The following is a 48,877-nucleotide window of genomic DNA, read 5'->3' as shown; positions in this document are numbered from 1 at the left end:
GTTTCAGAATGCTGTCATCCATGCCGGATGCTGCCATCTGTTTGCTCATCTTTGCTGCACCGGGCATCATTCCCATCATGCCTTCCATGCCGCCCATTTTCATCATCTGCTCAAGCTGCATTTTCAGATCATTCATGTTGAAACGACCTTTTTGAAAGCGCTTCATCATGCGCTCTGCTTGTTCAGCCTCGATGGTTTCTTGCGCTTTTTCGACAAGTGCAACAATGTCGCCCATGCCAAGGATACGGCCCGCGACGCGGTCCGGCTCGAACGTCTCAAGCGCGTCCATCTTTTCGCCAAGACCAACAAAGCGGATCGGCTTGCCGGTGATCGCACGCATTGACAGAGCCGCACCACCGCGACCGTCGCCGTCCATGCGGGTGAGGACCACGCCGGTCACGCCGATTTTGTCGTCGAATTCTTGGGCGACGTTCACGGCGTCTTGGCCGGTCAAGCCGTCCACGACCAGCAGCGTTTCGCGCGGGTTTGCTACGTCGCGAACGGCTGCGGCTTGTGCGATCAATTCTGCGTCAATGTGCAAACGGCCTGCAGTGTCGAGCATGTAGACGTCATAGCCACCAAGGCTCGCTTGAACTTTGGCGCGTTTTGCAATCGCGACTGGGTCTTCGCCTTTGACGATGGGCAGCGTGTCGACGCCAATTTGCAAACCCAAGATCGCCAACTGTTCCATCGCCGCGGGGCGATTGGTGTCAAGCGACGCCATCAGGACGCGCTTGCCTTCTTTTTCCTTCAGCCGCTTGGCCAGCTTGGCGGTCGTGGTGGTTTTACCAGAGCCTTGCAAACCCACCATCAAGATAGGGGCTGGCGGGTTGTCGATTTTGAGCGCACCCGGATCGCTGTCGCCTGTCAGAACATGGCGCAATTCGTCATGGACGATTTTGACGACTTGCTGGCCGGGGGTGACGGATTTCGTAACCGACTGGCCTGTTGCCTTTTCTTGCACGGCTTTAATGAAGTCACGTGCCACTGGCAGCGACACGTCTGCCTCTAGCAGGGCGATGCGGACTTCGCGCAGTGCGGTTTTGACGTCATCATCCGACAGCGCACCTTGCTTGGTAAGCTTGTCAAAGACGCCGGAAAGGCGATCGGATAGATTTTCAAACATTGGCCAAGGCCCTCGTCTCGTTTCGGGTACGACACGTATATATGTACGCGCCGTAAAAAGCAGTAGAGCCCCCGTGGGCGCGACGCGCTGACGGAGGGCGATCCCTATGAATAGGGACCGGAAAGCTGATGCTATCCGGGTGTTAGGAGGCGTTTACGACGTGGAAAGCTGCGAGTCAACAACAGCCGCAGCGAACAAAGCGCTATTTAACAAGGGCGATCAGTTGCGCGCGGTAGGTCCATGCGACCGAGGCCGTACCGACCATCAGCACCAGCATGTGCCAGTAAGGTGGACCAACCCAAATTAGCAAAGCACTAAGTCCTACAATCATTGTCCCAAGTAAAAGGAGCCCTGCAAGACCTTCCCAGCCGCGCCACCAAAGCAGACCTGCGCCCGCGACCTCGATAGATCCGGTGATGTAGCGCGGGAATTGACCAAAGCCGATGGCTTCGTAGATGGCCACGTCTGTGCTGAAACCGCCCAGCTTGCGCAGGCCGAAGTACAGAAATGCTATCGTAAGGGCTGCGCGAAGCGCGTTTATGAGGCGGGATGCAGGTGTCATGCCCAGCACTTAGCGCGCAGGGCATAATGTCCAGCCTTAAGCGGCCAGTTCAGCAACAACATCTTTGGCGGTGTGGATTTCGATGTCATCAATACCAATGAACATGAGTACCTGCTGCAGGTGTGGTGTTGCAAAATCAACCGGAGTGCCGACTGGCACGCCACCGGATGCGACAGCCACGACAGCGCGTTTGCCTTCAAGCAGTCCAACGGGGCCGCCCTCGGTATAGGTGAAAGTCACTTTGGGACGTGCTATCAGGTCGATCCACGCTTTGAGTGCGGCTGGCATACCAAAGTTATACATCGGCATCCCGATCACGATCACGTCAGCGGCTTTGATCTCGGCGATCAGTGCGTCCGACAGGGCCAGCACGTCTTTGTGTTCTTGGGTTTGTAGGTCTTCGGGGATCAAACGTGTTGTGATCCAAGCGGCGTCTACTTGCGGCAGCGGCGTTGCGGCCAAGTCGCGTGTGATAATGCGCGTCGGGTCCAGCCTTGTCAGAAGTTTTGCCGTCGCTTCGCGGCTAACTGAGCCGTCGATGGTACCAGAGGCTTTAATATGTAGAACCGTTGTCATGTGAATGCTCCTTTGCGGTGTTGATCAGGAACTATGCCCTTGCGCTAACGAACGAAATGGTCGATTTTCAACAGCGAGTGTTTGTCAGCGCACAGGATGACCGATGGATAATTGGGACGAAATCAGAACTGCTTTCCAAGTGGCGCGCCGTGGGACCGTGAGTGGCGCCGCAGATGAATTGGGTGTCCACCATGCGACCGTGATCCGCCATATTGATGCGCTAGAGCAGCGCTTGGGCGTGAAGTTGTTTCAACGTCATGCCCGTGGATATACCGCGACTGAGGCAGGGCAGGATTTGTTGCAGGTCGCCCAAGCCACCGATGATCAGTTCACGCAGTTGGCGGGTCGGATCAAAGGGCAGGGCGAAGGTGTATCCGGCGAATTGGTTGTGACGTCTTTGGAAAGCGCGTCGCCGATGCTCACCCCGATTTTGGTGGCGTTCCAAGCAGAGCATCCTGAATTGCGGATCAGATACCGGACGGGGGATCGCTTGTTTCGTTTGGAATATGGCGAGGCACATGTCGCAATTCGTGCGGGTACAATGCCGGAAGAACCCGATAATGTCGTGCAGCCCTTTATGGTTCAAAAGATGGCGCTTGTGGCGTCAGAAAATTATGTCGCGCGCCACGGCATGCCGGCGCATGAGGACGACTTGAAAAACCACTTTTTCGTGGGGCACGACAATGCCCAAAGCCGCGCACCTTTTGCGCGGTGGCTGCGCGATTTAGTCCCCGATGAAGCATTCGTTTTTCGCACGACCGATAACCGCAACATGCAAGATGCGATATTGGCAGGTGCCGGGATAGGATTTGTGACATCTCAGGAGCTAGCCCGTAATCCCGCATTGACCGAAGTCATCGCCAATCGCGAAGAATGGTCGGCGCCGCTTTGGATCGTGACACATGTAGATTTGCACCGGACGACGAAGGTACAAACTTTCCTGCGGTTCTTGAAGGAAAGCATCAAGCAGATGGACTGCTAGTCAAGCTCTTGGGACAAGAACGCCTCGAACGCATCTAGATCGACAGGTTCCATCTGACCAAACGCTTGCATCCAAACCGAGGCGGACCGCAATGCGTCTGGATCAAGCTTGCACCATTTCACCCGCCCACGTTTTTCCTGGCTGATTAGTTTCGCGGCAGACAACACGCCCAAATGCTTGGAAATTGCGGCCAGCGACACCTTGAAAGGTTCGGCCACGTCCGTGACGGCCATGTCGTCTTCAAGCAACATCGCCAAAATCGCCCGACGGGTCGGGTCGGCCAAAGCAGAGAAGACTTGATCAAGTTGCGCAGTCATACTTGCGATTAAGCGGGCGGGGCGGGAAACGTCAACCACTTGGTTGAATATCGAATTAGGGGTTTCCCACACGAAACAGGGCGAATTTACCTAATCACTAATACATCAAGCCATTGATTTTAATTGAATAAATGTGGTGAAACGTGTTCTTGACTCTAATGTGGTCCCGCCATAAACCACTCGCAACCTTCCGAGGGGACGAAACTGATGTCTGATCCGCATGTCGCTGACCGCCTAAAGGCGCTTGAAGCGAAGATTGCAGCGCTCAAAGCGCCGACAGAGGTAAAGCACCATTCGGAAGAACATTATTCGCAGGCGCAACTTGCATGGCGGATGGTGATAGAGCTGGTGGCCGGTCTTGGGATCGGCTTTGGCATCGGATACGGGCTGGATACCTTGTTTGGGACCATGCCAATTTTTCTGGTGCTGTTTATATTCCTGGGTCTCGCGGCTGGTGTTAAAACCATGATGCGGTCGGCTAAAGAAGTGCAAAGAAAGCAGCTTGAAGCTGCCAAACAAGAGGGCGACGCGCGTGGCTGAAGAAAAAACAGGTGGTCTAGTATTTCACCCATTGGATCAGTTTATCGTCAAACCACTGTTTGGTGATGGTGCGGTCAGCTGGTATACGCCAACAAACGTGACCCTTTGGTTGGGCATCGCCCTTTTGTGCATCGTTGCACTGTTTGCCATCGGCAGCCGCGGCCGGGCAATCGTTCCAACCCGCGTTCAGTCGCTGGGCGAACTGGCTTACGGCTTTATCTACAAGATGGTCGAAGACGTTTGCGGCAAAGACGGCGTCAAATACTTCCCGTACATTATGACACTGTTCGTGTTCATTCTGTTCTCGAACTACCTTGCGCTGATCCCGATGTCCTATTCGCCAACATCGATGATTGCGATCACCGCGATCCTTGGTTTTGGGGTATTCTTCGCGGTTACGATCCTTGGCTTTGTGCTGAACGGCCCTGCATTCCTTGGGCTGTTCTGGATGAAAGACGCGCCAGCGATCTTGCGCCCGATCATCGCAGTTATCGAAGTTATCTCGTATTTCGTGCGCCCTGTTAGCCACTCCATTCGTTTGGCGGGTAACATCATGGCGGGTCACGCCGTTCTAAAAGTGTTCGCGGGCTTTGCTGCCCTGACGCTTGTTAGCCCGGTTGCAATCGTTGGTATCGTTGCCATCTACGGTCTCGAAATTCTGGTCTGTGGTATTCAGGCCTATGTCTTCACAATCCTGACGTGCGTTTATTTGAAAGACGCGCTTCATCCCGCTCACTAAAGGTTTGGCGGGGATTATCCTCGCCGTACGTCCCAACTTCCAATCGTAAGGAGAATTCACATGGAAGGCGAACTCGCACACATCGGCGCTGGTCTGGCTGCAATCGGTTCCGGCGCTGCCGCAATCGGTGTTGGTACAGTTGCTGGCAACTACTTGGCTGGCGCACTGCGCAACCCATCTGCCGCTGCTGGTCAAACAGCAACATTGTTCATTGGTCTGGCATTCGCCGAAGCACTGGGGATCTTCGCGTTCCTCGTCGCGCTTCTGCTGATGTTCGCAGTCTAAGAACGACCCATATCCTTACGGCTGATCGGCGCGGAGACTTCTGCGTCGATCAGTAAAACATCAAGGTATTCGGGGGCCATCATGGCAACAGAAACACACGACACCGTCGCAGGCGTTTGCGTAGATGCAGGGGGCTCTGCCCTTGGTATGCCGCAACTTTGCGCGGATTGGATGCCAAACCAGATTTTCTGGTTGTTGGTCACTCTGATCGCAATTTACTTTGTGATGTCACGCATCGCACTGCCCCGCATTGGTGCGGTTCTGGCAGAGCGTTCCGGCACAATCACAAATGATATTGCTGCAGCTGAAGAGCTGAAGAATAAAGCGGCCGAAGCCGAAGCTGCCTATGACCAGGCACTTTTGGATGCCCGCGCTGAAGCACAAAAGATAGTGAATGCAGCAAAAGCAGAAATGCAGGTTGCACTGGATGTCGAGCTTCAGAAAGCCGACGCGCAGATCGCTGCAAAGACAGCCGAAAGCGAGGCTGCCATTGGCGAAATCCGCGCCGGTTCTGTGAAAAGCGTAACTGCTGTCGCCAAAGACACTGCCAAAGCATTGGTTGTAGCACTGGGCGGTACGGCGGACGCAAAGACAATCACCGCTGCGGTGACCGCACGGATGAAAGGGTAAACCATGAGAATTCTACTCACATCCCTTTTTGCACTTGCCGCTAGCCCTGCGCTGGCTGCTGGTGACAAGCCGTTCTTTTCACTGGCGAACACCGACTTTGTTGTCACAATCGCTTTCGCGCTCTTTATTGGCATCTTGCTTTACTACAAGGTCCCCGGCCTTGTGGGCGGTATGCTGGACAAGCGTGCTGACAGCATCAAAGCAGAACTAGACGAAGCCAAAGCATTGCGCGAAGAAGCGCAGTCGTTGCTGGCCACTTATGAGCGTAAGCAAAAAGAAGTGCACGAGCAGGCCGTTCGTATCGTCGCTGCCGCCAAAGAAGAGGCGACAAACGCTGCCGCTGCCGCAAAAGAAGATATCGCACGGTCGATTACGCGCCGTCTTGCTGCGGCTGAAGATCAGATCGCAAGCGCCGAGGCATCTGCCATCAAGGACGTCCGCGATCAGGCTATTCTTGTGGCCGTCGCAGTCGCGAAAGACGTTATTGCAAGCCAGATGGATGCGAAAGCTGCTGGCGCGATGATTGATACATCAATCGATACTGTTGGCGAAAAGCTGCATTAACATTTGAATGTTTTGAACTTGTTATAGCCCGATTGCAGTATTTGCAGTCGGGCTTTTTCGTGGGCAACTGTTTAACGGCTGGATTCGTGCTCAAGGCGTCGTTGCGCAAAGGCTTCGTTATTGTCGGCCTTTTGCTGCTCTGACAGGGCTGTCTCTACAAAGTCGAGATGCTGTTCGATAGCAGCGCGCGCGCCCGCTGGATCGCGCGCTTGCAACGCTATGTTGATGGTGCGGTGTTGTTCCAACAGCGCGTCCCGCGTCATACGTTGCTTGAACATGATTGTGCGGTTATAGAACACGCCCTCACGCAGCAATTCATACATTGACCGCATCATGTGCAGCATGATGACGTTGTGGCTGGCTTCAATGATCGACAGATGAAAATTGGCATCAAGATGGGCCTCGTCTGCGGGGTTCCGCTTTTGATGGGCCGCTTCCATTTTTTCAAAAATCGTGTTGATGACTTTGAGATCGGTATCGCTTGCTATGCGCGCCGCGCGTTCTGCGGCCAAGCCCTCCATGTCGCGGCGAAAGCTGATGTAATCAAAGACCGCTTTGTCATGCGTCGAAAACAATTTGACCAAAGCTGGTGCAAAGGCAGAGCCTAGCACGTCGGCCACATAGACACCCGCGCCTGCCTTGGAAGTCAGCAGGCCACGTTCTTGCAAGTCACCAAGCGCTTCGCGCAAAGACGGACGCGAGACGCTCATGCGTTCGCTCAATTCGCGCTCCGAGGGGAGGCGTTCACCGGGGCGCAGGATGCCACGCAGGATCAATCCCTCGATTTGACGGATCACACCGTGCGACAGTTTCTCTTGCTGGACTGGTTCAAAGGGCATTCAATTTCCACATATTATTGGTAAAATTATATGACCAACATGGGGTGTCCACAACAAGAAAGGGGCCGCATGGCTGCGACCCCTTCATTTGGCAATCAGTGATGATCGCTTAGTTTGGTGTGATGATGATCTCAACACGGCGGTTCATCTGACGGCCAGAGGCATTCAGGTTCGATGCGATCGGCTGGTTTTCACCTGCGCCAATGGCACGGACGCGAGAATTGGCAACGCCACCGTTTAGCAAGATACCGGCGACGGCTTGTGCGCGGCGCTCCGACAGACCTTGGTTGAATGACGCGTCGCCCACGTTATCCGTATGGCCGATGACGTTCACAGTCGTGTTGGGGTAGCGGTTCAGCGAATTCGCCACAGTCAGCAATTCGTTCTGCGATGTACCAGAGACGGTCGTACTGTTGGTTGCGAACAGCAGGTCTTGGCTTAGGATCACAACAAGGTTGCTACCGTTGTTGGACACGCCCACGTCACTGCGTAGCGAGCGGCGCAATTCTTCGGCTTGCTTGTCGAGGTTGTTGCCAATTGCGGCACCGGCACCGGCCCCCAACAGAGCGCCCGCCAAAGCCGCCTGATTGCGGCCACGGGTGTCGTCATTGCGGTTTGCAATTGCGCCAATTGCAGCACCACCCAAAGCACCAAGGATAGCACCTTGTTGTGTGTTCTGGCTTTGGTTTGGTCCGTTAGCGTCACAAGCTGCAACAAACGTCATTGCAGATGCGGCAAGAACAAGAGGGAATTTTCTAAAAGTCATGGTTATGATTCCATTTGATATGGGTGCGCATGTCGCGCAGGCTTCATACCTCTTTCTATAAACCTTTGCGCAGTGTTATCCAATATCGTGCCGACAATAGGTCAACTTCCGCCCAATCATCACACCTGAGGTGACTGCGCGTCTACGCGCGCAGATTCCCACGCCAGCATCGCCCGCTTGACGGGCAGCCCCCAGTGATACCCGCCCAGTGCACCCGACTTGCGCAGGGCACGGTGGCAAGGGATCAGCCAACTTACCGGATTGCGCCCGACAGCGGTTCCAACGGCACGCACGGCTTTGGGTTTCCCGATGGATTGCGCGATTTCGGAATAGGTTGTGACATGCCCCGAAGGTATGGTTAACAGTGCTTCCCACACCTGAAGCTGGAAGGGTGCGCCGATCATGTGCAACTGGGTTTCGCCCGTCATACCAAGGGCGGCTGTTGCCCAATCGCGCAACCGGCTGGGATCTTCGATAAACGTCGCTTTTGGCCAGCGTGATTTCAGGTCTGTCATTGCGGGTTCTGGACCGGCCTCTGCAGCGAATGCCAATCCGCAGATGCCACGTGTGGTGCCCATCACTAAAGCCGGGCCAAAATGGCTTTCGAACCAGCCCCAATAAATCGCGAGTCCGGCGCCGTCGCGCGCATAGTCACCGGGGCTCATTGCTTCCCAGCGCACGAAAAGATCGTGCAGACGCCCGCTGCCTGAAAGGCCAACAGCATGGGCTGTGTCCAGCGTGGTAAAGCGGTCGCGGAGCAGGGTTTTCGCGTGCGCGAGGGTTAGATATTGCTGATAGCGTTTTGGCGACACACCGACCCACGACGAAAAAAGCCGCTGAAAATGTGCAGGGCTCATGTTCATATCCGCGGCCAGATCGGCCAAAGTCATTGGGCTGTCACCTGCGGCATCGATTGCCTCGATTGCGCGGCGCATCACTTGGTAATGATATGTTTCTTTTTGTTCCATAAGGTGAACTTAGGGGGTCGTCGCGCACCGCGCGACCCGAAAATTGCGCATCTGGCGCTTGCCCCCTTTGGTGCATAAGGGCATACCCGTTTTCATGGCAAAACAGCTTGATTATCATACGGTCCGCGAGATCTTTGAACGGTTCCGGGCTGCAGAGGCCGAACCAAAGGGCGAGCTTGAGCATGTGAATGTTTACACGCTTGTCGTCGCGGTCGCCCTGTCGGCGCAAGCGACCGATGCGGGCGTGAACAAAGCCACACGCGCACTGTTCAAAATCGCTGACACGCCGCAAAAAATGCTCGATCTGGGGCTTGAGGGTGTGACAGACCACATCAAGACTATCGGACTGTTCCGCCAAAAAGCGAAAAACGTCATCAAGATGAGCCAGCTTTTGGTGGATGAATACGGTGGCGAGGTTCCTAATTCCCGCGCTGCGCTACAGTCGTTACCCGGTGTTGGCCGCAAAACTGCGAATGTGGTTCTGAATATGTGGTGGGGTCAGCCCGCACAGGCAGTCGATACGCATATTTTCCGTTTTGGAAACCGCAGTGGTGTTGCGCCCGGAAAAGATGTCGACGCGGTAGAACGCGCGATCGAAGACCATGTGCCTGCTGATTTTCAGCTTCATGCGCATCACTGGATGATCTTGCATGGCCGCTACGTTTGCGTTGCGCGAAAACCTAAATGCGCGGCCTGTTTGGTCCGCGACCTATGTATGTTTGAGGATAAAAACCTATGAAAAAATTTCAGGTTGTCGGCATCGGCAATGCGATGGTGGATGTCTTGGCACGTGCCGAAGATGCGTTTCTGGCTGAGGCAGGCGTGCAAAAAGGCATCATGCAGCTGATCGATATGGACCGGGCGGTTAATCTGTATTCCCGTGTTGGTCCTGCCAAAGAAATCAGTGGTGGGTCTGCGGCCAACACAATTGCAGGCGTTGCGCATTTGGGTGGGCGGACAGCCTACGTTGGCAAGGTCAAAGACGACCAGCTTGGCGCGATTTTCGCGCACGACCTGCGCGCCCAAGGGGCTGTTTATGAAACCACCCTCGCGCCCAAGTCGGAAGAAGCTGAAACCGGCCGCTGCATTGTGATCGTCACGCCCGACGGGGAGCGGTCGATGAACACCTATCTTGGGGTGACAGAGTTTTTGTCGCCAGACGACATTGATACGGACCAGATGGCGGAGGCCGAATGGATTTATCTTGAGGGCTACCGCTTTGACGGGCCTGACAGTAAAGCCGCTTTTGCCAAAGCGATTGATGCTTGCAAGGGTGCTGGCGGACGTGTGTCGATTACGCTGTCTGATCCGTTTTGCATTGAGCGCCACCGCGATGCGTTCCGCGATATGGTCCGCGATCACGTTGACCTGCTGTTCTGCAACCGCGCTGAAATGCTGTCGATGTACCAGACAGAAGACTTCGACGGTGCATTAGCGCAAGCCGCGTCTGATGTGGCCATCGTTGCTTGCACGGACAGTGAACACGGCGTGCATATCTTGGCAGAAGGCCAGCGCTGGCATGTTCCCGCTGTGCCGACTGATATCGTAGACGCGACTGGCGCGGGTGATCTGTTCGCGGGGGCGTTCCTTTGGGGGCTTAGCAATGGTCACGATTTGGAAGTTTGCGGAAAGATGGGCAACCTCGCCGCATCCGAGGTGATCAGCCACATCGGGGCACGTCCCGAAGCCGACCTTAAAGCGATCTTTAAAGCGCAGGGACTGCTGTAAGCCAAAGCGCATCCAGCGCGTCAATCGCGCTAGCGTCAAATCTGCCTTCTTCTTTCCAGTACTTGCCGGACGGGACGTAGTAGTCGAGCGTTGCCTCTTGGGCGAGGGCATTGTCAATTGCTTGCACGTGCATTGGACATGGCAGTGTCGTGGCCAAGTCTTCAATCTTGGAACGCGGGAAAACCAACCGGCTGGGATCGGTTGATAGGTTGACCATTGCACAGCCTTGGCGCGCGGCCAGCGCTATAAGGCGGGCCGATTTAGCTTCGAGTGATCGCAAGGTAACATCTTGCCTGAGTGGGTCAGCGGTTCCTTGGCCATAAAAATGGGTCTTGCTGGCGTTATCATAAACCATGTCACAGCCCATCACTGCGATGACCTTTGGCTTTAGCGCGGCCAAGGCCCAATAGCATGCCGTGAATGCCATAGTTCCGCCCGCATAGACAAAACCACCATAATTGTTTTGCAAGGGAACATAGTCCGATGCGCGAATAATCCGTTGATGACGTGCTAAAACCAGTGGCATCCGGGCCAGAGGAAAATCATCTGGGTGAATAAGATCATCCCAATCAGGACGCACTGCCCATGCGTTGTTGATGGCAACAATGCGGTCGAACGGATCGCGCTGCCAGTCACGGCTAGCAACAACGTTTGGACCACTTCCTAAGATCAAAACCACTGACACGTGCTACGTCCCTCGTTTGCTTGCTATTTCAAGGAACTAACGCGGTCGTTGTGACTGTCGAGGCAAAAGGAACTTTAATGCCTCCGGCGGGGATATTTAGGCTCGGAAGAATAGCGGAATCCACCGCTGTTGGCACTCAGGCGCAACAGCGGTTTCTTCGTCGACGGCCATCGGCATCCCTGCCTGTGCCGCAGTTATTCATATCTAACGCTGGTTAATCGTTCGTAAATCCGACTTCTTCCGAGCCTAAATATCCTCGGGGGAGAGGCCGTAGGCCGAGGGGGCAGACAGCCCCCTTGCGGCTTTAATGACCAAGTTTTGCGTGAACCTCATCAAGGTCGATGTCACCGATGGGCATTTTATTGGCCGGATTTTCAAAGTCATATTTGAAGATACGGAAGTCCTTTTTATACATCTCATAGACAAGATGCATCGACAGGTCATCGAAATAGTCGGCCACTGGATGCGCGCGCTTTGGTCCATGTCCTTCGCTTTCGTTGAAGCGCGGGATTGTAGCAAGATCTATGGGATGGGCTGTTTGAGTATTGTCGAGCACGTCTTGCATGCCTGTATTGAAATCTTCGGTCCAGAAAATTTTGTCATATCGCCCGCCGTTCACGATGAACGTCGAGATATGGCCGGACATAGCTGACCAATGGATGTCTGGTTCCATCGGGCGACGCCAACGGATGGTGTCGCGGGCGAATAGCAGAAAGCGACGGAAACTCTCGATTTGGTCGAACTCGAACCCGTTGTCCGGATCACCCACTTCAATACCGTATTTTTGGACCAGAAGCGGGACAAGGTTGCCGCGATAGTATTTGCCGTTGCGCTGAATACCACAAATCTTGTCAAAAAACGACGACAATATCCGCGTGTAAGGGTTGCGGACACAGGTGAATGTATAGCTCGAATGGTCGCGGACGTTTTTGCCGATCAGCGGCTGGCTTTTGTCGATGGCCCATTTGTGGATATCCGTCTTGGCGTCATGGATGTCGCCGTCAAAAAAACGCCCGTGATCTGAATAGTACATGATCTGCCCAATCGAAGAGCACGCGCATTTGGGCACTACGCGGTACACCATGCTTTCGCTTTTGGTCATCCATGTTCCCGGAAAACTCGCCACGCTATTACCCTCGTTGTCGACCGCTCTGGCCTTTGCCCAATTAAGACCAAAGAAACACTGTAACTTCAATGTCTGTTCGCGCTATGTCAATCATAGCGGCAACCCGTGTGAACAAGGCCTTGAGCATCCAATGGCAAGAATAGCCTTTATTCTATTGTGTCATAAGAACCCTGCGGCGATCGTGACGCAGGCCAATCAGTTGACGGCCGCAGGCGACTATATTGCTATCCACTTCGATGCCTCTGCTTCGGCAGACGACTACCGTACTATTCAAGACGGGTTGTCCGGCAACCCAAATGTTGTCTTTGCCAAGCGCCGCGTTAAATGTGGTTGGGGTGAATGGAGCCTTGTTCAAGCGACATTAAACGCAGTTGAAGCCGCGACGGACGCATTTGCCCGCGCTACCCACTTCTATATGGTTTCCGGCGATTGTATGCCGATCAAATCGGCAAAGTTCGCCCATCAGATGTTGGATCACAACGATGTGGATTACATCGAGAGTTACGACTTTTTTGATAGCAACTGGATCAAAACGGGTTTCCGCCAAGAACGCTTGATCTACCGCCATTATTTCAATGAACGGACGCAGAAATGGCGCTTTTACGCAGCCTTGGGGTTTCAGGAAAAGCTCAAGATTACACTGCAGATCCCAAGCGATCTGCAAGTCATGATTGGCAGTCAATGGTGGTGCTTGCGACGCCAAACGATTGAGGCCGTGCTTGCTTTTACCGTCGAGCGCCGCGATGTCATGCGGTTCTTTAAGACAACATGGATTCCCGATGAGACGTTTTTCCAGACGCTTGTCCGTCATCTGGTCCCCGGCCGTGAGATCGAAAACCGCACGCTGACATTCTTGATGTTCTCTGACTACGGAATGCCGGTCACGTTTTATAATGATCACCACGATCTTCTCTTGGGGCAAAACGGATTATTTGCCCGCAAGATCAGCGTCGAAGCACAGGCGTTGCGCGAGAATTTGGGCGCCCTTTATGCCAGTCAGCGGATGGCATTCGATATCTCGGACGAAGGGCGGAACCTCTTTTCTTTTTTAACCGAACGTGGCCGTGTCGGACGCCGCTTTGGTCCACGGTTTTGGGAGCGTGATACAAAGCTGGGGCGTGACCGAGAGTTAATGATCATAGCTTGCAAGCAATGGCATGTGGCCAAGCGTTTGGTCGCAGCAATCAATGCGCAGACGAATGTGCCTGCATTGGAATACCTGTTTAACGAGGATCACTCTACGCTCCCTGATCTGGGGGGGATTGAGACATCATTGCGTAAGCGCAGCAGGCATCGTCGTGCCTTGATGCGGATGTTGTTTAGTCATTATGGCAGCGACCGATTGGTGATTTGTCTTGATACAGCGAGCCTTGATTTGATGTCCGATTTCCACGAGGATCGCGCAACTGTCAGGCTGCTTGAAATTGAATGCAGTTTTGATGACGACTACCTTGTCGGGCATGCCAAACGCGTGGGTCTTGCAGGTGAACAGACCAGCGAAGATACAATCGCGCGCCTTTTGCCGACGATCTACAATGATATGATTTATGAACGTGAAGCGATCCGCGACGCGGAGTTTGCAGATGCTGCCCGCATGCGTGAAACGGCCAGTGTGGACGAAAATGCTGCGGCTTTGGTTAAGTTTTTGGGGGTCTCGCCCGAAGTTGCACTGACGCTTGCACAGACCCCCCATCTTTTTGTTGATTGAGGAACCCGATGGAATTTATTTACGACGATCAGAACATTTTTGCCAAAATCCTGCGCGGTGAAATTCCGAACAGGACAGTCTACGAGAACGATTTTGCATTGGCATTCGAGGACATCGCGCCCCAAGCTCCGGTGCATGTTTTGGTCATTCCCAAAGGTGCCTATATGAGTTTGGACCACTTTGCCCGTGATGCATCTGCAGAAGAGCAAGCTGGGTTTTTCCAAGCGGTTGCAGAGGTTTGCCGTATTTCAGGTCTAGTGGACGGCTTTCGCGGCGTGTCCAATACGCGGGTGCACGGCGTGCAAGATGTGCCGCATTATCACATGCATATTTTGGGCGGTCGTCCTTTGGGGCGCATGTTGGCAGATTAAACTGCGCTGCCTCAGGCGGAAGTTTATCTTGGAAAAAGAAGTTGGGGCGTTAGCGGCCTGACGTCAGCGATAAGAAGACGTCTTCGAGGTGGGCTTCTTGGGTTTTGACGTCTTTGATTGTGATGCCGGCGTCGCGTACCAATGACAAAACTTGATCTGCGGGCGTGACACCCGTTTGGTAGGTAAAGCTCAGCGTGCCGTCCGCCTGTTTTTTGCCCGTGATCGTGTCTGGCAGGGCGGGCATTTCGGCGTCTGCATCAGGTGTAATCACCAGCGTTTTACTGTCGAGACGGCCCAGCAAGTTTTTGGTGCTGTCGCGGATGATGACTTCACCGTGGTTGATGATCGCGATGTCGTCGCACATCTCTTCGGCTTCTTCGAGGTAGTGGGTCGTCAGAATGATCGTCATACCGCCCTCGTTCAACTTGCGCACATTCTGCCACAGCAGATTACGCAATTCGATGTCGACACCAGCAGTGGGTTCGTCAAGCACAAGGATTTGGGGCGAGTGTACAAGTGCCTTGCCCAGCAAAAGTCGTCTGCGCATGCCTCCGGACAAAGACCTTGCGTAGGCATTCGCTTTGTCGGTCAAGCCGATGAGTTCAAGGATTTCGGCTGTCTTGCGCTGTGATTTGGGCACGCCATACAGTCCAGCTTGCACATCGAGGGATCCGGCAGGGGTAAAGAACGGGTCAAGATGCGGTTCTTGCGGCATGATCCCGATGGCGGCGCGGGATTGGCGCGGGTTTTTGTCTTGGTCAAACCCCCAAATTTTCACGCTTCCGGCAGTTTTGACGACGAGACCGGCCAAGATATTGATGAGTGTAGATTTTCCCGCGCCATTTGGCCCTAGCAAGCCAAAGATCGATCCGCGCGGAATGTTCAGGTCGATGCCCTTTAGCGCTTCTTTTGCTTCGCTGCGTTTAGTCGCCGCATAGGTCTTTTTTAGCCCCTGAATTTCTATCGCATTGTCGGTCATGCCGTCTTTCCCCCGTGCCGCACCTGCGGTATGTTCACCCTCATCTAAGCTGGGCACTGGCCCACGGCAACCAGACAGGGGAAATCATGTCCACACCCGCACCCGAGACAAAGATCGTTCATGAGTGGCGCGTGGCCTGTGATGGCGGCGGCGGCGCGTTGGGTCATCCGCGTGTCTGGCTGCAAATTCCTAGTGAGCATGGCTGGATTGAATGCCCCTATTGTGATGCCAAGTTGGTGCACAAGGATTTTGAAGGCAAAGTCTAACACGTCCGCACACAGATTGTTCGCTGCTGCGCGTTTTCGCACAGCACTGCCTGCGCTATATGCTTCTTAACCAGTTAAGGAGCATGTCATGACATTCCGCCCAGTCACCCAAACAACCCACGCCCAACCCACGATGGAGGGCGCTGGCGTGCATTTGCACCGCGTCTTTGGCTTTGGTGATCCCTCGCAAAGCGATCCATTCTTGTTGCTGGATGATTTCCGCAACGATATTCCCGAACATTACGAGCGCGGATTTCCCTGGCATCCGCACCGCGGGATCGAGACGATTACCTACGTTCTTGAGGGCGAAGTCGAACATGGCGATTCGCTGGGCAATCACGGGACATTGGGTGCCGGATCTGTACAGTGGATGACCTCTGGGTCGGGTATTTTGCATCAAGAAATGCCAAAGGGAAATGCGGCCGGTCAGATGCATGGGTTCCAGCTTTGGGCTAATCTGCCGTCTTCTTTGAAAATGACTGCACCTCGCTATCAAGATATCGCAGGTGGCGATGTCCCCGAGATCATCGATGATGACGGGACCCGGGTGAAGATAATCACGGGTAAATTCTGGGGCAAAACTGGGCCCGTGGACGGGATCGCGGCAGATCCCCTGTATCTCGACGTATCGATCCCGCCAAATGGCCGCAAAACCTTGCCGGTGGATACCCGTGCCAACGCTTTTGCTTATGTCTTTTCAGGGGCCGGAAGCTTTGTTGATGCAGCTAATCCGATTGGGGTCCGCGTCGAAAAAGAAGTCGCGGGTCAAGAATTGAATATTCGCGATATGACTGGAAACCGCACGTTGGTGCGATTTGGCAATGGCGACGAAGTCACCGTGCAGGCTGGCCCCGAAGGTGTGCGTTTCCTGTTGGTCGCTGGCCGCCCTATTCAGGAACCTGTCGCATGGCACGGCCCGATTGTGATGAATACGCAGGCCGAGTTACGCCAAGCGATGAAAGACCTGCAAAACGGGACCTTCATTCAGGCCGCGCACTAGACCGGGGTGGCCCCCGCGTATAGGTGTTGGAAACGCATCTTAGGGGGTCCACCATGGCGTTCGGCAAAGGCTGTCATCTGCATCTGATCGACGGATCAGCGTTTATTTTTCGGGCCTATCACGCGCTGCCCCCGCTAACGCGCAAGTCTGACGGCTTGCCTGTGGGTGCGGTCAGCGGCTTTGTAAATATGCTGCAGCGCTATATTGACGGCAACAATGGCGAGGGTGCAGCGACGCATGTTGCCGTGATTTTCGACAAGGGCAGTCATACGTTTCGCAACGACATGTATGACCAGTACAAAGCCAACCGCGATGCAATGCCCGAGGATTTGCGCCCACAAATGCCGCTAACCCGTGTGGCCACAAAGGCGTTCAACATCGCTTGCGAAGAAGTTGAAGGCTTTGAAGCTGACGACATCATTGCCACGCTCGCACACCAAGGTCGTAATGCGGGTGGACGCGTGACGATTGTATCGTCCGACAAGGACTTGATGCAGTTGGTTGGTGACGGAGTTGATATGCTCGACCCGATGAAGAACAAGCTCATTGATAGTGAAGGCGTGGTCGAGAAATTTGGCGTGCGCCCAGACCGAGTTGTCGATGTACAGGCCCTTGCGGGCGATTCCGTCGATAACGTGCCTGGTGCGCCCGGAATTGGGATTAAAACGGCGGCTTTATTGATCAATGAATACGGCGATCTTGAAACGTTGTTGGACCGCGCAAGCGAGATCAAGCAACCTAAACGCCGCGAGTCACTGATTGATAACCGTGCCCAGATCGAGCTGTCTAAGCGCCTTGTGCAGCTTGATTGTGATATGAAGCTAGACTTTACGCTTGATGACCTTGAAGTTCGTGACCCTGACCCAGAAGTTTTGCTGGGGTTCCTTGCCGAAATGGAATTCCGCACGGTGACCAAGCGGATCGCGGACAAGCTAGGCATTAAGGCGCCCGAGATTGAGATCGCGGCATCGGTGGCCGATGTCGCCGCTCCAGAGGCGGTGGATTTCACTCCAGACAATTACGAATGCGTACGTGATGCCGCTGCTTTGCAGGTGTGGATCAACCGCATCCGCGAACGTGGTTATGTGGCCGTTGATACCGAAACCACTGGCCTGAATGATATGACCGCCGATTTGGTCGGGATTTCGCTTTGTGTTGAGGCGGGGCAGGCCTGCTACATCCCTTTGATCCACAAATCGGCATCCTCTGATGACTTGTTCGGATCTGATGATCTGGCCGAGGGGCAAATGAATTTCGCGGAGTGTCTGGCGCTGCTAAAACCTGTTCTTGAAGACCCTGCGATCATCAAAATCGGGCAAAACATGAAGTATGACGCCAAGATTCTTGCGCGTCAGGATGTGACCGTTGATCCGATCGATGACACGATGTTGATGTCTTATGCGATGAATGCAGGACTGCATAATCATGGCATGGATACGCTGTCGCAGGAATATCTGGGCCATACACCGATCCCGATCAAACCGCTGCTTGGCGTAGGGAAATCGGCCATCACCTTTGACCGTGTACCGATTGATGAGGCTGTGAAATATGCGGCAGAAGACGCCGATATCACGCTACGCCTTTGGCAGAAATTCAAACCGCTGTTGCATGTGAACCGCGTGACGACCGTGTACGAGACGATGGAGCGTCCGTTGGTGCCTGTGCTTGCGCAGATGGAACGCAACGGCATCAAGGTAGACCGCGATACATTGAGCCGGATGTCGAATGCGTTTGCCCAAAAAATGGCAGGGCTAGAGGCGGAAATTCAGGAAATGGCGGGGCGGCCATTTAACGTCGGATCGCCCAAGCAACTGGGCGAAATTCTGTTTGACGAAATGGGTCTGCCCGGCGGGAAAAAAGGCAAGACGGGTGCCTATGCGACAGGTGCGGATATTCTTGAAGACCTTGCAACTGAACACGAATTGCCTGGCCGCGTATTGGATTGGCGGCAGTTAGCAAAGCTGAAATCAACCTACACAGACGCGCTTCAGGAACACATCAATCCGGATACTGGCCGCGTTCACACATCTTATTCTATTGCGGGCGCGAACACGGGACGGCTGGCATCGACCGACCCCAATTTGCAGAACATTCCTGTCCGCTCCGAGGAAGGGCGGCGCATTCGCGAGGCGTTCATTGCAGACGAAGGTAAAGTCATTGTTAGCCTTGATTATAGCCAGATCGAGTTGCGCATCTTGGCGCATGTCGCGGGCATTGACGCGCTGAAACAGGCGTTTTTAGACGGTATCGACATCCACGCCATGACCGCGTCAGAGATGTTCGGCGTACCATTGGGCGAGATGACACCGGACGTGCGCCGTCAGGCCAAGGCCATCAACTTTGGTGTGATCTATGGCATTTCCGGCTTTGGTCTGGCCCGCAACCTACGCATTCCGCGCGGCGAAGCGCAGGGGTTTATTGACCGTTATTTCGAACGCTTCCCCGGCATTCGCAAATATATGGATGACACTGTCGCTTTTGCGAAAGAGCATAAATATGTGGAGACGTTGTTTGGTCGTAGGATCAACACGCCACAGATTGATGCGAAAGGCCCGCAAGCCGGTTTCGCCAAACGTGCGGCCATCAACGCGCCGATCCAAGGAACGGCGGCTGATGTGATCCGGCGCGCAATGATCCGTATGCCTGCGGCGATAGCGGGCATACCCGCCAAGATGTTGCTACAGGTCCACGATGAACTGATCTTTGAGGTCGAAGAAGGCGCGGTTGATACACTGATTGATGCTGCGCGTGAGGTCATGGAAAACGCAAGCGATCCGGCGGTGAAGCTGGATGTGAAGCTTGCGGTGGATGCAGGGCAGGGTGCGAATTGGGCTGAGGCGCATTAGTGTGTTCGCAAGGTTGCCTGACGCGGGGCAGCAGTCTCAAATGACTGAAGCTCATGAAATAGAAGCAGGCGCGCTTGCTCTGGCGATTTCTTGGGGATACGCCGATTTGTCAGACGCTGTCAGTTGGGCGGATCAGGTAATCATATGCTCAGATACTTTGAGTGACGCGCTGATTGACTTATCCCTTGCCAAGGGTGCTCCTGATGCACTTTCGCATTTGAACATACTGTCAAGGAATGCTGATTTCCGCTCAGTTGTCTTGAAACTGTTTGAACGATTGTCGTCTGTTCAGAGTTTGTCACCCGCCGAAGCATCAAACTTAGCGAAACACCTCTATGTGCTTTCACAAAAAGTGGATGCTCCTGAATTCTTGGCACCATTTGCTTCACACTGGGATGCGATTGATTTAGCAATTTCAGGTGTTTTTGATAGTCCGGAAAAGACAGTTCAAGCATTCTTGGACGATATCATGCGGGTAGCCCAATTATAAGCTTATGATCCAAGCGTTTTGCGCCCAACAAAAAACGCGCCACCCTTTCAGGTGACGCGCTCATTCTCACAACAGTCGAAACTTAGTTAACCGACTTCGCCTCAACCAAATTCGCATCTTTCTTCGTATCCGAAGAAATAGCGATGCGGCGCGGTTTCAGTGCCTCTGGCACTTCGCGGGTCAGGTCTATGTGCAGCATGCCATTTTCGTGGCCCGCTCCGGTGACTTTCACGTGGTCGGCCAAGTGAAAGCGGCGTTCAAACGCGCGGGTCGCGATGCCACGGTGCAGGTAGGTACGTTCTGCCTCGTCAGCGGATTTGCGGCCGGTGACATTCAGGCCACGATCCTTGACTTCGATCGCAAGATCATCGTCAGAGAACCCAGCAACGGCGATGGAAATACGCCATGCGTCGTCGTCTGTTTTCTCGATATTGTAAGGTGGATAGGTCGTCTGGCCGACATCATTGGCAAGGGCGCGATCCATCAGATCAGCAACTTGGTCAAAGCCAACGGTGGCGCGGTAAAGTGGTGTTAGGTCAAATGCACGCATTTGGGTCATCCTTTTCTTAAGCGATAACAATATGTAGCCTTCCCATAGGGGACAGGCCGTTCGACACGGGACCCATCAATGGCATCCCGATGACTGTTATGTGGGAAGGAATTTCGCGTCTTTCAAGAGGGTCAGGGGCGGATGAACTTCGCGCCTGTATCATTGCGTTGACCGCCACCAAGAAAGCGCTGGGTGCCATTCACGCGTGCGGGTCCCAATGTCGCGTAATGTGACAACAGATCACTTAGCGGACCTGCCAGTGACGTGCCCAATGCAACACGCTCTCCATCCAATTGCGCCATCGCGGATACGACAGATGCGATGCGTGTTTCACCGTTCACGACCATAAAGACCGGCGACCCGCTTGAGCCATATTCAACATCGCATGTCATCACAATGACCCCAAGATCATGACCAATTACGCGGCAACTCTCTTGCATGCTCGGCGCGTCAGAACGGCCACGGCCATAAGACACCACCCGCACTTCGTCACCTGCCAACGGGCGCGGGGCGATCTGATATGGGCGTACACGGGTCATCCGAATAGGATGGTTTAGCTCTAGCACTGCAATATCAAGCGCGACGGCCGGGGCCGCTGTCGCGTCTTCTTTGAAACTGTATGCGGGATGAGGAATGGTTCGCGATATGCTGCGTTCTGCCTCTGCGCGCCCGTCGCGCAAACCCGCGCGGAATTCGAACCGCCCGGGATCAATGCGTGTGCCGTCCGTGTCGTAAAGGCAGTGGGCCGCTGTCAGGATCAGCCGTTCGCGGATCAGTGCCGCCGTGCAAAACCCTTTGCCCCGAATATCAAGACGACCAACTGCATCCCAACCTTCGCTGTCTTGCATAGTTTGAAAAGGTACCAGCTCGCTTTGTTGGGCCTGCGCCCCAAAACTCAGGGCGCAAGTGAAAGCGAGACAAAGGCCAAGCCGTTTGAGAGTCAGTCCAATCTTCATCTTGTCAAACTGGCCGACACTTGGGGCAGCATTGTGGCGCTAGCGCAAGATCGGGATTTGCGGCTCACGCTTGCCCGGCGCGGTAAGTGCAGGAGGCTGGGGCCCACCCGTCGCCCAATCCAGCAATTCAACGGTGTGTACAATCGGCACATCCGTTCCGCCACCGATTTGCATCATGCAGCCGATGTTACCAGCCGAGATGATGTCAGGCGTCAGCGCCTCGAGGGTTTGCACTTTGCGCGCCTTTAACTGTTTGGAAATCTCGGGCTGCATCAGATTATATGTTCCCGCTGAACCACAGCACAGATGGCTGTCTGCCGGTTCAAGAACCGTGAACCCAGCCTTTTTCAGCAAGTCCTTAGGAAAGGTCTTGATCTGTTGGCCGTGTTGCAGCGAACAAGCCGCGTGGTAGGCAACTTTGGTGTCCTTATGGTCACCTTCGGGCATATCCAGCTTCATCAAGATCTCAGAGACATCCATCGCGATAGCAGAAACCCGTGCCGCATCAGCGGCCAGCGGATCGTTGCGGAACATATGTCCATAGTCTTTGACGGTTGTGCCGCAACCAGACGTATTGATCACAATGGCCTCTAGACCGCCATTATCGATCTCTTTGCACCACGCCTTGATGTTTTTCGCGGCTGTCGCGTGGCTTTCGTTTTCCTTGCCCATGTGGTGGGTCAACGCGCCACAACAGCCTGCACCTTCGGCCACGACGACTTCGGCACCCAGACGGGTCAGTAAACGGATCGTTGCATCGTTGATATCAGTGTTCAGCGCCTTTTGGGCACAGCCCGTCATAAGCGCCACACGCATGGTTTTGTTTTGCGCCGGAAAGGTCTGCGGATCATCATTGCGGCTGACCGGAGGGATTGTTTTCGGGGCCATTTCCAACATCGCACGCAGGCGGGCATCTGGCATAAAACGGGCAAACGGACGCCCAATTTTGGCACCGAGCAAGGCCACACGAAACCGCATCGGATAAGGTAAAATTCGCGCCAGAACCCAACGCAATGCGCGGTCAGAAAAGGGGCGGTCATAGTTCTTTTCGATATAGGCACGGGCATGATCGACCAGATGCATATAGTGGACGCCAGACGGGCAGGTCGTCATGCAAGCAAGGCAGGACAGGCAGCGGTCAATATGTTTAACCGTTTTGGCGTCCGGCTTGCGGTTATTCTCAAGCATGTCCTTGATCAGGTAAATCCGTCCACGCGGGCTGTCGAGTTCATCGCCAAGCACCTGATAGGTTGGGCATGTCGCTGTGCAAAATCCGCAATGCACGCAGGTGCGAAGAATTTCGTTAGACCGTTCAATCGCGGGATCGGTCAGTTGCTCTGGGGTGAATGTGGTTTGCATTAGCTCATGATCCCGGGGTTAAGGATGCCGCGTGGATCGAACTTGGCGCGAATGCCGTTTGTGATCGCTGCAAGGGCAGGGGCTTCTGGTTGGAAAGTTGGCACGTCTGCGGTGCCGCGGATCAATGTGGCGTGGCCATCGAATGGGCCAATCGCTGCGCGCAAATCGCGGCCGCTGTCGGTCATTGCCCAGACCAGTCCACCGCCCCAGTCGTATTGCACGGCTTTGGCATCCATCTTGGCGACAAGTTCGGCGGCGTCAGATGGTTTGACTGATAGGCGCCATACATCTCCATCTTGACCTGCAAAGGCTGCGACATCGCGAACGCCTTGCCATCTGGCTGCGTCGCTAGTTTCAATAGTGGCCTCGCCAAATTTCTTGAGAAGGTCACGCAGTTTTTCGGCGCGATAATTCACGGACTTCTCAAACCCTTCGACACGGATCATCGTCAGCGGATCACCAGTTGGCCCCTTGGGGAAGTGCGCCAAACCTGTGGCCTCGAACGGTGACCCGAGTGCGGCTGCCATGGCGGCAACCGCATCTGCGTCAGAAAGCCCATGCAACAAGACAGAGCCTGTCGTCTCTACTTCTGGCAGAACCTTCAAAGAGATTTCAGTCAAAACACCAAGCGCGCCATACGCACCTGTCATCAACTTGACCAAGTCATAGCCGGTCACGTTCTTCATCACTCGGCCACCGTTTTTGACGATATTGCCCGATCCATCCACAAAACGGACGCCCAGCATAAAGTCACGGCAGGCACCAACAGAAATGCGGCGCGGGCCTGATATATTCGCGGCCGCCAACCCACCCATCGTGGGCGTACCCGTGGTGCCAAGCAAAGCGCGGTGATCCATCGGCTCAAACGCCAAACGCTGATTGTCCTTTGCCAATGCCGCTTCAACCTCCGCCACAGGAGTGCCTGCACCTGCAACGATTGTCAGCGCACCGGGTTCATAAAGGGAAATCCCGCTTATCGCTGATGTGCTTAGCGTCTCGCCGTCACACTTGCCAATCGGACGCGTGCCGCCGCCTTGAATGCGCAAAGGACCATTGGCCCCTTTAATCATCTGGGCCAGTTCTTCTTCGGTCTTGGGGGTCATATCGGGTTTCTTCCGAGTAAAAATATCCTGGGGGAGCCCCGATCAGGGGCGGGGGCAAAGCCCCTTCTATGCGGCGCGGCGTGCCTCTGAGTTGGCCAACGGAAAGACCTTTGCAGCGTTCAGCAACCATGCGGGATCAAACACGTCCTTGATGGCCATCTGCGCTTCAAGATCGGCAGGATCATACTGCACATTCATAAGATCGCGCTTTTCAATGCCCACACCGTGTTCGCCGGTCAGGCAACCGCCAACTTCGACACAAAGTTTGAGGATTTCTGCGCCAAATTCTTCGCACAGTTCCAGATCACCGGGTTTGTTGGCATCAAACAGGATCAGCGGGTGCATATTACCGTCGCCTGCGTGGAACACATTGCCCACATCAAGGCCGAACTCTTTGGACATCTCTCCGATCCGGCGAAGGACCAGCGGCAGGGCCGACACAGGAATCGTTCCATCAAGGCACATGTAATCGTTGATCTGGCCCATCGCACCAAAGGCGGACTTGCGTCCCAACCAGATGCGACCTGCCTCTTCGGCGTCTTTGGCTTCGCGCAATTCTACCGGATTGTGGCTCGCTGCAATTTCCATGATCAGTTTCAACTGCGCATCGATTTCGTCGTTCGATCCTTCGACCTCGACAATCAGCAATGCTTCGCACATCGGATAGCCCGCCTTCGCGAATTTCTCGGTTGCTTCGATGCAAGGGCGGTCCATGAATTCAATCGCGACAGGCAAGATGCCCGCTTTGATAATGTCGGTCACGACTTGGCCTGCAACTTCGGAGCTATCGTAGCCCATGAGAACTGGCCGCGCCCCTTCTGGTTTGTGCAAAATGCGCAATGTCGCTTCGGTGACGACACCTAACTGGCCCTCGGACCCGCAGATCACACCCAAGATATCCAAACCGCCTGCATCCAGATGCGCGCCGCCGATATCAACGATGGTACCGTCCATCAGGACCATTTTCACGCCCATTAGATTGTTTGTGGTCACACCGTATTTCAGGCAATGCGCACCGCCCGAATTCATCGCGATATTACCCGCAATCGCACATGCCAACTGGCTTGACGGGTCAGGCGCATAAAAGAAGCCGTTGGTTTCCACCGCACCGGTCACGGACAAGTTGGTCCGGCCCGTTTGGACGCGAATATAGCGGTCGTCATAATTCGTTTCGATCACGTCATTCATCTTGGCCACGCCAAGGATCACGCAGTCAGCCGTTGGCAGCGCACCGCCAGCAAGAGAAGTCCCAGACCCGCGTGGCACAACAGGCACACCCATTTCGTGGCATATCTTCAGAACGGCTGCGACCTCTTTGGTGTTGGCGGGCAACACCGCGCAAAGTGGCGGGCACTTATATGCCGTCAACGCATCACATTCATAGGCTTGGGTTTCACGCTCGTCAGAAATCACTGCGTCGCGCGGCAACACTTCTTCCAGTCGCGCCACAATTTGTGCTTTGCGCATCAAAACATGCGCATTTGGGGTTGGCATTTCCATGAGACGACTCCCTGAGCTTCTATTTGGTAAAAATATATTACCAATTTTGCATTATGGCAAGTCTGAACTGGAAAGGCTAAGGATGTCCACATGCAAATACTTGATCACATGGCACTTCTTTCACCGCTCGACTGGGTCGCCGCAGGCGCTGTCCTAGCGTCTTGGCACATTTTGGGCTGGATGATCGAACATCCATTTGCCAAAAGGCCCTCGGTCACGGTTCTTATGTCAGAACGCAGGCGCGACTGGATGAAGGTTTTCGTAACCCGTGATCCAAGGATATTTGACAGCCAGATTCTTGCTAGCTTGCGTCAGGGGACAGCGTTTTTTGCGTCCACCTGCCTGCTGGCTGTCGGCGGTGTATTGGCTTTGGCTGGCAACACCGAACCTTTGCGCGGGGTTGAGGCCGAAGTGACGGCAATGACGACGCCGGTTTTGATCTTTCAACTTAAACTGGGGTTGGTCGCCTTGCTTTTGACCAATGCATTTCTAAAGTTCGTCTGGTCCAATCGCGTCTTTGGCTACTGCGCCGTTTTGATGGCTGCCGTGCCAAATGACCCCAACGATCCAAGTGCGTTTCCCCGCGCGGCACAAGCGGCAGAACTGAACATTCGCGCTGCCATCAACTTTAATCGCGGTTTGCGGACGATGTATTTTGCGCTTGCTGCTTTGGCGTGGCTTTTGGGCGCGACCGCATTGATTATCGCAACGGTTGTGGTTGTCTGGGTTGTCTGGTCACGGGAATTTGCATCGCTGCCCCGGACAATTCTGCTAAACGACAAAGTATGAAGCTAAGTGTCATCATCGCCCTGCTTGCTGCCCCCGCATTTGCGGACGCACCTGTTATCGAAAACGTTGTCGTCAGCGGCGACCGTTTCAGTGTCACGTTGTCCCATCCCGATACGGGCTGGGACCACTATGCTGATGGTTGGGAGGTTCTGGATGCACAGGGCAACAGCCTTGGTATTCGCGAATTGGCGCATCCGCATGTCACCGAACAACCCTTTACCCGTGCGCTATCAAACGTGCAGATACCGGTAGGTGCCGAAGTCGTTTACATTCGCGCCCGCTGCAATGTTGACGGCTGGTCAGATGCATTGTTTGAAGTGCGCATCGACAACTAAGGTGTGTCGCCCAAACGGTAGTCTGCCACGACGGGGTAGTGGTCTGTTGGCCATTCCCCAGCATATTTCTGCCGCAGCACAAAAGGCCCTGCCGCCAGTTCGGCCTGACCAGAGGATGCGATATGGTCTATCGCGCCGAATAGATTGATCCCGCGATTGAAGTGCACTGTGGCACCTTGCACGGGGGCGAAATCTAACCCTGTGTCAGCAAGTATATCCACAACCTTGTCACCAATGCGCGCGTTCAAATCACCCAATACAAACACTGTCTGCCCGGCGTCGATCCACGGTGCGATCCGCGCTGCGACCAGTTCGACCGATTGAACACGGTTCGATCTACTTCCAAAGTCAGTGTGGATATTGACCACTTTGAACTCTGCGCCGTTGTGCAGGTCACGGAACATGGCCCAAGATGTAAATGCGGGATATGATTCATTGAAAGTGGGCGCGTAGATTACATCAGGCGTGTCAGAAAAAAAGAACCATCCTTGGTCAAGCAACGCAAGCCGTTCCCTGCGGTAAAAGATAGGTTGAGTCGACGGAAAAACATCCGGATCACCGACAGCCGCTGCTGCATAGTCTGGATTGTTCAATAAGAGCCAATCAAGCGTCAGATTGATTTTCCCGCCACTGCCGCGCGCAAAGCTTTCCATTTCTTGAAAACCGATGGCATCCGCGTTGATATCATCGAATGCCAGCGCCAATGGAACTTTGCGACGGTCCCAATCTCCGCGCGACCAAGGGCCGGTGTCTTTTCCCAAGATGATGTAGTGTACATTGTAAGTGCCCAAACGCAGGGTGTTTGCGGCCTGATCTGCAATCGGCACATTGCCCGAGTTGCGCACAGTCTGACAACCAACCAGAGCGACAAACGCAACAAGAAGAGTGCCGCAGATCTTGATCAGCGTTATCAGCATTCTATCAAGATTTCCTTACCGCCGCCCTTCACGAAGCCAAGCACCCACGATCAAGAGTGCCGCTAACAGCAAGAACGCCCATGCAGGCAAAATGGGCTTAATACTGATGTCAGCGGTCCGGTAGGCGTCGCGTGGCGTGATACCGATCCAACCGCGTCCTGCCGCCGGACGGCCTGCGCGTACACTCCGGATATTCACATCGCCTGCCGCAATGGGCATGATCCCGCCACGTTGGCTGTCGACCAATGGTTGCAACGCCTCGGCGCTGGCGATCGTTTGTTCGAACTCGCGCGGGGCCGATGGGCCAAGTGCGATAACGGCAGATTGATCTGCATCTTCGAGCCGGTAAAGCCCGATTTCAGGACCCGTCCAAAGCGCCTCGAAGCGCCCCGGCGAAATTTCTTCGAGGGTCACAACCGTTGTGGACCCATCCGGATGGGTGATAGTGACATCGCCTGTTGTCGTTTCCAATGTCCGCCGGATAATCCGCATCGTCTGGCCTGTTGGTTCGACCCACAGCGCTTCTTCTTCAAGCTCTGGCTCTTTCATCATCCAATGGGCCAAACGGCGCAGCAGTTCCAACTGCGGCCCACCGCCTTCGTAACCGCGATCCCAAAGCCATGAATGATCTGACGCAATCAGTGACACGCGTCCTTCGCCGATGCGGTTCAGGGTCAAAAGCGGGCGATTATCTAGGCCGGACATGACAGTTGTCGCACCCTCCGGAACCAGCACATCAACCAAGCGGAACCAGCGGCCCCAGCCCGGTCCGTCACCGTCAGGATTGGGCGACAAAGCATCAAGCCCTTCGGTCACGGGATGCCGTTGCCCGATATCGGTGATCTGCGGCACGAAGCCTTCTTCAAACACCCGCGCGGTTGGCGCACCCGGCAAGATTTCACCCAAAGGAGAGCGGTAAATGCTTTCAGCTGCCCCGTATTCGGGACCAGATGAAATCAAAACAGCGCCGCCTTGTTCGACGTAAGTGCGGATATTTTCAAGGTATGCGCTAGGCAGAATACCCCGACGACGGTAACGGTCAAAGATGATCAGATCGAAGTCGTGGATCTTTTCCAAAAATAATTCGCGCGTCGGAAATGCAATCAAGGAAAGTTCGTTTACAGGAACGCCGTCTTGCTTCTCAGGGGGGCGCAAAATGGTGAAGTGCACCAGATCAACAGCAGCGTCCGATTTGAGTAGATTGCGCCATGTCCGCTCGCCGGGATGCGGTTCGCCGGACACCAGTAGAACGCGCAAGCGGTCGCGCACGCCGTTAATTTGCACAACTGCGGTGTTGTTGCGGTTCGTCAATTCGCCGTCTGCCTCGGGGATCGTGAATTGCAGCACGTTCATGCCGCCATGGGGCAGTTGCAATGGCAAGCCGATGTCTTCACCGATGGGAACAGGCACCGTGATAGGTGGCTCTCCGTCAATCGAAATGGATAGCGGGACCGACGTCGTGTTCGGCGCGGCACCTTGGTCCTCGATGCGCAGAGTGAGCGTCACTTCTTCACCAAGGATCGCAAAGGCTGGCGCGTTTGATACGATCAAGCGGCGGTCCCAATCGTCAGGCTGACCGGTCAGAATTGCATGCAAAGGGGCGGGCAGGTCCGGCGCGCGTTCAATGTCGTGCAAGCGTCCGTCCGTGATCAGGATAATGCCTGCGACACGGGCGCGCGGTTCATCCGCAAGGGCCTGCGCCACCGACGTCATAAGTTCCGTTCCAGCGTCGCCTTCACCGTCGCCCAACGTGACAAGGCGGGTTTCGGTATTTGGAATTCGGGCTAATTCGGCCTCGATATTGGCAAGGGCTGCGGCATTCTGGGATGCACGGTCACTGATCCGCTGGCTGGCGCTTTCGTCGACGACGACGACCACGATATCCGAAAGCGCTTCGCGATCTTCTTGTTGGATTGCCGGATTTGCCAAGGCGATCAGCAAAACAAGCCCCGCAAGGCCCCGCAGCCACCACCCGGCCAACCTGCGCCAAACCGCAAGCGCCACGCCAATGGCCGCCAAAGCAGTCACGACATAAAGCAGCGCCAGCGGGATCATCGGGTCAAGAACAAGGGTGCCTGTCATCATTGCCCCAATCGGTCCAGTAAATCAGGCACATGGACCTGATCGGATTTATAATTGCCCGTCAGCACATGCATGATCACATTCACGCCAAAACGCAGCGCGAATTCGCGTTGCCGCTCGCCTGATGCGCCGCGTCCCACGGGGAACATCCGCCGTCCTGCCGCATCAACTGCCCAGGCGCGTGCCCAATCGTTCCCGCCGATAATAACGGGTGTTACGCCATCATTGAGATTGCGAAATGGCATGCCTTCGGTGCGGGGCCCGGTGTCAGTAGCCTCTTCGACCCAAACGTCGCGACTTGCGTAACGTCCGGGGAAGTCTTGCAGCAAATAGAACGTCCGCGTGAGGACGTGGTCGGACGGAATGGGGGCAATGGCCGGAATATCCAAAGACCGTGCTATGGCTTGCAGCTTGCGGCCCTCGGGCGAGCTTGATCCGAACCGTGCCGTGTCCGCGTCGCGAGTGTCAAACATGATCATCCCGCCAGTCCGCAGATAGCGGTTCAACTTGGCGTAGGCGTCGCGGCTAGGCAGTGGTTGGTCAGCGGTGACAGGCCAATAAAGGAACGGAAAAAAAGCGAGCTCGTCGGTTTCAAGGTCCACCCCGATGGGGGCTGCTGGTTCAATCGATGTACGCCGGAACAAGGTTTGCGATAGCCCCGACAGGCCGGCAAATGCGACATCGTCGGTCTCGGCGTCACCAGTGAGGACATGGCCCAATACGACTTCGCTCGTGGCGCGCAAGGCGAAATCATCATTGGTTTGCGCGTGTGCTTCTGGTGCCCAGAACAGGGCCAATACCAAAGCCGCGGCAACATCTGCGCGTGGTCCACGCAAGCGCCCACCAATTGCCAAGGATGCGATTACATCGACAAGCAGCAGCAAGATCACTGCACTTAGCAGCCAGCCCTTGAGTGCGGTTTCGCGCACAACCGACATGCCCTCGATCGCGATGCGTGCGGGCCATTGCGCGACGCTTAGGGTGGTATCCGAGCCAATGACATTTACCGCGATTTGGCGGTCGCCGCCCGCATAAAGACCAGGCAATAGATCCGGGCCGAGTGTTCCAGCCACTAATTCTTCGCCTGCAACGCCCGACAGGGCGCTGCCATCTTCAAGCCTGCCAAATGCGTCGAGGACTTTGTTTGGCAGCCACGTCGTACCGTCAAGCGCGCTTTCTTCCAGTTCCGCAGGGCGGGTGGAAATGGCCAATCGCTCTAGCATTTGCACGAACAAGCCTGAAAGCGGTAAAGTTGACCATTCTGCATTTGCTGTCACGTGGACCAGGACAACCTGACCTTCGCCGCTAAGTTTACGCGTGACCAAAGGCGTGCCGTCTGACAATTGCGCGATAACGCGGTCGGCCAACGTGGGATCGGGCTGGGCCATGACTTGTGATGTGACTGTGACATCTTCCGGCACCGGGAGGCCGAAAAATGGGCTATCTTGGGTGAATGGGGCGAGGGTTTTAGGTGCACCCCAACTCATTGCACCACCAACAGACCGCCCGCCAGAGCGAAGTCGAACGGGCAAAAGCGGGTCGTCAAAGTTGCGCCCTTGATCAGATGCTGCCAAACGCGGGCCTGCAAAACGCAGTAACATGCCGCCATTTTCGACCCAGTCCGCAATGGCGTCTGCTTCGGCCAAGGTTGCCACATCTGCCAAGATGATGACGTCTGGATTGGCCAAAAGGATATCGTCGACAGCACCATCAATGATGTCTGCGGTAGGCTCCAATGCTTCGCGCAAGTAATAAAGCGGCGACAACAGCTCTAGTCCTTCACGCTCGTCGCGCGCGGCAATCAAGGCGACTTCGCGCCGTTTCAGCGCGTCGTCTGTTAAGGTCACGGCAGCGGCAGAGCGGGTGCCGGTAACTTCAAAGCGGGTGATCCGGTTGCGCAGTTCTGGCTGCAAAACCATAGCCGTTTCGACCACAGGTTCGCCCGCGCTGAACGAAAGCGGCACGGTCGCGAGCGAGCGTTCTACGCCAGCGGGGTCAAGGCCGGTGGCTGTGATCGTTGTCTCAAACGGGTTGCCGATTGGGGTGCGTACGGCGGAAACGATGACTTCGCCATTTTCAAAACGCGCGGGACGCAAACCGATGGTTTGGCGGGGTGTTTGAAACACGGTCACTGCGCCACGATTTTCGAGGGTCGCCAAAAGATCGTCGCGGCCATTCCAGTCTAAACCGTCGGAAATCCAGTATGTTTCAAACGCACCTTGGGTTTGCGCGAACCACTGGGCGGGATCATTTGGCTGCCATGGTTTAGGTTGTACGTTGGCCAAGCGGTTTTGCCAGTCGCGCGGTGCCGCGAAGGGTAAATCGCCCACAGGAAGGTCAGTCAAGTTAATCACGGCCGCACGCCTGTCTGCCAGTGCAGCTTCGGTCAGCAGAGTGTTTACACGGTCGATCCGCGACTGCCAACTTGCGGCGCCGGCCCATGTGCCGTCCAGCACAATGACCAGATCGCCAGATCCGTCGCGTGCGTTTTGCGGGTTTAGAACCGGGCCTGCAAATCCAATGATCGCGGCTGCGACAGCGAGAGTGCGCAGCAAGAGCAACCACCAAGGTGTCCGGTCAGTTTGGTTTTCATCATCTGTAAGGCCCAGCAAGAGTGCGACACCTGGAAACCGTCTCCTAATTGGCGCGGGCGGAACAGCGCGCAGCAATATCCACAGGATCGGGAGTGCAATCAGGCCGAGCAGTAGCCACGGAGCAGTAAAGCCTATGGGACCTAGCGACCACATTATGCGTGGCCCTTTTGAGTATTTGGAACAAAGCGAGGTGGGGTTTTATGCATCATGCCTGCCGCTCCAGCGCGTTGTAGAGCCACAGGAGTGCGTTTGTTGCACTTTGGCCTGTGTGGTGCGTTTGGAATTGCCAGCCGGTGATGCGTGCAAGATGCTGCAGCTTATCTTTGCGTGCGGCCAGCCGGTCGAGGTAGCGTGATTTCAGGTCGCTGGCTTTGAGTGTTTCATGCCGCAGCCCGCCTGACATGCTCTCGAATACTGTGCGCCCTTCGAAAGGGAATGCTTCTTCTTGGGGGTCGAGGATTTGCAGCAACGCACCGCCAACACCGCGATCAGCGGCACGCAGCAAGGCGTCTTCGATCGGTTTAATGTCGCCCAGAAAATCGCTGATGAACAAGGCCCGCGAATGCGGCAGCATACCTTGCGATTCAGGTGCCCCATAGTCGGTGTCGTCATCTTGGGACAATAGCTTCGCCATCTGCATCAGTTGGGCTTCGCCCCGACGTGGCGGAAGACGCAGCCCTGAAAGCCCGACCCTTTCGCCGCCGCGGATCAGTAAGATCGCGCAGGCAAGGCCCAGGGTGCGGGCGCGCAACCCTTTGCGAGGCAGGTTATCGTGCGAACGGAATGTCATCGCTGCCGCTTGATCTACCCATAGAATGACTGACTGTGCGATTTGCCACTCTTTGTCTTGCACGAAATTAGCATCGGACCGCGCAGAGCGCCGCCAATCGATACTACGCGCCGCGTCATGCGGTTGCGCGGGGCGGTATTGCCAGAATGTATCGCCCGTGCCCGCCCGCCTGCGCCCATGATCGCCCAACAGAACTGTCGTCGCCAAATGCTCTGCCTCTGCCAACAGCGGCGGCAAAGGTCCGGCAAGTGCTTCTGCTTGTGAGCGTAAGGCGAGCGGTTCGGTCATGCAGCCGCCGCGACCGTCGTGATTTGATCGGCAACGGTATTGATGACGTGGTGGATGCTTTCACCGCGTGCACGTGCCGCAAATGATAGGGCCATGCGGTGTTCCAACACTGGAACTGCCATTGCGCGCACGTCTTCTGCGGATGGGGCAAGCCGTCCTTCAAGCAGGGCTTGGGCGCGGACTGTCAGCATTAGTGCCTGAGCTGCACGCGGACCTGGCCCCCAACTTACGTTTTGGCGGACCAGATCGGGCGCGTTTTCGTCGTCCGGACGGCAAGCGCGTACCAGATCAAGGATCATTTCCACAATGTTTTCGCCTACAGGCATGCGGCGTAGCAAGTCTTGGGCATCGAGCAGTTCTTGCGCGGTGAAGACTTGGTTCGATTGTGCTTCGGTCGCGCCAGTTGTGGCGATCAGGATGTCTTTTTCAGTGGCACGATCAGGGTAGGGAACATCGATTTGGACGAGGAAACGGTCAAGCTGTGCTTCTGGCAGCGGGTAGGTACCTTCTTGTTCAATTGGGTTTTGCGTGGCGAGGACGTGAAACGGTACTCCAAGCGGGCGGTGTTCGCCTGCGATGGTGACTTCTTTTTCCTGCATCGCCTGCAAAAGCGCCGATTGGGTGCGTGGGGACGCGCGGTTAATCTCGTCTGCCATCAGCAGTTGGCAAAAAATCGGACCTTCAATAAACCGAAAATTGCGTTTGCCACCCTCGGAGGTTTCGAGCACTTCAGAGCCTAATATGTCTGCAGGCATCAAGTCCGGTGTAAATTGGATGCGATTGCCCTTGAGACCCATCACCGTCGACAGCGTATCGACAAGGCGAGTTTTACCAAGGCCGGGCAGTCCAACAAGCACAGCATGCCCGCCGCAGATCAGCGCAGTCAGGGTCAGGTCCACGACACGCGGTTGGCCGATAAATCGGGCCGCGATACTGGTGCGTGCTTCACCTAGTTTTACACCCAAGGTTTCGATTTGGGTGACAAGATCGGTGTCGTTGGCCATGACATTCCTCCGCATGAGCTATATTCGTGTATACGAACAGATAAACCCATCTCACCCAATGGCAAAAACAATGACCACACAAAAGATTGTTACTCCGTCGGCAGAAAGCCTCGCTAGTAGCGCCCGCGCCGCCCAAAAAGGCGGTTTGCCACCCGTACATTTGTGGAATCCGCCGCATTGTGGCGATATCGACATGCGGATTGCCCGTGACGGGACGTGGTTTTACATGGGCACGCCTATTGGCAGGCACGAACTGGTGAAACTATTTTCAACGATTCTGCGCCGTGATGGTGATGACTATGTTTTGGTCACCCCGGTCGAAAAGGTCGGGATCACGGTTGATGATGCGCCTTTTGTGGCCGTTGATTTCAACAAGCGTGGTGATGGGCTAGAGTTTGAGACGAATGTGGGTGACCGAATGATTGCGGGCAAGGATCATCCGATCCGTGTTGTCCGAGATCCGCAAACAGGCGAGCCGTCGCCTTATGTCTTGGTCCGTGCCAATCTGGAAGCCTTGATCGACCGCAAGTCGTTTTACCGGTTGGTTGAGCTTGGCGAACATGCGGCGCACGCAGGCGCGCAATGGTTTGGAGTATATTCTGACGGGGTCTTCTTCCCGATTATTCCTTCTGCGGAATTGGAATAGGTTCGTTTTTCAGTTCAACGCTTCATTCTGAATCCCCCCTAGGAGGTGTCATATGCCCAAACTCTGCGCCAACCTTACTTGGTTATTCACAGAACTGCCATTTCTGGAACGCTTTGAAGCTGCCAAAGGGGCAGGGTTTGATGCTGTCGAGGTTCTGTCTCCATATGACGTGAACGCCCAAGATATCGTCAAAGAACTGGCCAAGCATGATTTGCATATGGCGCTGATCAATTGCCCGCCGCCGAACTACACAGGCGGCGATCAAGGGTTTGCAGCAGTGCCAGGTTTGGAGCAGCGGTTTCGCACTGATTTCAAACGCGCGTTGCGCTATGCGCAGACGTTGGGTGCACAGCATCTGCATATCATGTCGGGTGCGGCGGAAGGTGCGGAGGCTAAGGCTACATTTATTGAGAACCTGCGCTGGGCCGCGGCAGAGGCGCCGGATCAAAGCCTCACGATAGAGCCGATCAACAACGATACGATCCCGGGATATTTCCTGAACGATTTTGATTTGGGTCGCGAGATTGTCACTTTGATTGACGCGCCTAACTTGCGGCTGCAGTTTGACACTTTCCATGCCGCTAAGATCACCGGCGATGTGCTGGGGACGTGGGCCGCGATGCGCGACATCACGGCGCATGTTCAGGTGGCGCAGATGCCGGACCGCTCGGAACCGGATCAGGGGCAGATCGATTATCCTGCGTTCTTTGCTGATCTGGATACACAAGGCTATCAGGGTTGGGTGGCTGGTGAGTATAAACCGCGCACGACAACGCTTGCGGGTGTTGGTTGGGCTGCGAAAAGCTAGCACCCCACGGGATTGTTAGTCGCCAATCAACGGCGGTGGCCTATTGTTCTTATAGCAAGCGGTCAGAGGATTTTTACATGGACAGGCGCAGCTTTTTGGTAGGCAGTGGGGCGGTTCTTGCGTCGCCTTCTTTTGCACAGGCAGACCCGTGGGCCGACATTTCAGCGCGCGCTAGTGCGCTTGATCAGTGCAACGCGCTTGCTATTCGTCAATCGGGGCGCATTGTTCTCTCGCAGGTGTTTCGCGGCCCATCAATCGGGCGAGCGGTGCCGATCAAATCGGTCTCAAAGACTGTTGTAGCAGCGCTGACGGGTGCCGCACTTGATCGCGGTGAGATAGCATCACTAGAGGCGCGGTTGGGCGATGTAGCACCCCAGTTGATCCCGCGCGAGGCTGATCCGCGTGTTGCTGGGATCACAATCGCAAATCTGATTACGATGCAGGCCGGGCTAGAGCGGACATCAGGGGCCAATTATGGCGGCTGGGTAAGCAGTAGCAATTGGGTTGCCAATGCGCTGGGTCGCGAATTTGTCGCAGAGCCGGGTTCGCGGATGCTGTATTCGACGGGATCGTTTCATGTGTTGGGCGCGGTCTTGTCTGAAGTATCAGGGCAGTCCCTGCGTGCCTTGGCCCGTACGCGGATTGGTGCACCATTGGGCATCGAAATACCCAGTTGGACCCGCGATCCGCAGGGGCGTTATCTGGGCGGAAACGAGATGTCATTGACCCTCGAAGGCATGGTGCGGTTTGGCGAAATGTATCGCCAGAATGGGACCTTTGATGGCGTGCAGGTTTTGAGTGCCGATTGGGTTAAACGCTCGTTTGAGGTGCGGACACGTTCTGCGTTTTCGGGATTAAATTATGGGTATGGCTGGTTTTTGGGATCGGGTGCTGGGGTGCCCTATGCGTTGGCGCGCGGCTACGGTGGGCAGATTATTTGTGTGGCGCCGACCGTTGAATTGACGCTGGCTTTGACGTCTGACCCTACACAGCCTGCACGCAGCGGCGGGTATTTTGGTGATATCAAGAACCTGATTGAGGGCCAGATATTGCCGGCGGCCCAAACCCAAATGGGATAAGGTGGATTTCTGTCCACCTTACATGCGGCAATTATTGCGATAAATCTTTGGCTAGCCGCATCAACATCACGGCTTCTGCGCGTTGCCCCGAAATGTCGGGCCCAAGGTTTGCCTGCGCGCGCGCAATGACATCGTCATAGCCTTTATCCCCAACTGCTTGAGGGTCGCGTAGCAAAATACCGAAACTCTCAATTGCTTCGGCAAAATTTGCGTCGATCTCTGGCGTGTCGGAATCGTAGGCAAATGCATTGACCATTTCTGCGATCTGCACGTCACTTTGTGATGGTAGTTTCCCTTGCAAGAGCGCTGCGCGTATTGCGTCGTATGATGTCTGAACGGCAACGCTGCGTGCAGCCATTCTAGCTGCTACAGGGGCATCATCTGCTGTGATCATTTGGGCCGGAGCTGCAAATTCTGCGACCAGACCCTCCTGGGCGGGTTCAACCGATTCCACAGGCGCGCTAAGTTGATTTGTACTCGGCGGTGTCTCCAAAAACAGGCTGGCTGCGACGACCAATACTGACGCAGTAACAAGGCCCTTTGCGGGACCGCTTTGCAACCAAGCACTTGCGCGTTGCCAAATGGTTCCAGTTGGCGCTGCTTCTTTCGCATTACGCGCCTGATGAAATACCGCAAAACTGTCTTGTGCCAATGCAATGTGGGCGGTCCTGCGAACATGATCAGGCTTTGGCGTTGCATCATCCATCAATGATTTCAGTTTGTTGAGGTCATCGTTCATGTCTTGCCCTCTTGTTCTTTTAACGCGCGCAAAGCCTTCTTTGCCTCTGACATGCGCCAACTAATCGTGCCTTCGGACACGCCCAGAACTTCGCCTGCTTGGGCGTGGGTCATGTCGTCCAGAACCAATGCGAGCGTGTCGCGCAGGTCTTGTGAAAGCTGGGACATTGCGACGGTCAACCAGTCCAGCTTTTCGGACATGTCATTGTTGGTCGCGGTCCGTTGAATTTCCCAATCGCCCCAGCCGTTGGTTGCTTTGGCGTAAGTGGCGCGCTTGCGCCGCCGGTCGTGGGCTGCATTGACAGCGACGCGGTATAGCCAAGTCGTGACCTTGGCGCGTTTTTGATAACTGCCTAGCTTTGCAGGTAATGCAGCACAGATATCTTGGGTCAGATCCTCGGCTTCGGAGCGTGTACCTGTCAGTCGAAAGCAAAACGCAAACAAGCGATCATAGTGACGATCAAGCAAGCTTGCGAAGGCCGCACCGTCACCGGCTGCGGCCGCTTCGGCCAAGTCTTCATCGCTGGTTATCATACGCATTACGGTGGTTGGACGCGCGCGAATGGTCAATCCTTGGCGGCAGCCGCAATTATTTTGTGAAAGTTGTGTGCGGGCCTAAATCATTGCGCGTCGACGCACTGACAAAGGCCCGCGAAAAGCGGTGTTAGACGCTTGTGCAGATGTATTTCATCTCAAGGTAGTCATCGATGCCGTGGCTTGATCCTTCGCGGCCCAAACCGGACTGTTTGACGCCGCCAAACGGGGCCACTTCGGTTGAAATGATGCCCGTGTTAACGCCCACAATTCCATATTCTAAAGCTTCGGCAACTTTCGTCACCCGGCTGAGGTCTTTTGCATAGAAATAGGAAGCCAGACCAAAGATCGTGTCGTTGGCTTGGGCGATCACATCGTCTTCGTTTTCAAACATGAACAGTGGCGCAAAGGGCCCGAATGTTTCGTCCTTGCTGACCAGCATATCCTTCGTGGCGTTGGTGACGATTGTCGGCTCGAAGAACTGACCGCCATAGCTGTGCGGCTTGCCGCCAGTCAGGATTTTGCCGCCTTTGGCGAGCGCGTCATCAAGGTGTTCTTGCACCTTATCAACGGCTGCAGGTTCAATCAGCGGTCCAAGGGTCGTGCCGTCAGTCAGGCCATCGCCAACCAAGAGTTTTTCAACAGCAACCTTAAGCTTCGCAGCAAAGTTATCATAGACACCCTTTTGCACATAAATCCGGTTGGCGCAGACGCAGGTCTGACCGTTATTGCGGAATTTGCAGGCGATTGCGCCAATCACGGCCTCGTCTAGGTCGGCATCGTCAAAGACGATGAATGGCGCGTTGCCGCCCAGTTCCATCGAGCATTTCATGACCTGATCGGCCGCTTGGCGCAGCAAGATGCGGCCAACCTCGGTTGATCCTGTGAAGGTCAGTTTGCGCACAATCGGGTTTTCGCAGAATTCTTTGCCGACTTCGGATGCTGAGGTGGACGTCACAACCGAAAATAGTCCCTTGGGAATGCCGGCCTCTTCGCCCAACTTTGCCATCGCAAGTGCCGACAGCGGTGTGAGCGATGCGGGGCGGATCACGAATGAACAACCCGCAGCCAGTGCCGGTGCCACTTTGCGGGCGATCATCGCGTTGGGGAAGTTCCAAGGCGTAATACCTGCGGCGACACCGATGGGCTGTTTAATCACGGTGATGCGTTTGTCGGCCATGTGGCCCGGGATTGTTTCGCCGTAGACGCGTTTTGCTTCTTCTGCGAACCATTCCACGAATGACGCGCCATAGGCGACTTCGCCGCGTGCTTCGGCCAGTGGTTTGCCTTGCTCTGCGGTCATGATGATCGCGAGGTCTTCTTGGTTTGCCATCAACAGATCAAACCATTTGCGCAGGATGTTTGCGCGTTCCTTGGCAGCGCGGGCCGCCCATGGCTTTTGTGCTTTTTCGGCCGTTGCAATGGCTGCGGCCACTTCGGCGCGCGACAAATCGGGGACTTTTGCGATCACGTCACCGCGTGCGGGATTGGTCACATCAAAGGTTTTGCCGCTAGCAGCGTTTACCCATTCACCTGATATGTAGGCCTGATCGCAGACAAGATCTGGGCGGGATAGCATGGACTTTAGATTGGTTGTTTCATCGAGCATGGTGGTCTCCCTTATACTTTGGCGCTATCTGAACGATGCAGGGGAGTGCCGTAAAGGGGGACATGATGGATTTCGACGATGCTTATGCGAATGCGGCGTATATTCCGGGTTCTGACGCCTATCCGGACAAATGGGCGCAGGCGGCAGCCAAGTTTCGGGCAGAGTGTTTGTGCGAAATAGATTTGCCATATGGCGAAACTGCCCGTCAAAAACTGGATTTGTTTCATCCTGACCGGCTTGCCAAGGGCTTGGTTGTTTTTGTGCATGGGGGTTATTGGCTGCGCTTTGATAAATCTTTCTGGTCGCATCTGGCTGCAGGGCCGCTTGCGCAGGGTTGGGCCGTAGCGATGCCGTCCTATGATTTGTGTCCTGACGTCCGGATCACCGATATTGGGCAGCAGGTGACCCAAGCTATTGCAATGGCTGCGGACCGTGTACCGGGGCCGATCCGGCTGGTTGGGCATTCAGCGGGCGGGCATTTGGTTGCGCGCGTCATGGCTGATCCGCGTCCAATCGGTTGGCAGCGACGGGTTGAGAAAATAGTACCTGTGTCGCCGGTTGGTGATCTTGCGCCATTGATACAGACGTCCATGAACAAAGACCTGCAATTGACCCAAGCCGAAGTTTTGCGCGAAAGCCCCGTGCATTTGCCAGCGCCCAAACCGGCGGTCACCGTCTGGGTCGGCGGGGATGAAAGGCCGGTTTTCATCGCCCAAGCGCATGCGCTCGCGGATGCATGGCATTGTAAAGAAGTAGTTGTACCCGGTCTTCACCACTTCAATGTAATCGAAGATATGGCAGACCCCAAAAGTGCGCTTGTTCATGAAATCTTAGCTTGAACCGGGTGATTATGGCGCAGAAGTCCGAAAACCCATGACTTTAAGGGTAGTTTTAGCTCAAAATAGGTGCTGGCAGTGGACCAATGGCCGTCGTCAGATTATTGTTTATCGAAAGAATTGACGCGCGAATCGCACAAAGGAAATGGTTTTGAACACATGGTTTTTTTAAGAAGTGTAATCTTGGTTTTGGCAGCGACAGCCTTGGTCGCCTGCGAGCGGTCAGGTGATGCGGACGATATAACGGATGGCGGCATCGACGGTGGGTTCCTACGTGACGGCGTGGCAAACGTCTGGATTGATCCGGATGGCTGCCAGCACTGGTATATTGATGACGGCCTTGAAGGCTTTATGACACCACGGCTAAACCGCGATGGAACACCAAAGTGTCAGGACGCGCGCGGCGAGGTCATGCTCAAAGATGGTAGCATGGTGATGGCCGAACAAGAGCCTGTGAACACAGGTTCCTAAGCCCAAGCTGGCGAAGATTACCGAAAAGGCATCAGATAACTGATGCCTTTTTTGCGTCAGCGCATGGGATCAAACTGTGCGTTGGTCATGGTGCAATCGCGGACGACATCACGTCCACAATCGCGAAACTTCAGATCGCGCGTCAAACAGATACGCGCCTCTTGGATGTAACCTGATTTGCAGGTGATCGTGATTTGATTTGCTTCAAGCTCTGGATTTTCCGCGATAAACGCATCTTCGACCAACAAAGCAGGTAGCGTAACTTGGCGGGCCAATTCGCGAAAAACCTCTGGTCGGGTGATCTTGCCATATGCTTGTCGGGACAGCGCATAGTAGTCGTCAGACGACAAACCGCTGCAAACCCCGTGTTTACGCCATTGATGCCAAGCCAGCCCAGAAGTGCCCATGATATCGGCCATTGCACTGGTATCACTGCGCGTAGGCGGACGTATCGCAGTGTTGCAATTGGCAGGATAGCCACGCTCATATTGCGGCCATAGCCCGTGCAGAATCCATCCAAAATTGGCGTCTGGATCGCATTGCGGGGAATTGCGGTCGTCCCCCTCAAGAGCGCACCAATTGGCCGACCACGACAACGACATGACGTAATAATCAAAGTCACCCGCGCGGTCTTGGGCGGATAGGGGTGCGGCCAGCAAACAAAGCAGGGCAAACAAGCGGTACATTTTTGATCTTTCCTATCGGTTTGCCAGTCACTATACAGTTGCCAAGTTCCCCGACAATGCGAACCCGGCTGCCAGTGCAGTCTGCCCAACTTAAGGGCGTGGGAGAGGCTTGTCTGCTGATAAGATGGAGATGAAAGATGTCCGATAAACCGATTATGGCCAAAGCGACTGCTGTTTGGCTTTGCGACAACACAACGCTGACCTTCAAGCAAATCGCGAATTTCTGCGGTTTCCATGAATTGGAAGTGCAAGGCATTGCTGACGGTGATGTGGCGACTGGCGTAAAGGGCTTTGACCCGATCGCCAACAATCAGTTGACCCAAGAAGAACTGGACAAAGCCGAAGCCGATCCAGCGCACCAGCTTAAGCTTAAGTTCTACGCTGCTGCGACTGGCGAAGAAAAGCGCCGTGGCCCGCGTTACACGCCATTGTCCAAGCGTCAGGACCGTCCTGCGTCGATCTATTGGCTGGTTAAATTCCACCCCGAACTGACAGACGGTCAAATTTCCAAGCTGGTCGGCACAACAAAGCCAACAATTCAGGCAATCCGCGAGCGGACGCACTGGAACATCAACAACATTGATCCAATCGATCCGGTCGCCCTAGGCCTTTGTAAGCAGTCAGAGCTGGACGCGGCCGTGCAAAAAGCAAATGCTAAAAAGGCCAAAGATGGCGAGGCGATGACTGATGATGAGCGTCGCAAGCTGGTTAGCACAGAGCAGTCACTTGGCATGGCGGCAGAGCCGAAAATGCCATCTGCGATGGCCGGACTGGAAACCTTTAGCCTGTCTGACAGCAATGATGACGATGAGGAAGAAGTTGACACGCGCGATGTCAAAGACGCGGACAGCTTCTTTAACCTGCCTGATGATGCAGACGATAAAGACTAAACTACCGTAGCACTAAGGTGCTATTGGGCGCTGCATTTTCGAATGTGGCGCCTTTTTATTTGCGCCGTGCCGCAATGAACCGCGTTGATTTCGTTTTGCCGTGATAGCCGGTTTCAACCAGTTCAAATCCCGCTTTCTCGAATGCGGCCTCTAGCTGCGGCGCGGTGAAGATAATAACATCTGGCGCTTTGCCAAGCCACTGCATCACCTTGATGAGCGGGGCCATTGCAACGCTCATGTCGCGCAAGCACGCTGTTTTGGTGATGAGCATGCCATCGGGTTTCAGTAGGCTGTGAAAATGCGCCAGCCCCGCGTCCAGATCATCCAGCAAGTGTAACAAGCTAAACGCGCAGATAGCGTCAAAGGGGCCACCTTCAATCGGCTTGGTTGCTTCGGACTGCACAAAGTGCAGGTTCGCCAGATCAGTAGCACGCAGCTTTTCGTTAGCAATCGCGAGCATTTCCCCCGAGATATCAGTGGCCGTCAGTTGCCCAACAGACGGGGCGAGTTTCAGTGCGGTGCTTCCTGTGCCGCAACCGATTTCAAGCAGATGATCCTCTGGACCCAAAAAACGACGGGTTCGGTCCAAAGTTTCTTCGTACCCGCCCATATCAGCGATCTTCGATGCGGCATATTTTTGGGCAGCTTTGTCCCAGAAGGTAGCGTTGGCCATAGGTTTGATCCTTTGTGCGGGTTGGGTCGCAAAAAACTGCGCTTTGGCGTCGACGTCTAGATTGCTTTACGCGCATTTAGCGCCGCAGTGATCGTGCCGTCGTCCAGATAATCTAATTCACCGCCCACAGGCACACCCTGCGCAAGTGATGTGACCGCGATGCCAGACAACTGATCAGCGATGTAATGTGCCGTCGTCTGCCCGTCGATTGTAGCTGCAAGGGCCAGAATTACTTCGGTCACTTCTTCGGTTTTGATCCGGTCGATCAACTTGGGAATGCGCAGCTCGTCCGGTCCAACCGCATCAAGCGCTGACAAAGTACCGCCCAATACATGATAGCGTCCTTTGAACACTTGCGCGCGTTCCATCGCCCACAGATCGGCCACATCTTCGACGACTGCAATCTGGCCAATGCCACGTTTTTCGGACGCGCAAATATCGCAAATGTCATCCGTACAAACGTTTCCGCAATTCAGACATTCGCGCACCGTCGCTCCCACCTGCTGCATCGCGTCAGCCAATGGTATCAGGAGCAACGACCGTTTTTTGATCAAATGCAAAACCGCGCGTCGGGCTGAACGTGGTCCCAGCCCGGGCAGTTTCGCCATCAATGCGATCAGGTTGTCGAGGTCTTGGTTGCCGTTTTTTGACATATATTTTATTTTAACCCGATCGGGAAAATACCATCGTGCATTCTCCAAAAGCTCTCTGCAGAGGTCCCATTCACCAATTCGGTTTCAAGGTTGTTGAAGACGGATGCGCGTTCTTTGAAGTGCGACCAAAGTGCGTATCCAGCACCAATGGCACATAAAAAAGATATGCTTGCGATCAATTGGAAAATACTTGCGGCAGGCCCGTACGAAGTTTCGGCAATCCAACCCAGCACTACAGTCGCGGTAAAAGCAATCGAGAACTGTGCAATACACGCGTTCCGTGCCGTTTCCAAAACTTCGATAGCTCCTTCAACTGTAAGAGGATGCGTCGCCGCATCTCTCTGAGAGTAAAAAACACGCATCATTAGAACGGCAGGTTCATGCCTGGAGGGAGGCCAAGACCTTCGGTCATTTTGCCCATTTCTTCTTGGGCGCGCGCGGTCGCTTTGCTTTGCGCGTCCTTGATTGCGGCAAGGATCAGGTCTTCGACGACTTCTTTGTCGTCACCGTTAAAGATCGACGGGTCGATGTTCAGGCCCTTCAATTCGCCTTTTGCAGTTGCGGTTGCCTTAACAAGGCCCGCGCCACTGACGCCTTCGACCATGATATTTTCAAGGTCGTCCTGCATCTGGGCCATTTTGCCCTGCATTTCTTGTGCTTGCTTCATCATCTTGGCCATATCGCCAAGCCCACCAAGTCCCTTAAGCATTTTATCGATCTCCCGTCATTCTTTTCCGCGCTGCCGCGGTGCTGTGTAGAGGACTACACCGATACATACCGCTACAGCAACTGCAATGAAAAGCGCGGGGCTGCCCACGCAACCCTCGACGCGGCCGATATCCATGATGCCGTAGCTGCCACCTGTTCCGGTTAATAAAAAGGTTGCAAGGCTCCAGCCAACAACGACGGCGACACCGCCCCATTCGCGGCGAAATCGCACTGCTAACGCCGTAGCGAGAACCAGCAACAAAACCAGCGGTGTCTGAAACAAGTGCAGCAGTTCGTCCATGCCCGACATCATGGTGCCGTCCCAGTTGGGGCGCAGGTCTTCGCAGACCTCTGCCCAAGCAGGGGCTGGAAATACAAGTGCAGCGGCAGTGGTTAATCTTCGTCGAACGGGTCCCACTCCTCGTCTACTTCCGGAAGTGCGTCGGTCAGGGCGTCAAGTGTCTTATCAGCCTCTGTACGAATGTCAGTGATTTTTGCCTTGGGAAAGGCTGCAATCACAGCTTGAACAAGGGGATGCGCCTCTGCCTCGGCGCGCACGGCATTTTCAGCTGCGTCGCGGGTTTCCGCAATTGTTGGGGCACCCCCGTCCACTACGCTGATTGCCCAGCGATTGCCGGTCCACGCTTGCAGGCGCGCACCAAGCCGGCCCACCAGATCGCGTGCTGCGTCAGCGGTTGGGTTTACCTCGATCCGGCCAGGTTGATAGCTGACCAACCGCAGACCGGTTTCGACCTCGACCAACAATTTCACGTCGCGGTGCATGCGGATCAGTTCGACCACATCCTCGAACCTGGCATAATGATGCAGCGGGTCAGTCTGCAGCGCGACGGCTGTTTGTGCGCCAGAGGCACTTGGCCCGCCAGGGCCGGAATGTGTGGGTGCAGGTGTGCGGGATATCGCGGTTGCACCGCCTGCATGTGGGGCAGGGCGTCCACCAGATGGACCGCTCGGGGGTGGTGTCGCGTCTTGCAGTTTGCGCACCAGTTCTTCGGGGCTGGGCAGGTCGGCTACATGGGTCAGGCGGATCACAGCCATTTCAGCGGCCATCATCGCGTTCGGGGCCATCGCGACTTCTTCGAGCGCCTTGAGCAGCATTTGCCACATCCGCGACATCACGCGCATCGGCAGATCGGCAGCCATTGCTTGGCCGCGTGTCCGCTCATCCGGGCTGATTGTCGGGTCTTCAGCCGCTTCGGGGGTAATCTTGATTACGCTGATCCAGTGACAGACTTCTGCCAGATCGCGCAGGACGGCCATGGGATCGGCGCCGTCGGCATATTGGCCGGACAGTTCGGTTAGGGCGGCGGCAGCTTCGCCCTTCAGGATCAAATCGAATAGGTCAAGCACCCGTCCACGATCGGCAAGGCCAAGCATCGCGCGCACTTGATCCGCCGATGTTTCGCCAGCACCATGGCTGATTGCTTGATCCAGCAGCGATTGCGCGTCGCGCGCTGATCCTTCGGCAGCGCGTGTAATCAGCGCCAGTGCCTCGTCCGTGATCTCGGCACCTTCGGCAGTCGCGATTTTGCGCAGCAAGGCGATCTGTGTTTCAGGTTCAATCCGTCGCAAATCAAAACGCTGACAGCGCGACAGGACAGTCACCGGAACTTGCCGGATTTCGGTTGTCGCAAAGATAAATTTCACATGTTCTGGCGGTTCTTCAAGCGTCTTCAACAACGCGTTAAACGCGTTCTTGGACAGCATGTGAACTTCGTCAATGATGTAGATCTTAAAGCGTGCAGAGGCCGCGCGGTAATGCACGCTATCGATAATTTCACGAATGTCGCCGACACCTGTCCGGGATGCGGCATCCATTTCCATGACGTCAACGTGACGCCCTTCCATGATGGCGACGCAATGTTCGCATTTCCCGCAAGGTTCGGTTGTCGGGCCGCTGGTGCCATCTAATCCGATGCAGTTCATGCCCTTTGCAATGATCCGCGCCGTCGTGGTTTTACCTGTGCCGCGAATACCCGTCATGATGAACGCTTGCGCAATCCGGTCGGCAGCAAACGCATTCTTGAGGGTGCGCACCATGGCGTCTTGCCCAACCATATCGGCAAAGGTTTCAGGCCGGTATTTACGGGCGAGCACTTGATAGGTTGGTTGATCGGTCATAGCGGCTTTCGCAAGGATTCGGGCGTCCGGTAAGACTAGGGGCAGCGACCGCTAAGGTCTAGCTGATCAAAGCGACCACAAGATCACACCGGTCGCAACTGCCGCAAATGTCATGATGGTCGCAAGACGCGTGTAATTGCGCGATGACGTGGCCTCGACATCGCGTTCGCTGAGACGTGCAAAGGTTTGGCAGGCTTGATTTCTGGCAGACCAGAATATTGCGATGGCTACACCAAGAAAGATCGTTGCAACCAGTTTGGCAGCCCATGTTGGTTCAAATGCGCCGAACACGGCCTTCAAGCCGATCGCGACACCGATTGCGCCAAGTCCCGTACCCATCCAGCTGGAAAAGGTGCGCTCGTTGGCCATGATCGTGCGATCTTCGGCCCAGTCGGTGCGCTTTTGCGATTGTTTGTTTTCTTCTGACATACGCGTAGACATAGCAGAGTTCTTGCAGAGTGCGAGGCTTGGAAGTTGAGGCCAGCAGATTGACACCATTCGCGATTTATCCAGTTCCTGTCGCAGGCGGTATCTTAGCGATATCGCCGATGCCGGGGCGCAGCGGTTGCTACGCCGCTGACATCGCGGAAGTAGTGGAATGGGCACCGGCGCTGGTGATTTCGATGGTTGAAATGGCGGAGTTTACGGCGAACCAAGTCACGTCCTTTGGCACTGACTTGCTGCGCGCGGGCATTGACTGGCAACATAATCCTGTGCCTGACTTTGGCGTGCCAGTGCGTTTGGAGTGGCCTCGAATTTGCAGAGACGTGGTTGCCAGATTGCAGTCGGGCGAGAACGTATTGATTCACTGTATGGGCGGCTGCGGTCGGTCCGGCATGATTGCCCTTCGCATTATGATCGCGGCTGGCGAACCCGCGGACACAGCACTGTTGAGGCTGCGCCAAGCGCGCCTATGCGCTATCGAAACCGACGCGCAGATGGCTTGGGCGGTGCAGGACGTCGCGCCTGCTTAGCGGCCCTTTTTCTGCACTGCAGCACGGTAGATTTTGCCTTGTTTGCGGCCCCGTTCGCGTGACTGCGCAATCGTTGCGGTCGCGTGTTCGTTTTCACGTTTGAGCTTTCTAAAACGCTCTAACCTGTCAGGGTCAATATCGCCTGACGCAATTCCAGCCTGCACTTTGCACCCCGGCTCTGATTCGTGGGCGCAGTCGCGGAATTTGCACTGCGTCGCACGTTCCGAAATCTCGGGGAAAGTTGCATCGATCCCATATGCGACCTCTGCTACGCCAAGCCCGCGCATACCGGGGGTGTCGATCAGCCAGCCGCCTGTTTTCATGCGGTGCAATGACCGACCAGTCGTCGTGTGCCGTCCGCGCGCGTCATCTTCGCGGATGTCCTGGGTCAACGCATTACCGCCCGTCAACGCGTTCGCAACCGTCGTTTTACCCACGCCTGACGATCCGGCCAAGGCAACTGTTTGACCCTTGCCGCACCATAGCGCCAAAACCTCGGCCACATCATCGTTTTTGGCGTCGCACGCGACAACTTCAAGATTGCGACCAAGCTGGCGAGCCTGGTCAACATAGCTGCCTGGATCGTCGCATTGATCGGCTTTGGTCAGCAGGATCACGGGTGTGATCATCGCGTCATGCGCAAGAGCAAGGTAACGCTCTAGTCGCGCAGGGTTGAAATCGTTGTTGCACGACGAGGTGATGAAAAGCGTATCGAGGTTTGCAGCGATCAGTTGTTTATCGCCCGTGTGGTATTCGGTGCCGCGCGTCAGCTCTGTTTGCCGTTCAAGAACGCGGGTCAGGCGGTGTTGTTCGACCGCGCATAGGACCCAATCGCCGACGGCAACAGCAGCAGTTGTGATGCCGGGGTCAAGGGTCATTTCCAGCGGGCCGATGTTGGAAAAGCCCACGACGCGGTCGCGGTGAACCGTGGCAATGCGGGCGGGGGTAAGGGTTTCCAGCTCTTCGATTTCAAGCTGGGACATATAAAACGGCGACCATCCAAGGTCGGCGCGGGTGAGATCTGTCAAAGGGTCGTCCTCGTCACAAAAGGGATTTTCGCTGGCAGCCGTTGG

At 55.1% G+C, this 48,877-nt stretch carries 55 protein-coding genes; 23 read left to right on the top strand and 32 right to left on the bottom strand.

From position 1 onward, the window contains the following. The 3 genes from ffh to QZ197_RS01495 form a co-directional block, all read right to left on the bottom strand. Positions 1-1,126, bottom strand: a 1,126-nt coding sequence (gene ffh, locus QZ197_RS01505; RefSeq protein WP_296429454.1) for a signal recognition particle protein, incomplete at its 3' end; no start/stop codon positions are given. 202 nt (positions 1,127-1,328) lie between these two features. After that, on the bottom strand, positions 1,329-1,688 hold the full coding sequence (locus QZ197_RS01500; RefSeq protein ID WP_296429453.1) for a hypothetical protein: 360 nt from the start codon (positions 1,686-1,688) through the stop codon (positions 1,329-1,331). Between the two features lie 36 nt (positions 1,689-1,724). Beyond that, positions 1,725-2,264: an NAD(P)H-dependent oxidoreductase gene (locus tag QZ197_RS01495; RefSeq protein ID WP_296429451.1), complete on the bottom strand. Its 540-nt coding sequence runs from the start codon at positions 2,262-2,264 to the stop codon at positions 1,725-1,727. Between the two features lie 103 nt (positions 2,265-2,367). On the opposite strand from QZ197_RS01495, the gene QZ197_RS01490 reads away from it, so the two are divergent. After that, positions 2,368-3,246: a LysR family transcriptional regulator gene (locus QZ197_RS01490; RefSeq protein WP_296429450.1), complete on the top strand. Its 879-nt coding sequence runs from the start codon at positions 2,368-2,370 to the stop codon at positions 3,244-3,246. On the opposite strand, the gene QZ197_RS01485 is transcribed toward QZ197_RS01490, so the two are convergent. Continuing rightward, the gene (locus QZ197_RS01485) at positions 3,243-3,563 is read right to left on the bottom strand and encodes a metalloregulator ArsR/SmtB family transcription factor (RefSeq protein WP_296429449.1); all 321 of its coding nucleotides are present in this window, start codon (positions 3,561-3,563) and stop codon (positions 3,243-3,245) included. The two genes, QZ197_RS01490 and QZ197_RS01485, sit on opposite strands and share 4 nt — an antisense overlap. Before the next feature lie 207 nt (positions 3,564-3,770). Here QZ197_RS01485 and QZ197_RS01480 point away from each other — a divergent pair, with 207 nt between their 5' ends. From QZ197_RS01480 to QZ197_RS01460, 5 genes are all read left to right on the top strand, one after another. Next, the gene (locus QZ197_RS01480) at positions 3,771-4,103 is read left to right on the top strand and encodes an AtpZ/AtpI family protein (RefSeq protein ID WP_296429448.1); all 333 of its coding nucleotides are present in this window, start codon (positions 3,771-3,773) and stop codon (positions 4,101-4,103) included. Next, entirely contained in the window at positions 4,096-4,842 is a 747-nt protein-coding gene (locus QZ197_RS01475) for a F0F1 ATP synthase subunit A (RefSeq protein WP_296429447.1), read from the top strand. Before QZ197_RS01480 ends, QZ197_RS01475 begins: the two co-directional genes overlap by 8 nt. Positions 4,843-4,902: 60 nt before the next feature. Next, entirely contained in the window at positions 4,903-5,127 is a 225-nt protein-coding gene (locus QZ197_RS01470) for a F0F1 ATP synthase subunit C (protein WP_296429445.1), read from the top strand. Between the two features lie 81 nt (positions 5,128-5,208). Further along, positions 5,209-5,757: a F0F1 ATP synthase subunit B' gene (locus tag QZ197_RS01465; RefSeq protein ID WP_296429444.1), complete on the top strand. Its 549-nt coding sequence runs from the start codon at positions 5,209-5,211 to the stop codon at positions 5,755-5,757. 3 nt (positions 5,758-5,760) lie between these two features. Next, the gene (locus tag QZ197_RS01460) at positions 5,761-6,321 is read left to right on the top strand and encodes a F0F1 ATP synthase subunit B (protein WP_296429443.1); all 561 of its coding nucleotides are present in this window, start codon (positions 5,761-5,763) and stop codon (positions 6,319-6,321) included. A 71-nt stretch (positions 6,322-6,392) separates the two neighbouring features. Here QZ197_RS01460 and QZ197_RS01455 read toward each other — a convergent pair whose 3' ends face one another. From QZ197_RS01455 to QZ197_RS01445, 3 genes are all read right to left on the bottom strand, one after another. Further along, positions 6,393-7,160 (bottom strand): FCD domain-containing protein, encoded by a 768-nt coding sequence (locus tag QZ197_RS01455; RefSeq protein WP_296429442.1) that lies wholly within the window; start codon positions 7,158-7,160, stop codon positions 6,393-6,395. A gap of 109 nt (positions 7,161-7,269) precedes the next feature. Next, positions 7,270-7,926, bottom strand: a complete 657-nt coding sequence (locus QZ197_RS01450) for an OmpA family protein (protein ID WP_296429440.1) — start codon at positions 7,924-7,926, stop codon at positions 7,270-7,272. A 119-nt stretch (positions 7,927-8,045) separates the two neighbouring features. Further along, on the bottom strand, positions 8,046-8,894 hold the full coding sequence (locus tag QZ197_RS01445; RefSeq protein WP_296429438.1) for a bifunctional helix-turn-helix domain-containing protein/methylated-DNA--[protein]-cysteine S-methyltransferase: 849 nt from the start codon (positions 8,892-8,894) through the stop codon (positions 8,046-8,048). A 94-nt stretch (positions 8,895-8,988) separates the two neighbouring features. On the opposite strand from QZ197_RS01445, the gene nth reads away from it, so the two are divergent. Further along, positions 8,989-9,633 carry an endonuclease III gene (gene nth / locus QZ197_RS01440; RefSeq protein WP_296429436.1) on the top strand — a complete coding sequence of 215 codons (645 nt, stop codon included), beginning with the start codon at positions 8,989-8,991 and terminating at the stop codon, positions 9,631-9,633. Continuing rightward, positions 9,630-10,622, top strand: coding sequence for an adenosine kinase (locus QZ197_RS01435; protein ID WP_296429435.1), 993 nt, complete (start codon positions 9,630-9,632; stop codon positions 10,620-10,622). Before nth ends, QZ197_RS01435 begins: the two co-directional genes overlap by 4 nt. Here the strand turns inward: QZ197_RS01435 and QZ197_RS01430 are convergent. Together QZ197_RS01430 and QZ197_RS01425 are read right to left on the bottom strand one after the other, a co-directional pair. Beyond that, complete coding sequence (locus QZ197_RS01430; RefSeq protein ID WP_296429434.1) at positions 10,600-11,307, bottom strand: hypothetical protein; 708 nt, start codon at positions 11,305-11,307, stop codon at positions 10,600-10,602. The genes QZ197_RS01435 and QZ197_RS01430 overlap by 23 nt on opposite strands. A 304-nt stretch (positions 11,308-11,611) precedes the next feature. Continuing rightward, the gene (locus QZ197_RS01425) at positions 11,612-12,409 is read right to left on the bottom strand and encodes a sulfotransferase family protein (protein ID WP_296429459.1); all 798 of its coding nucleotides are present in this window, start codon (positions 12,407-12,409) and stop codon (positions 11,612-11,614) included. A 154-nt stretch (positions 12,410-12,563) separates the two neighbouring features. Here QZ197_RS01425 and QZ197_RS01420 point away from each other — a divergent pair, with 154 nt between their 5' ends. Beyond that, on the top strand, positions 12,564-14,141 hold the full coding sequence (locus QZ197_RS01420; protein ID WP_296429433.1) for a DUF5928 domain-containing protein: 1,578 nt from the start codon (positions 12,564-12,566) through the stop codon (positions 14,139-14,141). 8 nt (positions 14,142-14,149) lie between these two features. Continuing rightward, positions 14,150-14,512, top strand: a complete 363-nt coding sequence (locus tag QZ197_RS01415) for an HIT domain-containing protein (protein WP_296429432.1) — start codon at positions 14,150-14,152, stop codon at positions 14,510-14,512. Positions 14,513-14,561: 49 nt separating this feature from the next. On the opposite strand, the gene QZ197_RS01410 is transcribed toward QZ197_RS01415, so the two are convergent. Further along, positions 14,562-15,491 carry an ABC transporter ATP-binding protein gene (locus QZ197_RS01410; protein WP_296429458.1) on the bottom strand — a complete coding sequence of 310 codons (930 nt, stop codon included), beginning with the start codon at positions 15,489-15,491 and terminating at the stop codon, positions 14,562-14,564. Between the two features lie 86 nt (positions 15,492-15,577). Here QZ197_RS01410 and QZ197_RS01405 point away from each other — a divergent pair, with 86 nt between their 5' ends. The 4 genes from QZ197_RS01405 to QZ197_RS01390 all read left to right on the top strand — a co-directional run bounded on the left by QZ197_RS01405 (position 15,578) and on the right by QZ197_RS01390 (position 20,093). Continuing rightward, complete coding sequence (locus QZ197_RS01405) at positions 15,578-15,757, top strand: zinc-finger domain-containing protein (RefSeq protein ID WP_296429431.1); 180 nt, start codon at positions 15,578-15,580, stop codon at positions 15,755-15,757. A gap of 88 nt (positions 15,758-15,845) precedes the next feature. Beyond that, positions 15,846-16,757 (top strand): pirin family protein, encoded by a 912-nt coding sequence (locus tag QZ197_RS01400; RefSeq protein ID WP_296429430.1) that lies wholly within the window; start codon positions 15,846-15,848, stop codon positions 16,755-16,757. Positions 16,758-16,810: 53 nt separating this feature from the next. Continuing rightward, positions 16,811-19,603, top strand: a complete 2,793-nt coding sequence (gene polA / locus QZ197_RS01395) for a DNA polymerase I (RefSeq protein ID WP_296429429.1) — start codon at positions 16,811-16,813, stop codon at positions 19,601-19,603. Positions 19,604-19,643: 40 nt separating this feature from the next. Further along, positions 19,644-20,093, top strand: coding sequence for a hypothetical protein (locus QZ197_RS01390; RefSeq protein ID WP_296429428.1), 450 nt, complete (start codon positions 19,644-19,646; stop codon positions 20,091-20,093). Positions 20,094-20,175: 82 nt separating this feature from the next. On the opposite strand, the gene QZ197_RS01385 is transcribed toward QZ197_RS01390, so the two are convergent. From QZ197_RS01385 to QZ197_RS01365, 5 genes are all read right to left on the bottom strand, one after another. Further along, positions 20,176-20,643 (bottom strand): Hsp20 family protein, encoded by a 468-nt coding sequence (locus QZ197_RS01385; protein ID WP_296429427.1) that lies wholly within the window; start codon positions 20,641-20,643, stop codon positions 20,176-20,178. 131 nt (positions 20,644-20,774) lie between these two features. After that, positions 20,775-21,599 (bottom strand): S1 family peptidase, encoded by an 825-nt coding sequence (locus QZ197_RS01380; protein ID WP_296429426.1) that lies wholly within the window; start codon positions 21,597-21,599, stop codon positions 20,775-20,777. 39 nt (positions 21,600-21,638) lie between these two features. Next, entirely contained in the window at positions 21,639-22,958 is a 1,320-nt protein-coding gene (glcF, locus tag QZ197_RS01375) for a glycolate oxidase subunit GlcF (RefSeq protein ID WP_296429425.1), read from the bottom strand. Beyond that, the gene (locus QZ197_RS01370; RefSeq protein WP_296429424.1) at positions 22,958-24,061 is read right to left on the bottom strand and encodes an FAD-binding protein; all 1,104 of its coding nucleotides are present in this window, start codon (positions 24,059-24,061) and stop codon (positions 22,958-22,960) included. The genes glcF and QZ197_RS01370 overlap by 1 nt, the downstream gene beginning before the upstream one ends. A 66-nt stretch (positions 24,062-24,127) precedes the next feature. Beyond that, positions 24,128-25,561 (bottom strand): FAD-linked oxidase C-terminal domain-containing protein, encoded by a 1,434-nt coding sequence (locus QZ197_RS01365; protein WP_296429423.1) that lies wholly within the window; start codon positions 25,559-25,561, stop codon positions 24,128-24,130. 90 nt (positions 25,562-25,651) lie between these two features. Between QZ197_RS01365 and QZ197_RS01360 the strand changes: the two genes are divergently transcribed. Further along, on the top strand, positions 25,652-26,350 hold the full coding sequence (locus tag QZ197_RS01360; RefSeq protein ID WP_296429422.1) for a DUF599 domain-containing protein: 699 nt from the start codon (positions 25,652-25,654) through the stop codon (positions 26,348-26,350). Continuing rightward, positions 26,347-26,685: a hypothetical protein gene (locus QZ197_RS01355; RefSeq protein WP_296429421.1), complete on the top strand. Its 339-nt coding sequence runs from the start codon at positions 26,347-26,349 to the stop codon at positions 26,683-26,685. Before QZ197_RS01360 ends, QZ197_RS01355 begins: the two co-directional genes overlap by 4 nt. On the opposite strand, the gene QZ197_RS01350 is transcribed toward QZ197_RS01355, so the two are convergent. The 5 genes from QZ197_RS01350 to QZ197_RS01330 are packed head-to-tail and all read right to left on the bottom strand — an operon-like array spanning position 26,682 to position 34,360. Then, positions 26,682-27,602, bottom strand: coding sequence for an endonuclease/exonuclease/phosphatase family protein (locus QZ197_RS01350; protein WP_296429420.1), 921 nt, complete (start codon positions 27,600-27,602; stop codon positions 26,682-26,684). The genes QZ197_RS01355 and QZ197_RS01350 overlap by 4 nt on opposite strands. 15 nt (positions 27,603-27,617) lie before the next feature. After that, on the bottom strand, positions 27,618-29,684 hold the full coding sequence (locus tag QZ197_RS01345; RefSeq protein ID WP_296429419.1) for a hypothetical protein: 2,067 nt from the start codon (positions 29,682-29,684) through the stop codon (positions 27,618-27,620). Next, the gene (locus QZ197_RS01340) at positions 29,684-32,431 is read right to left on the bottom strand and encodes a DUF4159 domain-containing protein (protein WP_296429418.1); all 2,748 of its coding nucleotides are present in this window, start codon (positions 32,429-32,431) and stop codon (positions 29,684-29,686) included. Before QZ197_RS01340 ends, QZ197_RS01345 begins: the two co-directional genes overlap by 1 nt. Positions 32,432-32,483: 52 nt before the next feature. Further along, entirely contained in the window at positions 32,484-33,356 is an 873-nt protein-coding gene (locus tag QZ197_RS01335) for a DUF58 domain-containing protein (RefSeq protein ID WP_296429417.1), read from the bottom strand. Continuing rightward, entirely contained in the window at positions 33,353-34,360 is a 1,008-nt protein-coding gene (locus QZ197_RS01330) for a MoxR family ATPase (RefSeq protein WP_296429416.1), read from the bottom strand. The genes QZ197_RS01335 and QZ197_RS01330 overlap by 4 nt, the downstream gene beginning before the upstream one ends. A gap of 70 nt (positions 34,361-34,430) precedes the next feature. Between QZ197_RS01330 and QZ197_RS01325 the strand changes: the two genes are divergently transcribed. The 3 genes from QZ197_RS01325 to QZ197_RS01315 all read left to right on the top strand — a co-directional run bounded on the left by QZ197_RS01325 (position 34,431) and on the right by QZ197_RS01315 (position 36,893). Continuing rightward, positions 34,431-35,006: a DUF1285 domain-containing protein gene (locus QZ197_RS01325; RefSeq protein ID WP_296429415.1), complete on the top strand. Its 576-nt coding sequence runs from the start codon at positions 34,431-34,433 to the stop codon at positions 35,004-35,006. A gap of 52 nt (positions 35,007-35,058) precedes the next feature. Beyond that, positions 35,059-35,814 (top strand): TIM barrel protein, encoded by a 756-nt coding sequence (locus QZ197_RS01320; protein WP_296429414.1) that lies wholly within the window; start codon positions 35,059-35,061, stop codon positions 35,812-35,814. Positions 35,815-35,891: 77 nt separating this feature from the next. Next, positions 35,892-36,893, top strand: a complete 1,002-nt coding sequence (locus tag QZ197_RS01315; RefSeq protein WP_296429412.1) for a serine hydrolase — start codon at positions 35,892-35,894, stop codon at positions 36,891-36,893. 31 nt (positions 36,894-36,924) lie between these two features. On the opposite strand, the gene QZ197_RS01310 is transcribed toward QZ197_RS01315, so the two are convergent. The 3 genes from QZ197_RS01310 to QZ197_RS01300 form a co-directional block, all read right to left on the bottom strand. Beyond that, positions 36,925-37,632: a von Willebrand factor type A domain-containing protein gene (locus tag QZ197_RS01310; RefSeq protein WP_296429411.1), complete on the bottom strand. Its 708-nt coding sequence runs from the start codon at positions 37,630-37,632 to the stop codon at positions 36,925-36,927. After that, entirely contained in the window at positions 37,629-38,165 is a 537-nt protein-coding gene (locus QZ197_RS01305; RefSeq protein ID WP_296429457.1) for an RNA polymerase sigma factor, read from the bottom strand. The genes QZ197_RS01310 and QZ197_RS01305 overlap by 4 nt, the downstream gene beginning before the upstream one ends. 130 nt (positions 38,166-38,295) lie before the next feature. Next, complete coding sequence (locus QZ197_RS01300; RefSeq protein ID WP_296429410.1) at positions 38,296-39,774, bottom strand: NAD-dependent succinate-semialdehyde dehydrogenase; 1,479 nt, start codon at positions 39,772-39,774, stop codon at positions 38,296-38,298. A gap of 65 nt (positions 39,775-39,839) precedes the next feature. On the opposite strand from QZ197_RS01300, the gene QZ197_RS01295 reads away from it, so the two are divergent. Both QZ197_RS01295 and QZ197_RS01290 read left to right on the top strand, forming a co-directional pair. Beyond that, complete coding sequence (locus tag QZ197_RS01295; RefSeq protein WP_296429408.1) at positions 39,840-40,613, top strand: alpha/beta hydrolase; 774 nt, start codon at positions 39,840-39,842, stop codon at positions 40,611-40,613. A 156-nt stretch (positions 40,614-40,769) separates the two neighbouring features. Continuing rightward, entirely contained in the window at positions 40,770-41,081 is a 312-nt protein-coding gene (locus QZ197_RS01290) for a hypothetical protein (protein WP_296429406.1), read from the top strand. A gap of 56 nt (positions 41,082-41,137) precedes the next feature. On the opposite strand, the gene QZ197_RS01285 is transcribed toward QZ197_RS01290, so the two are convergent. Next, positions 41,138-41,767, bottom strand: a complete 630-nt coding sequence (locus QZ197_RS01285) for a ribonuclease T2 (RefSeq protein ID WP_296429405.1) — start codon at positions 41,765-41,767, stop codon at positions 41,138-41,140. A gap of 137 nt (positions 41,768-41,904) precedes the next feature. Here QZ197_RS01285 and QZ197_RS01280 point away from each other — a divergent pair, with 137 nt between their 5' ends. Beyond that, complete coding sequence (locus QZ197_RS01280) at positions 41,905-42,657, top strand: DUF1013 domain-containing protein (RefSeq protein WP_296429404.1); 753 nt, start codon at positions 41,905-41,907, stop codon at positions 42,655-42,657. A gap of 55 nt (positions 42,658-42,712) precedes the next feature. Here the strand turns inward: QZ197_RS01280 and QZ197_RS01275 are convergent, their stop codons facing one another. The 7 genes from QZ197_RS01275 to QZ197_RS01245 all read right to left on the bottom strand — a co-directional run bounded on the left by QZ197_RS01275 (position 42,713) and on the right by QZ197_RS01245 (position 47,259). Beyond that, entirely contained in the window at positions 42,713-43,330 is a 618-nt protein-coding gene (locus tag QZ197_RS01275; RefSeq protein WP_296429403.1) for a class I SAM-dependent methyltransferase, read from the bottom strand. A 56-nt stretch (positions 43,331-43,386) separates the two neighbouring features. Beyond that, complete coding sequence (recR, locus tag QZ197_RS01270) at positions 43,387-43,983, bottom strand: recombination mediator RecR (RefSeq protein ID WP_296429402.1); 597 nt, start codon at positions 43,981-43,983, stop codon at positions 43,387-43,389. A gap of 5 nt (positions 43,984-43,988) precedes the next feature. Continuing rightward, positions 43,989-44,348, bottom strand: a complete 360-nt coding sequence (locus QZ197_RS01265) for a hypothetical protein (protein WP_296429401.1) — start codon at positions 44,346-44,348, stop codon at positions 43,989-43,991. Further along, the gene (locus QZ197_RS01260) at positions 44,348-44,692 is read right to left on the bottom strand and encodes a YbaB/EbfC family nucleoid-associated protein (RefSeq protein ID WP_296429400.1); all 345 of its coding nucleotides are present in this window, start codon (positions 44,690-44,692) and stop codon (positions 44,348-44,350) included. The genes QZ197_RS01265 and QZ197_RS01260 overlap by 1 nt, the downstream gene beginning before the upstream one ends. A 15-nt stretch (positions 44,693-44,707) precedes the next feature. Beyond that, the gene (locus tag QZ197_RS01255) at positions 44,708-45,109 is read right to left on the bottom strand and encodes a hypothetical protein (RefSeq protein ID WP_296429399.1); all 402 of its coding nucleotides are present in this window, start codon (positions 45,107-45,109) and stop codon (positions 44,708-44,710) included. Further along, positions 45,085-46,830 (bottom strand): DNA polymerase III subunit gamma/tau, encoded by a 1,746-nt coding sequence (locus tag QZ197_RS01250; RefSeq protein ID WP_296429398.1) that lies wholly within the window; start codon positions 46,828-46,830, stop codon positions 45,085-45,087. Before QZ197_RS01250 ends, QZ197_RS01255 begins: the two co-directional genes overlap by 25 nt. Positions 46,831-46,896: 66 nt before the next feature. Next, entirely contained in the window at positions 46,897-47,259 is a 363-nt protein-coding gene (locus tag QZ197_RS01245) for a DUF202 domain-containing protein (protein ID WP_296429397.1), read from the bottom strand. Between the two features lie 59 nt (positions 47,260-47,318). Between QZ197_RS01245 and QZ197_RS01240 the strand changes: the two genes are divergently transcribed. Continuing rightward, positions 47,319-47,804 carry a protein-tyrosine phosphatase family protein gene (locus QZ197_RS01240; protein ID WP_296429396.1) on the top strand — a complete coding sequence of 162 codons (486 nt, stop codon included), beginning with the start codon at positions 47,319-47,321 and terminating at the stop codon, positions 47,802-47,804. Here QZ197_RS01240 and rsgA read toward each other — a convergent pair. Beyond that, positions 47,801-48,832, bottom strand: coding sequence for a ribosome small subunit-dependent GTPase A (gene rsgA / locus QZ197_RS01235; RefSeq protein ID WP_296429456.1), 1,032 nt, complete (start codon positions 48,830-48,832; stop codon positions 47,801-47,803). The two genes, QZ197_RS01240 and rsgA, sit on opposite strands and share 4 nt — an antisense overlap. Positions 48,833-48,877 lie beyond the last annotated feature (45 nt).

Source organism: Yoonia sp., from assembly GCF_017854415.1.
GTDB lineage: Bacteria > Pseudomonadota > Alphaproteobacteria > Rhodobacterales > Rhodobacteraceae > Yoonia.
The sequence above is the reverse complement of the archived record's forward strand: the minus strand, read 5'-3'. Positions and strand labels throughout refer to the sequence as shown.

Bases quoted from the DNA above. Each gene is read 5' to 3' on its own strand.
- QZ197_RS01280 (WP_296429404.1), top strand. From the start codon at position 41,905: ATGTCCGATAAACCGATTATGGCCAAAGCGACTGCTGTTTGGCTTTGC.
- QZ197_RS01460 (WP_296429443.1), top strand. From the start codon at position 5,761: ATGAGAATTCTACTCACATCCCTTTTTGCACTTGCCGCTAGCCCTGCG.
- QZ197_RS01260 (WP_296429400.1), bottom strand. From the start codon at position 44,692: ATGCTTAAGGGACTTGGTGGGCTTGGCGATATGGCCAAGATGATGAAG.
- QZ197_RS01390 (WP_296429428.1), top strand. From the start codon at position 19,644: ATGACTGAAGCTCATGAAATAGAAGCAGGCGCGCTTGCTCTGGCGATT.
- QZ197_RS01425 (WP_296429459.1), bottom strand. From the start codon at position 12,409: ATGACCAAAAGCGAAAGCATGGTGTACCGCGTAGTGCCCAAATGCGCG.
- QZ197_RS01275 (WP_296429403.1), bottom strand. From the start codon at position 43,330: ATGGCCAACGCTACCTTCTGGGACAAAGCTGCCCAAAAATATGCCGCA.
- QZ197_RS01455 (WP_296429442.1), bottom strand. From the start codon at position 7,160: ATGCCCTTTGAACCAGTCCAGCAAGAGAAACTGTCGCACGGTGTGATC.
- QZ197_RS01490 (WP_296429450.1), top strand. From the start codon at position 2,368: ATGGATAATTGGGACGAAATCAGAACTGCTTTCCAAGTGGCGCGCCGT.
- QZ197_RS01310 (WP_296429411.1), bottom strand. From the start codon at position 37,632: ATGAACGATGACCTCAACAAACTGAAATCATTGATGGATGATGCAACG.
- QZ197_RS01420 (WP_296429433.1), top strand. From the start codon at position 12,564: ATGGCAAGAATAGCCTTTATTCTATTGTGTCATAAGAACCCTGCGGCG.
- polA (WP_296429429.1), top strand. From the start codon at position 16,811: ATGGCGTTCGGCAAAGGCTGTCATCTGCATCTGATCGACGGATCAGCG.
- QZ197_RS01370 (WP_296429424.1), bottom strand. From the start codon at position 24,061: ATGACCCCCAAGACCGAAGAAGAACTGGCCCAGATGATTAAAGGGGCC.
- QZ197_RS01290 (WP_296429406.1), top strand. From the start codon at position 40,770: ATGGTTTTTTTAAGAAGTGTAATCTTGGTTTTGGCAGCGACAGCCTTG.
- QZ197_RS01415 (WP_296429432.1), top strand. From the start codon at position 14,150: ATGGAATTTATTTACGACGATCAGAACATTTTTGCCAAAATCCTGCGC.
- QZ197_RS01470 (WP_296429445.1), top strand. From the start codon at position 4,903: ATGGAAGGCGAACTCGCACACATCGGCGCTGGTCTGGCTGCAATCGGT.
- QZ197_RS01325 (WP_296429415.1), top strand. From the start codon at position 34,431: ATGACCACACAAAAGATTGTTACTCCGTCGGCAGAAAGCCTCGCTAGT.
- recR (WP_296429402.1), bottom strand. From the start codon at position 43,983: ATGTCAAAAAACGGCAACCAAGACCTCGACAACCTGATCGCATTGATG.
- QZ197_RS01345 (WP_296429419.1), bottom strand. From the start codon at position 29,684: ATGACAGGCACCCTTGTTCTTGACCCGATGATCCCGCTGGCGCTGCTT.
- QZ197_RS01300 (WP_296429410.1), bottom strand. From the start codon at position 39,774: ATGCTCGATGAAACAACCAATCTAAAGTCCATGCTATCCCGCCCAGAT.
- QZ197_RS01340 (WP_296429418.1), bottom strand. From the start codon at position 32,431: ATGTGGTCGCTAGGTCCCATAGGCTTTACTGCTCCGTGGCTACTGCTC.
- QZ197_RS01360 (WP_296429422.1), top strand. From the start codon at position 25,652: ATGCAAATACTTGATCACATGGCACTTCTTTCACCGCTCGACTGGGTC.
- QZ197_RS01380 (WP_296429426.1), bottom strand. From the start codon at position 21,599: ATGAAGATTGGACTGACTCTCAAACGGCTTGGCCTTTGTCTCGCTTTC.
- QZ197_RS01495 (WP_296429451.1), bottom strand. From the start codon at position 2,264: ATGACAACGGTTCTACATATTAAAGCCTCTGGTACCATCGACGGCTCA.
- QZ197_RS01485 (WP_296429449.1), bottom strand. From the start codon at position 3,563: ATGACTGCGCAACTTGATCAAGTCTTCTCTGCTTTGGCCGACCCGACC.
- QZ197_RS01405 (WP_296429431.1), top strand. From the start codon at position 15,578: ATGTCCACACCCGCACCCGAGACAAAGATCGTTCATGAGTGGCGCGTG.
- QZ197_RS01500 (WP_296429453.1), bottom strand. From the start codon at position 1,688: ATGACACCTGCATCCCGCCTCATAAACGCGCTTCGCGCAGCCCTTACG.
- QZ197_RS01365 (WP_296429423.1), bottom strand. From the start codon at position 25,561: ATGGAAATGCCAACCCCAAATGCGCATGTTTTGATGCGCAAAGCACAA.
- QZ197_RS01480 (WP_296429448.1), top strand. From the start codon at position 3,771: ATGTCTGATCCGCATGTCGCTGACCGCCTAAAGGCGCTTGAAGCGAAG.
- QZ197_RS01450 (WP_296429440.1), bottom strand. From the start codon at position 7,926: ATGACTTTTAGAAAATTCCCTCTTGTTCTTGCCGCATCTGCAATGACG.
- QZ197_RS01265 (WP_296429401.1), bottom strand. From the start codon at position 44,348: ATGATGCGTGTTTTTTACTCTCAGAGAGATGCGGCGACGCATCCTCTT.
- QZ197_RS01385 (WP_296429427.1), bottom strand. From the start codon at position 20,643: ATGCGTGCATTTGACCTAACACCACTTTACCGCGCCACCGTTGGCTTT.
- QZ197_RS01335 (WP_296429417.1), bottom strand. From the start codon at position 33,356: ATGACCGAACCGCTCGCCTTACGCTCACAAGCAGAAGCACTTGCCGGA.
- QZ197_RS01410 (WP_296429458.1), bottom strand. From the start codon at position 15,491: ATGACCGACAATGCGATAGAAATTCAGGGGCTAAAAAAGACCTATGCG.
- nth (WP_296429436.1), top strand. From the start codon at position 8,989: ATGGCAAAACAGCTTGATTATCATACGGTCCGCGAGATCTTTGAACGG.
- QZ197_RS01245 (WP_296429397.1), bottom strand. From the start codon at position 47,259: ATGTCAGAAGAAAACAAACAATCGCAAAAGCGCACCGACTGGGCCGAA.
- QZ197_RS01330 (WP_296429416.1), bottom strand. From the start codon at position 34,360: ATGGCCAACGACACCGATCTTGTCACCCAAATCGAAACCTTGGGTGTA.
- QZ197_RS01445 (WP_296429438.1), bottom strand. From the start codon at position 8,894: ATGGAACAAAAAGAAACATATCATTACCAAGTGATGCGCCGCGCAATC.
- QZ197_RS01435 (WP_296429435.1), top strand. From the start codon at position 9,630: ATGAAAAAATTTCAGGTTGTCGGCATCGGCAATGCGATGGTGGATGTC.
- QZ197_RS01355 (WP_296429421.1), top strand. From the start codon at position 26,347: ATGAAGCTAAGTGTCATCATCGCCCTGCTTGCTGCCCCCGCATTTGCG.
- QZ197_RS01305 (WP_296429457.1), bottom strand. From the start codon at position 38,165: ATGATAACCAGCGATGAAGACTTGGCCGAAGCGGCCGCAGCCGGTGAC.
- QZ197_RS01285 (WP_296429405.1), bottom strand. From the start codon at position 41,767: ATGTACCGCTTGTTTGCCCTGCTTTGTTTGCTGGCCGCACCCCTATCC.
- QZ197_RS01250 (WP_296429398.1), bottom strand. From the start codon at position 46,830: ATGACCGATCAACCAACCTATCAAGTGCTCGCCCGTAAATACCGGCCT.
- QZ197_RS01320 (WP_296429414.1), top strand. From the start codon at position 35,059: ATGCCCAAACTCTGCGCCAACCTTACTTGGTTATTCACAGAACTGCCA.
- QZ197_RS01295 (WP_296429408.1), top strand. From the start codon at position 39,840: ATGGATTTCGACGATGCTTATGCGAATGCGGCGTATATTCCGGGTTCT.
- QZ197_RS01400 (WP_296429430.1), top strand. From the start codon at position 15,846: ATGACATTCCGCCCAGTCACCCAAACAACCCACGCCCAACCCACGATG.
- QZ197_RS01315 (WP_296429412.1), top strand. From the start codon at position 35,892: ATGGACAGGCGCAGCTTTTTGGTAGGCAGTGGGGCGGTTCTTGCGTCG.
- QZ197_RS01465 (WP_296429444.1), top strand. From the start codon at position 5,209: ATGGCAACAGAAACACACGACACCGTCGCAGGCGTTTGCGTAGATGCA.
- glcF (WP_296429425.1), bottom strand. From the start codon at position 22,958: ATGCAAACCACATTCACCCCAGAGCAACTGACCGATCCCGCGATTGAA.
- QZ197_RS01350 (WP_296429420.1), bottom strand. From the start codon at position 27,602: ATGCTGATAACGCTGATCAAGATCTGCGGCACTCTTCTTGTTGCGTTT.